The 57,108-nt window shown below is 69.4% G+C and carries 52 protein-coding genes and 3 pseudogenes (1 of these 55 cut by a window edge); 24 read left to right on the forward strand and 31 right to left on the reverse strand.

Annotation, left to right across the window (positions count from 1 at the left end; translation table 11 throughout):
• The first annotated feature begins 80 nt into the window (after positions 1-80).
• The 5 genes from K1T35_RS34995 (at position 81) to K1T35_RS35015 (ending at position 5,293) form a co-directional block, all read left to right on the forward strand.
• Positions 81-1,577, forward strand: a complete 1,497-nt coding sequence (locus K1T35_RS34995) for an aldehyde dehydrogenase family protein (RefSeq protein ID WP_220256020.1) — start codon at positions 81-83, stop codon at positions 1,575-1,577.
• A gap of 22 nt (positions 1,578-1,599) precedes the next feature.
• Positions 1,600-2,022, forward strand: a complete 423-nt coding sequence (locus K1T35_RS35000; RefSeq protein ID WP_220256021.1) for a RidA family protein — start codon at positions 1,600-1,602, stop codon at positions 2,020-2,022.
• Positions 2,019-2,690, forward strand: a complete 672-nt coding sequence (locus tag K1T35_RS35005; protein ID WP_220256022.1) for a DUF1028 domain-containing protein — start codon at positions 2,019-2,021, stop codon at positions 2,688-2,690. The genes K1T35_RS35000 and K1T35_RS35005 overlap by 4 nt, the downstream gene beginning before the upstream one ends.
• A gap of 1 nt (position 2,691) precedes the next feature.
• On the forward strand, positions 2,692-3,831 hold the full coding sequence (locus tag K1T35_RS35010; RefSeq protein WP_220256023.1) for a M20 family metallopeptidase: 1,140 nt from the start codon (positions 2,692-2,694) through the stop codon (positions 3,829-3,831).
• A gap of 82 nt (positions 3,832-3,913) precedes the next feature.
• Positions 3,914-5,293, forward strand: a complete 1,380-nt coding sequence (locus K1T35_RS35015) for an MFS transporter (protein WP_220256024.1) — start codon at positions 3,914-3,916, stop codon at positions 5,291-5,293.
• Between the two features lie 18 nt (positions 5,294-5,311).
• Here K1T35_RS35015 and K1T35_RS35020 read toward each other — a convergent pair whose 3' ends face one another.
• Complete coding sequence (locus K1T35_RS35020) at positions 5,312-6,715, reverse strand: aspartate ammonia-lyase (RefSeq protein ID WP_220256025.1); 1,404 nt, start codon at positions 6,713-6,715, stop codon at positions 5,312-5,314.
• A gap of 438 nt (positions 6,716-7,153) precedes the next feature.
• On the opposite strand from K1T35_RS35020, the gene K1T35_RS35025 reads away from it, so the two are divergent.
• Both K1T35_RS35025 and K1T35_RS35030 read left to right on the forward strand, forming a co-directional pair.
• Positions 7,154-8,536, forward strand: coding sequence for an NAD(P)/FAD-dependent oxidoreductase (locus tag K1T35_RS35025; protein WP_220256026.1), 1,383 nt, complete (start codon positions 7,154-7,156; stop codon positions 8,534-8,536).
• Between the two features lie 457 nt (positions 8,537-8,993).
• On the forward strand, positions 8,994-9,323 hold the full coding sequence (locus K1T35_RS35030) for an AbrB/MazE/SpoVT family DNA-binding domain-containing protein (RefSeq protein WP_220256027.1): 330 nt from the start codon (positions 8,994-8,996) through the stop codon (positions 9,321-9,323).
• A 355-nt stretch (positions 9,324-9,678) separates the two neighbouring features.
• Here the strand turns inward: K1T35_RS35030 and K1T35_RS35035 are convergent, their stop codons facing one another.
• The 3 genes from K1T35_RS35035 to K1T35_RS35045 all read right to left on the reverse strand — a co-directional run bounded on the left by K1T35_RS35035 (position 9,679) and on the right by K1T35_RS35045 (position 16,912).
• Positions 9,679-12,447 carry a family 16 glycoside hydrolase gene (locus tag K1T35_RS35035; RefSeq protein WP_220256028.1) on the reverse strand — a complete coding sequence of 923 codons (2,769 nt, stop codon included), beginning with the start codon at positions 12,445-12,447 and terminating at the stop codon, positions 9,679-9,681.
• A gap of 920 nt (positions 12,448-13,367) precedes the next feature.
• A complete protein-coding gene (locus K1T35_RS35040) occupies positions 13,368-14,111 on the reverse strand; it encodes a hypothetical protein (protein WP_220256029.1) in 744 nt (247 codons plus the stop codon).
• 215 nt (positions 14,112-14,326) lie between these two features.
• Positions 14,327-16,912 (reverse strand): hypothetical protein, encoded by a 2,586-nt coding sequence (locus K1T35_RS35045; protein ID WP_220256030.1) that lies wholly within the window; start codon positions 16,910-16,912, stop codon positions 14,327-14,329.
• Between the two features lie 770 nt (positions 16,913-17,682).
• Here K1T35_RS35045 and K1T35_RS49645 point away from each other — a divergent pair.
• The 3 genes and pseudogenes from K1T35_RS49645 to K1T35_RS35060 all read left to right on the forward strand — a co-directional run bounded on the left by K1T35_RS49645 (position 17,683) and on the right by K1T35_RS35060 (position 20,178).
• On the forward strand, positions 17,683-18,981 hold the full coding sequence (locus K1T35_RS49645) for a peptidoglycan-binding protein (RefSeq protein ID WP_220256031.1): 1,299 nt from the start codon (positions 17,683-17,685) through the stop codon (positions 18,979-18,981).
• Between the two features lie 599 nt (positions 18,982-19,580).
• Positions 19,581-19,705: pseudogene (locus K1T35_RS35055) on the forward strand (helix-turn-helix domain-containing protein); the annotation flags it as partial.
• Positions 19,706-19,722: 17 nt separating this feature from the next.
• A complete protein-coding gene (locus K1T35_RS35060) occupies positions 19,723-20,178 on the forward strand; it encodes a right-handed parallel beta-helix repeat-containing protein (protein ID WP_220256032.1) in 456 nt (151 codons plus the stop codon).
• Here the strand turns inward: K1T35_RS35060 and K1T35_RS35065 are convergent.
• Entirely contained in the window at positions 20,168-20,779 is a 612-nt protein-coding gene (locus K1T35_RS35065; protein ID WP_220256033.1) for an isoprenylcysteine carboxylmethyltransferase family protein, read from the reverse strand. The genes K1T35_RS35060 and K1T35_RS35065 overlap by 11 nt on opposite strands.
• 220 nt (positions 20,780-20,999) lie before the next feature.
• Between K1T35_RS35065 and K1T35_RS35070 the strand changes: the two genes are divergently transcribed.
• The 3 genes from K1T35_RS35070 to K1T35_RS35080 are packed head-to-tail and all read left to right on the forward strand — an operon-like array spanning position 21,000 to position 22,629.
• Positions 21,000-21,869, forward strand: coding sequence for an alpha/beta fold hydrolase (locus tag K1T35_RS35070; protein ID WP_220256034.1), 870 nt, complete (start codon positions 21,000-21,002; stop codon positions 21,867-21,869).
• Positions 21,862-22,341 carry a hypothetical protein gene (locus K1T35_RS35075; RefSeq protein ID WP_220256035.1) on the forward strand — a complete coding sequence of 160 codons (480 nt, stop codon included), beginning with the start codon at positions 21,862-21,864 and terminating at the stop codon, positions 22,339-22,341. Before K1T35_RS35070 ends, K1T35_RS35075 begins: the two co-directional genes overlap by 8 nt.
• A gap of 27 nt (positions 22,342-22,368) precedes the next feature.
• Complete coding sequence (locus K1T35_RS35080; RefSeq protein ID WP_220256036.1) at positions 22,369-22,629, forward strand: hypothetical protein; 261 nt, start codon at positions 22,369-22,371, stop codon at positions 22,627-22,629.
• On the opposite strand, the gene K1T35_RS35085 is transcribed toward K1T35_RS35080, so the two are convergent.
• The 3 genes from K1T35_RS35085 to K1T35_RS35095 all read right to left on the reverse strand — a co-directional run bounded on the left by K1T35_RS35085 (position 22,598) and on the right by K1T35_RS35095 (position 26,432).
• Positions 22,598-23,788 carry an MFS transporter gene (locus K1T35_RS35085; RefSeq protein WP_370645529.1) on the reverse strand — a complete coding sequence of 397 codons (1,191 nt, stop codon included), beginning with the start codon at positions 23,786-23,788 and terminating at the stop codon, positions 22,598-22,600. The genes K1T35_RS35080 and K1T35_RS35085 overlap by 32 nt on opposite strands.
• Before the next feature lie 299 nt (positions 23,789-24,087).
• On the reverse strand, positions 24,088-25,485 hold the full coding sequence (locus tag K1T35_RS35090; protein ID WP_255621067.1) for an FAD-binding oxidoreductase: 1,398 nt from the start codon (positions 25,483-25,485) through the stop codon (positions 24,088-24,090).
• A gap of 593 nt (positions 25,486-26,078) precedes the next feature.
• Positions 26,079-26,432, reverse strand: a complete 354-nt coding sequence (locus K1T35_RS35095; protein WP_220256038.1) for a VOC family protein — start codon at positions 26,430-26,432, stop codon at positions 26,079-26,081.
• Here K1T35_RS35095 and K1T35_RS35100 point away from each other — a divergent pair.
• Positions 26,431-26,913 carry a hypothetical protein gene (locus K1T35_RS35100; RefSeq protein WP_220256039.1) on the forward strand — a complete coding sequence of 161 codons (483 nt, stop codon included), beginning with the start codon at positions 26,431-26,433 and terminating at the stop codon, positions 26,911-26,913. The two genes, K1T35_RS35095 and K1T35_RS35100, sit on opposite strands and share 2 nt — an antisense overlap.
• Here K1T35_RS35100 and K1T35_RS35105 read toward each other — a convergent pair whose 3' ends face one another.
• Positions 26,914-27,243: a site-specific integrase gene (locus K1T35_RS35105; RefSeq protein ID WP_370645530.1), complete on the reverse strand. Its 330-nt coding sequence runs from the start codon at positions 27,241-27,243 to the stop codon at positions 26,914-26,916.
• Positions 27,244-27,676: 433 nt separating this feature from the next.
• Positions 27,677-28,948: an alcohol dehydrogenase catalytic domain-containing protein gene (locus K1T35_RS35110; protein WP_220256041.1), complete on the reverse strand. Its 1,272-nt coding sequence runs from the start codon at positions 28,946-28,948 to the stop codon at positions 27,677-27,679.
• Between the two features lie 57 nt (positions 28,949-29,005).
• On the opposite strand from K1T35_RS35110, the gene K1T35_RS49895 reads away from it, so the two are divergent.
• Positions 29,006-29,395 carry a hypothetical protein gene (locus K1T35_RS49895; protein WP_370645195.1) on the forward strand — a complete coding sequence of 130 codons (390 nt, stop codon included), beginning with the start codon at positions 29,006-29,008 and terminating at the stop codon, positions 29,393-29,395.
• A gap of 276 nt (positions 29,396-29,671) precedes the next feature.
• Here K1T35_RS49895 and K1T35_RS35120 read toward each other — a convergent pair whose 3' ends face one another.
• Genes K1T35_RS35120 through K1T35_RS35150 form a run of 7 tightly spaced genes read right to left on the reverse strand, consistent with a single transcriptional unit; the run spans position 29,672 to position 36,209 of the window.
• Positions 29,672-30,346, reverse strand: coding sequence for a 4-carboxy-4-hydroxy-2-oxoadipate aldolase/oxaloacetate decarboxylase (locus K1T35_RS35120; protein WP_220256043.1), 675 nt, complete (start codon positions 30,344-30,346; stop codon positions 29,672-29,674).
• A 28-nt stretch (positions 30,347-30,374) separates the two neighbouring features.
• Positions 30,375-31,583 carry an aspartate transaminase gene (locus K1T35_RS35125; RefSeq protein ID WP_220256044.1) on the reverse strand — a complete coding sequence of 403 codons (1,209 nt, stop codon included), beginning with the start codon at positions 31,581-31,583 and terminating at the stop codon, positions 30,375-30,377.
• Positions 31,584-31,586: 3 nt separating this feature from the next.
• Positions 31,587-32,330, reverse strand: a complete 744-nt coding sequence (locus K1T35_RS35130; protein ID WP_220256045.1) for an SDR family oxidoreductase — start codon at positions 32,328-32,330, stop codon at positions 31,587-31,589.
• A 26-nt stretch (positions 32,331-32,356) separates the two neighbouring features.
• The gene (locus K1T35_RS35135) at positions 32,357-33,664 is read right to left on the reverse strand and encodes an MFS transporter (protein ID WP_220256046.1); all 1,308 of its coding nucleotides are present in this window, start codon (positions 33,662-33,664) and stop codon (positions 32,357-32,359) included.
• 49 nt (positions 33,665-33,713) lie between these two features.
• Entirely contained in the window at positions 33,714-34,733 is a 1,020-nt protein-coding gene (locus tag K1T35_RS35140; protein WP_220256047.1) for a biotin-dependent carboxyltransferase family protein, read from the reverse strand.
• Positions 34,726-35,436 (reverse strand): allophanate hydrolase subunit 1, encoded by a 711-nt coding sequence (locus K1T35_RS35145; RefSeq protein ID WP_220256048.1) that lies wholly within the window; start codon positions 35,434-35,436, stop codon positions 34,726-34,728. Before K1T35_RS35145 ends, K1T35_RS35140 begins: the two co-directional genes overlap by 8 nt.
• The gene (locus K1T35_RS35150; RefSeq protein WP_220256049.1) at positions 35,433-36,209 is read right to left on the reverse strand and encodes a LamB/YcsF family protein; all 777 of its coding nucleotides are present in this window, start codon (positions 36,207-36,209) and stop codon (positions 35,433-35,435) included. The genes K1T35_RS35145 and K1T35_RS35150 overlap by 4 nt, the downstream gene beginning before the upstream one ends.
• A 266-nt stretch (positions 36,210-36,475) precedes the next feature.
• Here K1T35_RS35150 and nac point away from each other — a divergent pair, with 266 nt between their 5' ends.
• Positions 36,476-37,408: a nitrogen assimilation transcriptional regulator NAC gene (nac, locus tag K1T35_RS35155; protein ID WP_220256050.1), complete on the forward strand. Its 933-nt coding sequence runs from the start codon at positions 36,476-36,478 to the stop codon at positions 37,406-37,408.
• Between the two features lie 53 nt (positions 37,409-37,461).
• Here the strand turns inward: nac and K1T35_RS49335 are convergent, their stop codons facing one another.
• The 4 genes from K1T35_RS49335 to K1T35_RS49345 form a co-directional block, all read right to left on the reverse strand.
• Positions 37,462-37,617: an ATP-binding protein gene (locus K1T35_RS49335; protein ID WP_255621068.1), complete on the reverse strand. Its 156-nt coding sequence runs from the start codon at positions 37,615-37,617 to the stop codon at positions 37,462-37,464.
• Positions 37,618-37,755: a hypothetical protein gene (locus tag K1T35_RS49340; protein WP_255621069.1), complete on the reverse strand. Its 138-nt coding sequence runs from the start codon at positions 37,753-37,755 to the stop codon at positions 37,618-37,620.
• Positions 37,756-37,823: 68 nt separating this feature from the next.
• Positions 37,824-38,042 carry a hypothetical protein gene (locus K1T35_RS35165; protein WP_220256051.1) on the reverse strand — a complete coding sequence of 73 codons (219 nt, stop codon included), beginning with the start codon at positions 38,040-38,042 and terminating at the stop codon, positions 37,824-37,826.
• A gap of 21 nt (positions 38,043-38,063) precedes the next feature.
• Positions 38,064-38,633 carry an ABATE domain-containing protein gene (locus tag K1T35_RS49345; RefSeq protein WP_255621070.1) on the reverse strand — a complete coding sequence of 190 codons (570 nt, stop codon included), beginning with the start codon at positions 38,631-38,633 and terminating at the stop codon, positions 38,064-38,066.
• 89 nt (positions 38,634-38,722) lie between these two features.
• Between K1T35_RS49345 and K1T35_RS35175 the strand changes: the two genes are divergently transcribed.
• The 7 genes and pseudogenes from K1T35_RS35175 to K1T35_RS35200 all read left to right on the forward strand — a co-directional run bounded on the left by K1T35_RS35175 (position 38,723) and on the right by K1T35_RS35200 (position 45,270).
• Entirely contained in the window at positions 38,723-40,228 is a 1,506-nt protein-coding gene (locus K1T35_RS35175) for an MFS transporter (RefSeq protein ID WP_220256052.1), read from the forward strand.
• A gap of 194 nt (positions 40,229-40,422) precedes the next feature.
• Positions 40,423-40,512 (forward strand): annotated as a pseudogene (locus tag K1T35_RS49900) (alpha-hydroxy-acid oxidizing protein); the annotation flags it as partial.
• A gap of 115 nt (positions 40,513-40,627) precedes the next feature.
• Positions 40,628-40,777, forward strand: a pseudogene (locus K1T35_RS49355) (transposase); the annotation flags it as partial.
• A gap of 92 nt (positions 40,778-40,869) precedes the next feature.
• Positions 40,870-41,679: an IS630 family transposase gene (locus K1T35_RS35185; protein WP_255622710.1), complete on the forward strand. Its 810-nt coding sequence runs from the start codon at positions 40,870-40,872 to the stop codon at positions 41,677-41,679.
• Between the two features lie 560 nt (positions 41,680-42,239).
• Complete coding sequence (locus K1T35_RS35190; RefSeq protein ID WP_220256053.1) at positions 42,240-42,659, forward strand: SRPBCC family protein; 420 nt, start codon at positions 42,240-42,242, stop codon at positions 42,657-42,659.
• Entirely contained in the window at positions 42,641-43,483 is an 843-nt protein-coding gene (locus K1T35_RS35195; RefSeq protein WP_220256054.1) for an RNA polymerase sigma factor, read from the forward strand. Before K1T35_RS35190 ends, K1T35_RS35195 begins: the two co-directional genes overlap by 19 nt.
• Before the next feature lie 1,010 nt (positions 43,484-44,493).
• Positions 44,494-45,270 carry a hypothetical protein gene (locus K1T35_RS35200; RefSeq protein ID WP_220256055.1) on the forward strand — a complete coding sequence of 259 codons (777 nt, stop codon included), beginning with the start codon at positions 44,494-44,496 and terminating at the stop codon, positions 45,268-45,270.
• A 533-nt stretch (positions 45,271-45,803) separates the two neighbouring features.
• Here the strand turns inward: K1T35_RS35200 and K1T35_RS35205 are convergent.
• From K1T35_RS35205 to K1T35_RS35250, 10 genes are all read right to left on the reverse strand, one after another.
• On the reverse strand, positions 45,804-46,388 hold the full coding sequence (locus K1T35_RS35205) for a hypothetical protein (RefSeq protein ID WP_220256056.1): 585 nt from the start codon (positions 46,386-46,388) through the stop codon (positions 45,804-45,806).
• The gene (locus K1T35_RS35210) at positions 46,385-47,422 is read right to left on the reverse strand and encodes a LacI family DNA-binding transcriptional regulator (protein WP_220256057.1); all 1,038 of its coding nucleotides are present in this window, start codon (positions 47,420-47,422) and stop codon (positions 46,385-46,387) included. Before K1T35_RS35210 ends, K1T35_RS35205 begins: the two co-directional genes overlap by 4 nt.
• Entirely contained in the window at positions 47,419-48,321 is a 903-nt protein-coding gene (locus K1T35_RS35215) for an SMP-30/gluconolactonase/LRE family protein (RefSeq protein WP_220256058.1), read from the reverse strand. The genes K1T35_RS35210 and K1T35_RS35215 overlap by 4 nt, the downstream gene beginning before the upstream one ends.
• Before the next feature lies 1 nt (position 48,322).
• Complete coding sequence (locus K1T35_RS35220; protein ID WP_220256059.1) at positions 48,323-48,646, reverse strand: hypothetical protein; 324 nt, start codon at positions 48,644-48,646, stop codon at positions 48,323-48,325.
• Entirely contained in the window at positions 48,639-49,715 is a 1,077-nt protein-coding gene (locus tag K1T35_RS35225) for an aldose epimerase family protein (RefSeq protein ID WP_220256060.1), read from the reverse strand. Before K1T35_RS35225 ends, K1T35_RS35220 begins: the two co-directional genes overlap by 8 nt.
• A complete protein-coding gene (locus tag K1T35_RS35230) occupies positions 49,712-50,800 on the reverse strand; it encodes a zinc-binding dehydrogenase (RefSeq protein ID WP_220256061.1) in 1,089 nt (362 codons plus the stop codon). The genes K1T35_RS35225 and K1T35_RS35230 overlap by 4 nt, the downstream gene beginning before the upstream one ends.
• Positions 50,800-51,714 (reverse strand): dihydrodipicolinate synthase family protein, encoded by a 915-nt coding sequence (locus K1T35_RS35235; protein WP_220256062.1) that lies wholly within the window; start codon positions 51,712-51,714, stop codon positions 50,800-50,802. Before K1T35_RS35235 ends, K1T35_RS35230 begins: the two co-directional genes overlap by 1 nt.
• Positions 51,715-51,791: 77 nt before the next feature.
• A complete protein-coding gene (locus tag K1T35_RS35240) occupies positions 51,792-53,222 on the reverse strand; it encodes an APC family permease (RefSeq protein WP_220256063.1) in 1,431 nt (476 codons plus the stop codon).
• Positions 53,223-53,404: 182 nt separating this feature from the next.
• Positions 53,405-55,099, reverse strand: coding sequence for an NAD(P)/FAD-dependent oxidoreductase (locus K1T35_RS35245; RefSeq protein ID WP_220256064.1), 1,695 nt, complete (start codon positions 55,097-55,099; stop codon positions 53,405-53,407).
• Between the two features lie 837 nt (positions 55,100-55,936).
• The gene (locus tag K1T35_RS35250; protein WP_220256065.1) at positions 55,937-56,308 is read right to left on the reverse strand and encodes a MerR family transcriptional regulator; all 372 of its coding nucleotides are present in this window, start codon (positions 56,306-56,308) and stop codon (positions 55,937-55,939) included.
• Positions 56,309-56,427: 119 nt separating this feature from the next.
• Between K1T35_RS35250 and K1T35_RS35255 the strand changes: the two genes are divergently transcribed.
• On the forward strand, positions 56,428-57,108 hold the 5' portion of the coding sequence (locus K1T35_RS35255; RefSeq protein WP_220256066.1) for an alkene reductase. It continues 396 nt past the right edge of the window; only the first 681 of its 1,077 coding nucleotides appear in the window; its start codon is at positions 56,428-56,430; its stop codon lies beyond the right edge, outside the window.

The following is a 57,108-nucleotide window of genomic DNA, read 5'->3' on the forward strand; positions in this document are numbered from 1 at the left end:
CCTGCGCTGTCGGAACGGGCGGTCACGTCGTCGCTCGCATCCCCGGTGGCGCCGCCCGTTCCGTCTCCGCTGGAGCTGCCATGCCGCCGACACGATCCGGACAGGACTGGTCGGCACTCGCCGACGGGTTGTCGCCGCGCACGCACGCCTTCATCGGCGGACGATCGGTCGTGGCCGGCGACGGCCGAACACGTCCGACGGTGTCGCCCGCCTCCGGGAAGACCCTGGCCGACGTGGCCGACTGCGGCCCACGGGAGGTCGATGCGGCCGTGGCCGCTGCCCGGCGCGCGTTCGATGATGGCCGGTGGTCCCGGCAGGCGCCCGCCGTTCGCCGGCGCGTGCTGCTCGCCCTTGCGGACCTGGTCGAGCGCGATCGCGACGAGCTCGCCCTCCTCGACAGTCTCGACGCGGGCAAGCTGATCGCCGACACCACCGCCGTCGACGTCCCGGGAAGCGTCGCGGTCCTGCGCTGGTACGCCGAGGCCGTCGACAAGACGTACGGGGAGATCGCCCCGACCGGCCCCGGCGATCTGGCCCTCGTCCGGCGCGAGGCGCTGGGTGTGGTCGGCGCCGTCGTGCCGTGGAACTTCCCCCTCGAGATCGCGGTGTGGAAGATCGCGCCTGCGCTCGCCGCGGGCAACAGCGTCGTTCTCAAGCCCTCGGAGGAGAGCCCGCTCTCGGCGTTGCTGCTCGCCGAGCTCGGCGCCGAGGCGGGCCTGCCCGACGGCGTCCTCAACGTCGTCCCGGGCGACGGCCCGGTCACGGGACGGGCGCTGGGCGAGCACCCGGACGTCGACGTGCTCGCCTTCACCGGCTCGACCGCAGTCGGCAAGCTCTTCCTCGAATACGCGGGCCGCTCGAACATGAAGCAGGTCTGGCTCGAGTGCGGCGGCAAGAGCGCGAACATCGTCCTCGACGACGTCGGCGACCTCGACGCCGTCGCGGACGGGGTGTGCGCGGGGATCTTCACGAACGCCGGGCAGGTCTGTTCGGCGAACTCCCGGCTGGTGGTGCACCGCGCGGTCAAGGACGACCTACTCGCCCGCGTCGTCGAACGGGCGCGTGAGTGGGCACCGGGCGACCCGCTCGACCCCGGCACGCGGATGGGGCCGCTGGTGAGCGCCGCACACGCCGACCGCGTGCGTGAACACGTCGCCCGGGCCCGTCGGGAGGCGACGCCGTTGCTCGACCTCGCCGACGTCCCGGACCGCGTCACCGACGCATTCGTCGGCCCGTCGATCTTCGACTGCCCGGACCCGTCCGCGGCGATCGCCACCGAGGAGGTCTTCGGCCCTGCGCTGGCCGTCCTGACCGCCGACGACGAGGACGACGCGGTGCGCATCGCCAACGCCACCGCCTACGGGCTGGCCGCGTCGCTCTGGACCGACGGCCTCGCCCGTGCGCACCGGCTGGCCCCGAGGCTCCGCGCGGGAACCGTGTCGGTGAACACCGTCGACGCGCTCAATCTGACGACGCCCTTCGGCGGGTTCGGCCGGTCGGGCTTCGGCAGGGACCTCTCCCTGCACGCCCTCGACAAGTTCACCGGCCTGAAGACCACCTGGATCCGTCACAGCTGACCCGCCCGAGAGGAGTCGAACCATGACCGTCCACACCCGGATCCGGCCGTTCAACACGCGCGACACCTACCCGGAGCAGAACCTCGACAACGACCTGTGCCAGGCGGTCGTCGCGGGCAACACCGTCTACGTCCGGGGCCAGATCGGCCAGGACCTCGACACCAGCGAGTCCGTGGGCATCGGCGACGCCGGTGCGCAGGCCGAGCAGGCGATGGCGAACATCGACCTGCTGCTGCGGGAGGCGGGCAGCCGCATGGAGCACCTCGTCAAGCTGACCGTCTACCTGGTGGACCCGCGCTACCGCGAGGTCGTGTACCGGACGATCGGCCGCTGGACGAAGGGCGTGCACCCGATCTCCACGGGCCTGGTCGTGAGCGCGCTCGCCCGCCCGGAGTGGCTGGTGGAGGTCGACGCCATCGCCGTGATCCCGGAGGACGAACGGTGACCTTCTCCCTTCTCGGAACCGACGGGCGCGGCCGGTTCGGGATGGCCGTCTGCTCCTCCAGCCCCGCCGTCGCCGCGCGGTGCGTCCACCTGCGCCCCGGTGTGGGCGGCACCGCATCGCAGAACGTGACCGACCCACGGCTCGGACCGGCCCTGCTCGACGCGCTGAGCGACCTCGGCGACGCGACGGCCGCGCTCGACCGCGTCCTCGCCGCCGGAGGCGGCGACCTGGAGTACCGGCAGCTGATGGTGCTCGATGCGAAGGGCCGCAGCCGCTCCTACAGCGGCGGCCACACACTCGGTACCCACGCGACCGCGAGCGCCGACGGAGCGGTCGCCGCCGGCAACATGCTGGCCACCGACGCCGTTCCCGCGGCGATGCTGTCGACCTTCACGACGTCCGACGGCGAGCTCGAGGAACGGCTGCTCGCGGCGCTGCGCGCCGGGCTGGACGCGGGCGGCGAGGCGGGGCCCGTGCACTCCGCCGGGCTCGCGGTGGTCGCCGACGTCGACTGGCGCGTCACGGACCTGCGCGTCGACTGGCACGACGAGCCCGTCACCGAGCTGGCGAGGCTGCTCGACGTCTGGCTCCCCCAGCGCGACGACTACGTCCAACGCGGCCTCGATCCCGCGGCTTCCCCGTCCTACGGCGTCCCCGGAGATCGCTGACATGGCACCGTCGACCACCACCCGAGCGGCCGCCCGCAGGCGGATCGACCGCAGCGGCGACGCCCTCGTCCGGATGAGCGAACGCCTGCACGCCGACCCCGAGCTCGCCTGGGAGGAGCACCGCGCCGCCGCGCTCGTCCCCGAGCTGCTCGACGAGGCCGGGTTCGAGGTGACCGCCGGCTACCTCGGTCTCGACACGGCGTTCCTCGCCCGCTTCGGGTCCGGGCCGACCCGGATCGCGTTCTGCGCGGAGTACGACGGCCTGCCGGGCCTCGGGCACGCGTGCGGGCACAACCTGATCGCGGCGATGTCCGTCGGCGCGGCTCTCGGCCTCGCGGAGGTCGCGGACGATGCCGGGATCACCGTCGAGGTCTACGGCACGCCCGCAGAGGAAGGCGGCGGAGGCAAGATCGAACTACTCGACCGCGGAGCGTTCGCGGGCGTCGACCTCGCCATGATGGCCCACCCCGCCCCGGTCGACGTGGCCGAGGCCCGGCCGTTCGCGGTGTCCCACTCCCGGATCTCCTACCGGGGACGTTCCGCCCACGCCGCCGCCTACCCGGAGAGCGGCGTCAACGCGGCGGACGCTTTCACCGTCGCGCAGGTCGCCATCGGCCTCCTGCGCCAGCAGCTTCCCCCGAGCACCCGCGTGCACGGCGTCGTCACCCACGGCGGGGACGCCCCGAACGCCATCCCCGCAGCCACCTCCGGCCGGTGGTACGTGCGGGCCGAGACGTTGGCAGAACTCGCCGAGGTGGAGCCGCGCGTCCGGCGGTGCTTCGAGGCCGGGGCGCTCGCCACCGGCTGCGAGCTGACGATCGAGCCCGAGAGCAAGCCCTACGCCGAGTTCCGCGCCGACGACCGCGCACTCGCCGACTACACGGCCAATGCCGGCGAGCTCGGCCGCGAGTTCGTCACCGGGTCGTTCGCGGCCAGGATGAACCGGGCCTCGACGGACATGGGAAACGTGTCGCAGCACGTACCTGCCATCCACCCGTACATCGGCATCGGCTCGCTACCCGCCACGAACCATCAGCCCGAGTTCGCCGCGTTCTGCGTGGGCGACCGAGCGAACAGAGCGCTGGTCGACGGGGCCGTCGCCCTCGCGTGGACGGGACTGGACCGCGCGTCCCGGACCTGACGTCACAACTCCCGACAGCGCGGTCGGGGCGCCTCCCGGCCATTCGCGCACCGAGACCCGCCACGGCTCGTAGGAGGTATCCGTGTCCACCCAGAATCCACCGATCGACACGCCCGAGGTGCGGGAGAACGCCGTATCGCTTCGTCGGAGCGTCGCCGCAGGCGCGGTCGGCGTCTTCGTCCACTGGTTCGACTGGGCGGTCTACGCCTATCTGGCGTCCACGATCGCGGCGGTCTTCTTCCCGCAGCAGGACTCGACCGCCGGACTGTTGTCGGTCTTCGCGGTGTTCGCGGTGTCGTTCGGCATCCGGCCCATCGGGGCGCTGGTGCTCGGCCCGCTGGGCGACCGGATCGGGCGACGCCGCACGCTGTCCGTCGTCATCTTCGTGATGTCCGGCGCGACGCTCGCGATCGGCCTCCTGCCCGGCTACGCCACCCTGGGGATCGCCGCCCCGATCCTCCTGGTCGTCGCGCGGATGGTGCAGGGCTTCGCCGCCGGTGGGGAGTTCGGCAGCGCGGCGAGCTTCCTCGCCGAGTACTCGCCCCGGCACCGCCGCGGCTTCGGGGTGAGCTGGCTCGAGGTCGGGAGCCTGCTCGGCTTCCTCTGCGCCTCGTTCGTCTTCTTCCTGCTCAGCACGGCCCTCACGGCGGATCAGCTCGAATCCTGGGGGTGGCGCATCCCGTTCCTGATCGCCGCTCCCCTGGGGATCATCGGGTTCGTCATCCGCAACAGGATCGAGGACACCCCGGACTACCGGGCACTGGCGAGCACCGACAACATCGCCCGGCACCCGATGCGCGAGCTGCTGCGCAACCACCCCCGTCAGCTGCTCCAGGCGGCCGCGGTCATGACGATGATGCACGTGCCGTTCTACGCGGTCCTGACGTACATGGTCACCTACCAGACCGACCACCTCGGGCACTCCGCCGACACCGCCGCCCTGATCTCCACCGCGGTCTCCCTGCTGGCCCTGATCCTGGTTCCCGTGTTCGGCCGGATCTCCGACCGGACGGGACGCAAGCCGGTTCTGATCGGCGCCGGCATCGCGCTGCTCGTGCTGGCTCTCCCGGCCTTCCTGCTGATGTCCGGCGGCTCGACGGTCGCCGCGGTCCTGGTCCCCCTGGGCCTCGGGGTGATCCTGTCGGCGATCCTCGGCACGTACGCGGTCTGGTCGGCCGAGATCTTCCCGACCCGCGTCCGCCAGGGCGGGCTCTCGATCGCCTACAGCATCACCGCCGCGCTGTTCGCCGGCACCGTTCCCTACGTCATGACCGTGCTGATCAGCGCGACCGGCAGCATCCTCGTCCCGGCGCCCTACCTGATGATCGCCGCGGCGGTCGGCCTGCTCGCCGCCGTCACGATGGGCGAGACCGCGGGCAACGCTCTCCTGCGCGAGGACGACCTCGGCGTCGGGGCCGATGCGCCGGAGCCGGTGGGCGGCCGCGACACGAGCGCGACCTGATCGGCCACGCTCCTCGGCTCAGCCCGGCGTGCCACGCAGCCCGGTCAAGGCATGCGGTGTGAGCAGGGCGTCGACCTGGACCGGGGTCAGCAGCCCCTTCTCGAGGACCAGCTCAACCGCACCGCGGCCGCTCTCGTCGGCCTCCCTGGCGATCTGAGTGGACCGCTCGTACCCCAGGAGCGGGCTCAGCGCCGTGACCACTCCGATCGAGTCGGCGACGACACGGGCCAGCCGCTCGGTGTTGGCGGTGATGCCGGCGACGCAGCGGTCTGCGAGCACGGTCGCACCCGCGGTCAGGTGTTCGAGGCTCGCAAACAGGGCCCGGGCGATGATCGGCTCGAAGGCGTTGAGCTGCAGCTGACCACCTTCGGCGGCGAGGGTGACGGTGACGTCGTTGCCGATGACCTCGAAGGCGATCTGGTTGACCACCTCCGGGATGACCGGGTTGACCTTGCCGGGCATGATCGACGACCCGGCCTGGCGCGGCGGCAGCCCGATCTCGTCGAAGCCCGCCCGCGGCCCCGAGGACAGCAGGCGCAGATCGTTGCAGGTCTTCGACAGCTTCACCGCGACTCGTTTGAGCACCCCGGAGAGCTGGACGAACACGCCGACGTCCGCGGTCGCCTCGACCAGGTCGCGGGCGGACGTCAACGTGGCGACACCGGTGAGGCCGCGCAGCTCGGCGACGGCTCGATCCCGGTACGCGGGGTGCGCGTTCAGGGCGGTGCCGATCGCGGTCCCGCCCAGGTTCAGCTCGTGCAGCAGGAGGCGCGCCTCGGCGAGGCGCTGTTCGTCCTCACCCAAGGTGATCGCGAAGGCGCCGAACTCCTGCCCCAAGGTCATCGGCACCGCATCCTGCAACTGGGTACGGCCGATCTTGAGAATTCCGGCGAACTCCGCCGCCTTGTCCGCGAAGGCGGCGCGTAGTACGGCGAGGCTCGCGAGGAGCGCCCGGATCCGCCCGTCCAGGGCCAGCTTGACCGCGGTGGGATAGACGTCGTTCGTGCTCTGCCCGAGGTTGACGTGCTCGAGCGGATGTAGGACGGCGTAGTTCCCACGCTCTTCGCCGAGGAGTTCGAGTGCGCGGTTCGCGATGACCTCGTTGGCATTCATGTTGGACGAGGTGCCTGCCCCGCCCTGGATGAGGTCCACCACGAACTGGTCGTGCAACCGGCCACCGCGGATCTCGATGCACGCAGCGACGATCGCATCGGCGAGATGACCGGGCAACGCAGCGACCGAGCGGTTCGCCTCGGCGGCAGCCTGCTTCACCGTCGCCAGGGCCTCGACGAAGTACGGCTTCGCCCCGAGCGTCTCACCGCTGATCGGGAAGTTCTCGACCGCGCGCGCGGTGTGCGCGCCCCAGTACGCGTCGGAAGGGACGTCGACGTCTCCGATGAGGTCGTGCTCGCGCCTCGCCACCGTCACCACCGGGCCCCGAATTCGGCAGCGCAGCGTTCGCGGGGTGATCCGATGCCGGTTGCAGCCTTTGCGGCGAGATGGCGCACACCACCAGATTGCGAGGCGCCCACGGAAAAGACAAAGCCATCTTTCCGGACCGCTGCATCAGCGATTCCGATGCAGCCCGGACCAGGCGGGCCGGTGTCACGTTCCACCGGCCGAGCGGCCCCCGGGGGCGCCGACGCGGTTCAGGCGGCCAGCGGGTTCGCGCCTCGTCAACAGGCCGGCCCGCAGGAGCTTGCATCTCATCCTTAGATGCAAGCGTTCGAAAACATATTCTGGCCTGCTGCAGCGGTGTCACCCAGACTCGGATCCATCGACGTCACCACCGTGGAATCGGGGAATCGCGTGAGGACCTCCCGAAGCGAGAACGTCGTGACCATTGGAACGGAGGTTGACATGGCGCAGGACGAGGTCGAGGTTCTCGTCGTCGGCGCGGGGCAGGCCGGCTTGGCCATGAGCGAACACCTCGGGGCACGGGGAGTCCCGCATCTCGTGCTGGAGCGCGATCGGATCGCCGAGCGCTGGCGCACCGGGCGCTGGGACTCCCTCGTGACGAACGGTCCGGCGTGGCACGACCGCTTCCCGGGACTCGAGTTCGCCGACGTCGATCCCGACGGGTTCGCATCCAGGGAGCAGGTCGCGGACTACTTCGCCGCTTACGCCGAGAAGATCGATGCGCCGATCCGGTGCGGCGTGGACGTGCAGCGCGTGCAGAAGAACGTCGGACGCCCCGGCTTCCGCGTGGAGACGTCGGACGGAACCATCGACGCACGCTACGTCGTGGCGGCGACCGGGCCGTTCCAGAAACCGGCCATTCCCCCGGTCGTCCCCGGGAACGCGAAGGTGGTCCAGCTCCACTCCAGCTCCTACGGCAACCCGGAGCAGCTGCCCGAGGGCGCCGTCCTCGTGGTCGGGGCGGGGTCGTCGGGCGTCCAGATCGCCGACGAGCTGCAGCGGTCCGGCAGGCAGGTCTACCTGTCGGTCGGCCCGCACGACCGGCCTCCGCGGCGGTACCGAGGGCGCGACTTCTGCTGGTGGCTTGGAGTGCTCAACAAGTGGGACGAGGCGGCACCTCCCCGCGGGGCCGAGCACGTCACGATCGCGGTCACCGGAGCGCGTGGCGGTCACACCGTCGACTTCCGGGCCCTCGCGGCCGACGGCATCACCCTCGTCGGCATGACCAGCTGGTTCGAGGACGGCCGGCTGCACTTCGCCTCCGACCTGCCGGTCAACATCGCCAACGGTGACGCGACGTATCTGAGGATGCTCGACGAAGCCGACGACTACGTCGCACGCAACGGCCTCGACCTGCCCGAGGAGCCGGAGGCGCGCGTCTTCGGGCCGGACCCGGAATGCGTGGTCGACCCGCTCCGCGAGCTCGACCTCGCCACTGCCGGAGTCACTTCGATCGTCTGGGCGACGGGTTTCGTCTCCGACTACGGCTGGTTGCAGGTCGATGCCTTCGACGCCGACGGAAAGCCCCGGCACACCCGCGGCGTGTCCTCCGAGCCCGGGATCTACTTCCTCGGGCTGCCCTGGCAGTCGCGACGCGGATCGAGCTTCATCTGGGGGGTCTGGCATGACGCCGCATACGTGGCCGAGCACATCGCGATCCAGCGCAGCTACCTCGCCTACGACAGAGCCATCCGCTCGTCGGGCCCGCACCTGACAGCCGATACCTCCCGTCACAACCAGGACGACGAGCCCACCGTCACCACGACCGGAGGCAGCGCGGTCCAGGTCGAGCGGGCCGCTGGCGCGCAACTCGGCGAGCGGTAGCTGTTGTTGATCGCGTCGACCAGCGCTGCCGGGTATGCATCTGCGCTTCGCCGGGCAGCTGCTCAACGCCGCGTACCCAGGGCCTGGTTGCTCGGCACGCGACGCTTCTTGATGAGATCGCTGCCGTCGGAGAGCAGTTGGCCGAACCCGAACCCCCGCTGGTCAGAGCAACGCGATGCGTGTGGTTAGTGCGCAACTCCCCCCTCGGACACCCAGACGTTGCACACCTGCGACGAACCACGTACCAGTGTCAGAACCCGCTTGAACACGCGTACGTAGCAGCGACGCGCCCGTGGCGGTGGTCGTCGTGACCAACGTCGGCATCGCGCCCCTCCTGCTCCCGGCACGGACGCCCAGCGCTGGAGCAGCACATCCAGCCCGGGCAGCCGCTGTACCTCGCCGCGGATTGGCGCTACCGGAGCGCCCGATCACCCGCACCGCGGACACCGTCTACGGGATGTCCGTCCTCGATCGAGGCGGGCGGATCGCCGATCGCGCGACGGTCGCCGCGCTGGGCTGGACGCCCGGCACCAGGCTGCGCGTCCACATCGCCCACACCCACCTCACGCTGCACGCGGCGATCGACGGCCCATTGGCCGTCAAGGACCACCGGTTCCTCTGGCTGCCCGCCGCGACCCGGCATCGGGTCGATCTGCGGCCCGGCGATCGAGTATTGCTGGCCGCTGAACCCAGGCGGCAGACGCTGGCCATCTACCCACCCGCCGCGCTTGACGAGCTTCTGACTCACGAGCGGTCGGCCTCGAAGGGCGGTGACCGCGATGAGTGACTACGCGCCCGACCATTCGAACCCGAGCATCGCGGAGCTGGATGCTGCCCGGATCCTGCTGACGCGACTCGGACTCACCGCCGAAGACCTCCTCGACGCACCGGTTCCCCGACCTGAAGCGCCGACCTTCCGCGACTACATCGCCATCGTGTCCGCCGGCGCACGTCCCGGCACCCGCCGTGTCCACAGCAGCTACTGGAACCGGATCGACAAGCACTGGGGCGAACGCCGGATCGACGAACCCAGCCCGTCGCAGATCCGCCAACTCCTGGTCGACCTACGACATGCCGTTGGCTCCGTCTGCGCACGGCGTCGCAGCTCCATGGTGGGCCTGCTGGACCGCGCACCTCGCCGGCTACGGCTGAATTTGGATGCGCCGGAACGCGACTGGCGCGCTATTATAGGATTGAAGACCGATGTAGCCAGCCGGATCTCCGCTATCAGTCAACCGGACTCCACGAGTCACATCTTGGTTGGCGAAGTTGGCAGTTTGCTTAACCACTTTCGTCTCAAGATCAGTTAGTTCAACCGAATAGCCGTTTCCTCGGACGTCAATCTCATACTGATACCACCGCCCGGGGATCAAGTTCGGGCCCGGGTCGTAGTTTTGCAGGTCTGGCTCAACGCCGTCGCCAGCTGGGATGTTATAGATCGAGCCTGTTCGGTGCTTTCGCAGGTCAGCTCGGTCGTCGATCTGCACCTCAAAGCCTGAGTGAACGGCACTCCACGCTCGATTGACGTTGAAGCGTCCGGCGTCCCCGGCAGCCTGCATGCGCTGGAGGGTTGCTTGGGTTGGGTCAAGCGCGGGGTCACGAAAGCGTACCAACACTCCTGAGTTGTGGCTCATCAGATCGAAGATTCGGAACTCCAGGCGTAGCGTGAAGTCCGAGAACGCTTGTCGCCTGTAGTAGAGAAGCCCAAAGTCCCCGCTGCCAAACGTCACGATGTCCCCATCGATCAGCCCAAAGGAGTTGCTGTCGTTCGGACTTGTCCGAGCCCAGTCCGTGTTAAAAGTTCGCGCTGTTCCATCGAAGAGAGCAGTCCACGGTGCAACGGGCGCGAAAACTGGCGGCCGTGGCAACACCTGATCTGCAAGGAGCGTTACCGTCCTGCGGCCGAGGGCAACGCCGGTGAGCATTGGATTTGGCGAGCCCGAGGTTGGATTGACGGCTGGCCCGGCGACGTAGCAGTTTGTCGTGTCATGGATCCGGCCGAACTCGTTGGTGACACCCACGGCTGGATTGTCGCTCATCCACAGCGTGCCAGCTTCATGATGCGTCGTGCCAAGCCTGTCTCGCCGATCTTGGTGCGGGTGCAGCGCTGCGAGGTCTGCAGGGGCGGCGCCCGCCGGCACGGGGATCGTGCGCCCTGACTGGAGCAGTATCTCGAATGGCTCTCCATTTGTGAAGATCACGGCGACCTCATCAGTGAAGCGATCCATCGCCCCCCAGAGCAGACGGTCAGCTCCGGTTTGCGCGCTACCGCCGGCTGGCTGCCGCGCATCACCAATGTCGACAAAGGCTCGAGGCCGCCCGTTCTCCCAGTCGCTGGGTGTCTTCGCAAGATCGACAAAGCTGTCAGGGTTCATCGGCGCCATCTCACCAATGCCGCGCAGTGTGATGACGACGTGCGTGTCATCCGCCTGGAGTAAATCGTTCATGTGCTCGATGCTCGGGATCTTCTTGAATAGCTCAGCTTCTGAGTCGTTTCCGAACTTGCTCAGGCCGGACGCGGTGATTTGCAAATGGAAGTAGCGGTCGACACCGTTAATCTGAGCCTTTCCCTTGAGGAAGAGAGCTGATACCTGCAGTGCGCGCGCCGCCGGTAGGTTTGCGAGCTGGGCGGCAATCGAGTCACGTGGAATCCGAATGGTGAGGTTGGAGCGCAGATGTGCCATCAGGTTTTTGCCGATACGAGCTGCTGCCCGAGGAGCTGCGAGCGACGCCTGGAATGTAGTCAGAGCAAGACGCGCGCTCTCGATCGTGCCGAGCGCTATCACCGCAACACTTTGCCGGCCCCCGGGCGTTGGCGGAGCAAGCGGCACGACCCGCTCGTTGCCCGCACTGTCCCGCACACGAACGCCAGTCACCCGAACCCAGTTATCAGCCTGTGCCTCAGTGATGAGCTCCAGTACCTGGCACTTGGGAACAATCATCAAGCGCTTCCGGGCGTCAGCCTCGGCGCCGACACCGGCTGCTTCAGACGCCGCCAACCGGGCCACCCGCACCAAGAGAGGTATAGCGCTGAACTTGTTTACCGGGAAGAGGCCTGGCTCCGCTACTGATTGAACGGCCAGCGGTGCTTCGAGCTTCAGTATGTTCAGGAGGTCAGCCCTAGCAGGTACGGCAGCACCAGCCGGGAGTTGGAGTTTCAGCATCTCGAGCAGGTCAGCATCCGTGGGCGCATTTCCAGTTCGCCGACGAAAGACTCGGACGGCCGAATGGTTCCGCAGCGCTTGGAGTGACAATGTGGCAAAAGTGCCAGTACCGCCCGCGCCTCCGATGCCGTCGTACAGCAGCTGTCGAAGCGCCTGATGGAGTGGGCCGTAAATGAAGTCGTTGCTCGCGGTGACGCCGATCTGTTCACCCGCATCGTAGAAGTACTGGTTCTGAAGATCTGCGACGACGCCTGGCGGCCAGCCGTTCATCTCGTCGTTCGCCCCCGGCACGACTCCCTCGTCAGCGCCGGGTGGCTCGTCGTGAAGCAGCTCCGGGGACCAGCCGCCCCACGTGAGGGACCGGCCACCAATGGCGTACAGCAATCCGGCGCCAGACTGCGGGCCCTGCTGATAGCCGAGGTCTGAACCTGGACGAACCACCCACGGCGCGCGCATGCCTGGTTCCCCACCCATAAAGGGTGTGTTTTGCACGTGCTCGGGCAAGATGAAGGGTCCTTGCTCAAGCACAAGGATGCGCCTGCTGCGTGTCGGATCACGCAGGAACAGGCCAGCTGCTACAACTGAACCGAAGGACCCACCGCCGACGACTACAGCATCGAACGGCCTCTGCTTGCCGCCCACAAGTAGGGCCGTGCTGGCGATCGCTTCATCAAGGGTGTTGCAGACGTAGCGACCCATATTGTCGAGCGTGAAGGTCGTGTCTACATCAATGAGTGGCTGAGTCATGAATTATGCCTCTCGGGTGCAGCCGAGCCATCAGGCTGGAGATGAACCGCTGTGACCCACGTAGGAGGAGGCGGTGCGGGCCCTTGATACCCCGGTCAGAGACGGCGACCACGGCGTCGCCCACAATGAGCCGGTGACCGCGTCAGGCGTGAACGGAGCGGGGGAGCGCGCCGGCACACAGGGCGTCGGCCAGCCGATCGGCCATCGATGACCCAGACTCGGTCACATCAGGTTCTCGCAGTGACCACGGAAGGTGGTTCAACCGCGTCTCGCCGATGCGGCGACACCCCGTCTTCCCGCCTCGGGGCAGCTCGGCGACGATGTCGCGCCGTCACTGGCCAACTCGCATCCCTCGAATAGGCAGCAGCACCGGTTGCTCCCGGCCGGGTGCGCCGTCGCGCGGTCGTCTACCACCACAACTACCGGGCGCCGGGACACGAGCCCGGCTGGGAGCGGGTGGCGACCGCGGGTGCCGTCGCAGTGGACGCCGCGACGGTTGGTCGTGTGGGTCCGCCGGGGCAAGCACATCGAGATGCCCATGAGGCAGCCTTGGCTCGCCGGGATCACGTGGCGGCGTGCTCGGTGCAACCGCGTGGTGTCGCCTACGACGCCGGTGCGTTCAGCCAGGAGCGATCCGGCGACGTCGAGGTGCGGGCTCAAGACACGGCGGGCGGCGGAGCTCGCCGGGTTGATTGGCCGCACGCGCCCCGTCGAGCCGGTGTGGAGCGAGCTGGTCGCGGACGACCACGTGCACCTTGAGCGCGGCCGCGCCGCGACGGTCACCCGCGACGACGACGCCCCACCGGTCACGGTGTCGGGCACCCGCGGTCGGCCCCAGCGAGTCATCGCGATCGTCGCTGTCAGCAGCCATCGCTACGTCGTCTGCGTGGGGGCGGTCCTGGCAATCAAATCTTTGATATCTAGGCGGCCCACAGCTCGGGGTGCTCTAGGTCATGGTTCGCCACAGCCACAGTCTGCTGCAGATGAACCGAACCCGCCGCCAGCCCAAGCGTTCCGCTCGCGTCTGATTCGTACTGTGCTGCGGGCGGACCAGCCCGATCCAAGAGCTTCTGAGCGTTGTCCACTATCGCAGAAACGTCATAGTTCCCGGTTGCGACAGCTGAAGCGATCTGTGCGACGAGAGCAGCAGCCGGAAGCACCACCCGTGCGTGACGGAGCATTCGCCTGAGGAACCGGTCCTCCGCTTGCGGGATATGCTGTGCGAGTTGGTATACGAAGTGCTGCAGGCCAGCCCGAGCGACTTCGATCTGCCTAGTTCGATCGTTCGGATTCCTAGGAGCATATTGGACGGCCGCACGCGTCATCTTCAATAGCTCAGATATCGGCGGCGGAGGAGGCGCCACGTATCCCATCCTGAACAGCACGATGGCATAGTTCTCAGAGAGCAAATCTGATACCGACTCTTTCAGTTGCTCATAGGATCGCTCGCCAGGAACAGCGATGTCAATGCCGGACGGCATGTTAGCTCGGTAGAGGATATCACCCCAGAGGTCGCCATCTTCATTCATTTGGCGCAATACCCGATGCACGTCTCGCGCCGCCGCCAGCTTTACGTAATACTCAGCATCCGGCTCATAGGCAGCGTGCACGACTAGGCTGACCATCTGAAGCTCGTCGAGCCGCATACCTAAGCGATCGATCATCGGACACTCCACGTGTATCGGACAATTGTAAATTGTCCTGCGTTGTCAATGCTCTAGTTGGAAATAGTGCGCCGATGCGGCCGCGGGAAGCACTCGATCGCGCGATCGGCGCTCGAGGTCGAGGCCACCAGCAACGTTCTCATCCCTGTCTCGGTCAGCCGACGCAGTGGACGTCGGGGTCTTTGGTCGGCAGTCCAGGTGGAGAACGCGCCGATTCATGGCGATCCCGCCATGGCGGTTGTCGCTGTGTCGGGCAGCTTGTCAAGGACGTCGACGAGCTCATCTGCCAGGGCGCCGACCTGGGGATCGGGCCACCAGCCCGAGTGACGGTGGATCGGGAGTGGTAGCGAGAAGGTGTCGGGGACGAGTGCGACCGGGTCGCGGCACCACACATCGATCCGGCCGAGGTGGTCGCGCGGCCCGCACGGCTGTGTCGTGTCGGGAGGGCGTCCCACCCACGACCCGATGTAGTCGCTGCGCCGGACCGCGTTCGTCCACCTAGGTTTCGGCGCGGCCGCTATCAGTTCCGCCAGCGCCCGCAGGTGCTCACCACCGAAGAACGCGGGAAACGCGCGCCCGTAGAGCCGCCGAAGGGGGCAGGCGAGGGTGAGGAGCGCGACTCGCTCGCGCACGTCGGCCGGGAGCTGGGCGACGACAGCCGGGGCGATCACCGAGCCTTGGCTGTAGCCGGTGAGCAGCACCGGGCCGGTCGGCGATATGAGCTGGGGCGGGGTGAACCCGGTGGCGGGCTGCATACCGTCACGTACGGCGGGACTGCAGCCGGTCAGCACGGCGATCCGGTCGACAACCTCGGGCACCGCGCGCTCGGCGTAGCAGGGCGGCGCGAGCGGGTGTGCGGCGCGCGGCCAGAAGGTGCCGACATCCCATACCGCGCCGATCGTGCGTCGCCGGTCGCTATCGGCGTAGTCGCTGCGCAGCAGCGCGACGAGCACGGCGCCCATCAGCAACGCCGCGCCGGCACCGGCGGACGCGATCCACTCCACCAGGACCTGCGTGCCGCCGGCCTGTTCCGTGGCGGGTACGCCCACCTCGGATCGGCCGAGCCGGAACCCCAGGAGGGACGCGGCAACACCGACGGCAAGCACACCGCCGACGGTGATGATCGCGAGCGCACGCCCCAGTCCGTCCGCGAGGTCACCGACGGCCCACGCGCGGGCGATCCGTAGCCGGTCCCGGCAATGCGGATCGCCCGTCGATGGGTGATAGGTCGTCTGCACCCGGGCTTCGTGCTGACGGCGGTCACTGCGGAACCTCACACCGAGCACCAGCCCTGCAACGACCGCACCGACGAGGCAGCTCAGCGGGGCCGCGGCGAAGGCGTAGAGCGGCCAGGGAACCGCCACCTTCGTCGGGTCGGCGAGGCTGCTGGGCGCCGCCCCGCCGAACAGTCCGGCCGTCGACAGGGCGACCACCGCGCTGAGCAGCCCCCCGAGCACGACGGCGAGCATGACAACGACGGTGCAGAGATGCCCGCGCAGGTAAGGGCCGGGCCCCGGGTCGAGACTGTTGGTCATCCGACCTGGCCGGAGCGCCGTGACCGCGACACCGAGCACGACGAGCATTAGGGCCTGCGCCGCGGTAAGGACTACCCAGACCGTCTCCAGCACCACGGTAACGGAGTGTGCACTGTCCCAAGTCCCGGTGATCCCGTCGACCACCACGGTGAGCAACACGGACGCCGCCGCGACGGCGAGGACGGCGATTCGCCTCGGCTTCGTGGCGACGGGAGCGCCGAGCCGGAACTCCGGTCGCAGCTTGGCCGAAGGGAGCCGCGCCTCGAACTGCCTGTGCGCGACGTAGTACCGGTTGACCGCGCGGGACATCGTCACCAACACCGATCCCAGCACGACACCCCCGCCCACCACCACGCACAGCAGACGCCCCGGACCCGGCGGCCCCGGCAGCGCGCCGACGACCGCCACGCTCCCGAGCGCCGCCGCCACGTGCAGGGTGCGCTGCCGGTCGACCAGCTCCTTGCCCTGCCAGAACGCCGGCTCGGCCATCGGCCAGCTCCGCGGAACCGCCGTGGACGCGGCCGGGTCGACCGCCGGGTCACGCGCCTCATATCGGTTCGCGGTGCGCACGCTGACCACCCAGAGCAACCCAACCACCAGCGCGACCGCGACCAGCGCGGCCGACCCCCGTGCCCACCCTGCCCACGCACCGAGCCACGTGAGCACCACGGGCAGCCGAGCGGGATCCTCCGCGCCCTGAAGCGCAACGGTGTCTAGCAGCGCGCCCAATGTGGCGACGACCATCTGCAGCGTGGCGGCCAGGGCGAGCAGCCGAAGCGCCCCGTCCGCGACGTCGTGCACGCGGTTGCGCCAGGCCGCAGGCGACGTCCGGTCGCGCGGCGGCAGCATGAAGTGCGCGACGTTGTAGAGCATGAACGGGGCGAGCAGGATCCACGACGCCGATGCGAGCGGGACCTGGGTGAGCCCTCCCCACGAGTACGCCTCGGCCCGCCACGGCACGCTCACACGGCCCTGGCCGGCCGGGGTCCAGCGCCGGTGGAACCCGGCAAGGCGGTCGCCCGCGACCTGCATGGTCGCCGGATGCTCCAGCACCGTCGACCCGTTCGACCCGGACACGCCATGAATGCGCAGCTCGGTCACCCTGCTGGCGAGGTCGACATCGACCAGTGCACCCGCCCGCAGCGCCCGCGCGGGGCTGGTCAGATCCCCCGGCGCGAATCCTTCGAGCGCCGTCACCCCTGGCCCCGCGGTATGTCCGACGCTCGTGCCGACGTCCGGAACGAGGTAGTTCTCCTGCGCGCACATCGCCCCTCCCTCGCCCTGACGACGCCGCGGACAGACTGACCATCACCAGGAAGGACTTCGGTTGCACCAGCCCGACGATGTGGACGTGCAAGGCCTCGCATCTGATACACCGACTCAAGGATCCATCCCGCGAGGAGCGGCGCGCCGGTGTGGAACGCGACCTCTGTTTCGGCCCGGATTTATACCCAGAGGCCGGTGTGCTCGCCGCCCCCGGCGAGGACGACGCGCGTCCAGCGGTTGCGGCCGCCGCGGAGGGAGGACGACGCTGGCGGGGTACCAGCGGCCGCGCACGGTCGTTGTCTGCGGTTGATCGGGCACCTGGGTCTCCTCCAGAGCCTGTCTCATGAGCAGTGGGAAGAAGCCACACTGACTCACTAGCAATACGAAGAACTGCGTATAGGCACCCGTCACACTCGGCGCATACCGTTGCCGGATCGGCGTCCACTGGGCGCACGCCAGGCAGCCGAGTGCAGCTTCAATGGAGCGGGGCAGCGCCGAGCCCGGCTAACCAGAGCCCCCGCACGGTCCGGAGACCAGCATGACACTTGGCAGATTGTCGATGCCGACGTCAACAAACCGACTTGGTCTCGGCGGGTGCCTCGCGCGATGCTCTAGACCCGGGCGGCACCTTGAAGATCACGGTTCTCAATGGGACTCAGTAACCCACAGCCTCCACGTACACGGCTTGGAGTACGGGATCGACTAGGACAGGTCATGGGCCAACCAGACCTGTCTCTGATCGACCGCTCGCGCCTACTCGAGGAGGACCGATGGAGAAGAACTGGCCGATCCAGAAGATCGGCTCACAGGGGGAGAATGTTCGAACAGTCCAATACCTGCTGCGACACCACGGCTTCCATCTGGGGGTCGACCGCAAGTTCGGCCGGCAAACGCAGGATACGGTCCGTGATTTTCAGCGCGACCAAGGTTTGCAGGTCGACGGAATCGTCGGCAACGAGACCTGGCCGGCCCTCATCGTCCTGGTCAGTTCGGGTGGCCGGGGCGACGTGGTTCGAGCGGTCCAGCGACAACTCAACGCCCGATCCTCGTCTTTGGCCATCGACGGCGTGTTCGGCCCTCAGACCGCGTTGGCGATTCGCCGGTTCCAGCAGGCGAACGGCCTGCTGGTCGACGGGATCGTCGGGCCTGACACCTGGTATGCCCTCGTCACCGCCCCGGCAGCGGGCCCGACGCTCCGAAGGAACATCGCAAAGGTGTCCGAGGCCGAGCGGAACAAGCTCCGCGACGCCATCCTCCAGCTCGACATCAGGACATATCCCGACGGGGTGTCGTTCTGGGACAAACAGGACCAGATACATCAGGCGACCCACGTGCACGGCGGCCCGTCGTTCATCCCCTGGCACCGGGAGCTGATCAACCGCTTCGAAGCTCTCCTCAGGCAGATCGACCCGACAGTAGCGCTCCACTATTGGGACTGGCAGACCGACCCGCGCAGCAGCCCCGGCGGCGCCGGCGGCACGGTCAACCTCTTCAGCACTGGCCCAGGCGGATTCATGGGAAGCGCCAGCGGCCGTGCAGGGCCGCCGCTGGACGGGTTCGACAACGGTGGCAGCTTCCCAGGCAGCCGGGATGCCACCGGGAACCCGGCCGACCCGCCCCGGGAGATCCGTCGCAACCTAGGCCCGGGAGCGCCAGCGCTGGACGCCGACGCCACGTTGCTGGCGGCAGGGGACGGCCTCCCCGGAGCCGAGCAGTGGCAGCGGGTCCGAGAGGCGATCGAAGACGCTCACAACACCGCCCACGGATACTTCGGGCCCGGCAGCAGCATCCTGAACGCACACAGATCATTCGAGGATCCGTTCGTCTTCCTCCTGCACTCCAACGTCGACCGCCTGTGGGCCAAATGGCAGCGGGAACCAGGGCAGGAATGGCGGCTGGACCCTGCTCGCGTCTACGGCGACGAGGGCACCGACCCCAGAATCCTCGAGAACCTGGAGCCATGGGCGGGCGGGACCGGAACCAGACCCTGGGCACCACCCGACAACCAGCAGCAGGTCAAGAACTGTAAGCACCCCTCCGTCGTCGAACCGCCACGCTACGAGGACTAATCCCGGCTCATCACGATCTCGAGGTCGTGTCCGGCGCGTGCGCACAAGGTGCTCGAGGCGGACTCGGCGCAGGGGGCACATCTGCTACCGACAGGTGGTCGACACCTACACCGAGGCCGCCGTTGCGGCCGGCGAACAGAAGAAGGCGACCACCGCGCAGCGGGAGATGCTCGGGCTGTTCGAGGGCCGAAAGGCCCTCCCATCGGGCCGTGGACACGGTCCGGGCCCGGCTCCGCGAGCTGAGCTGACGCGATCGGGAGAAACCTGCGGGATCGCGACGACCGATGGCCTGCTTGGAGGGGACCGCGGCGCCGTTCACTCGGAGGCCGGAGGCCAGCGAGTCATGACGCCGCGTGTCCCTTCTGGTGGTTCCACCCGAACGATGCCGATACCGCAGTAAGGCCCGGCCCAGCTCGCGTTCACTCGCCGCCTCGGCTCGGCCACCGATACGGGACTCCAGCGGGACCGCGACCTCGCCAAGTGCCGCACGACCGAGTTCGGCTCGCGCTGGTCCGCCAGTGTCGGCGGCGCCTGAAAACTGACCCCTTTACGGCGCCTGGGTGAAAGTTGACCGCAAGATCGTTCTCAGGATGGGGAGGGTGCTGAGCGTGGAGGACTGGGCGGAAATCCGCCGGTTGCACCGGTCGGAGGGCATGCCGATCAAGGCGATCGCCCGGGGGTGATGGGGCGTTCGCGCAACACGGTCGTCCGAGCTGTATCCAGCCGAGCTCGGTAACTCTCTTGGCTACGCGCACAGGCCTCGGCGTTGGCGCCGTTGTCACGGACCGGAACCTGATCGAGAACAACGACTCGTTCAGCAATGCCGCACAGGGCATCAACATCAACGAGTCCTCCGACAACACCGTCCGCGGCAACCGCGTCTACGACAACGCCGAGTCCGGGATCGGGATCAGCCAGACAGCGCAGGGCAACGTCGTCGAACGCAACCAGATCCGGGGCAACCAGCAGGACGGCGTCCGCGTGGTCAGCGAATCCGTGCAGACGGCCGTGCGCGACAACGTGATCGGCGAGAACGAAAGATACGGCTTCTATGTCGACGTGGACGGCGAAGTCGACCTCGCCGGCAACACGATCTTCGGCAGCCGCGCGGGCATCATGCTGAAGGGCTCGCCGCTCGACCCCTCCGGCGACAACCAGGTCTTCGACAACCGCGAAGGCGACATCGTCAATGACTGAGGTGCGGACGGCGGGTCTGCTTGCGCCGAGCCTTGGATCGTGATCCGATCCAACGGCGAACCTCGGTTGTATAGTCCAGGTATTCCTCTCCGAAGACCCGAGTCAGGTGTCGCTCCTCGCTCGGAATCCAGCGGCGGTAGGATGCCCACACACCTGCAGCGATCATTCCCGCAAACGCAGACCGGCCCGAGGCAGCCAGGCCGGTGGCAACCAATCCGAGGCCGAGGTACTGCGGGTTGCGACTGTAGCGATAGATGCCTGACGAATGCAGCGATCCTGGCTCGATGCCGGAGAGCTGCTTTCCGGCTCCGAACGGTCGAGCACCCGCCAGGGCAACCCCGGCACCGAGCAGAGCAGCGGCGGTTCCGGCAAGTCGTGCCGGACCTGACGGCAGGGAGATCGGCCAGGTGCGGCGACGGCATCCCCAGGCGAGTGCCGCAGCGTACGCGCCGTAAGTCGCATACATCGCGGCGGCAGTTCCGCGAGAGAGCGTGTCCCTCTGGGCGTACTCGTTCTCCATCTGCCGCAGCAACGCTGCCGTACTTGCGCCGACCACTCCCGTCAGCAGGGCCGGTCCGACGACCGCGGTCTTCATCGGCATGGCCGCGGCACCGATCTCAGGTCGCGACGAGCACGTCGTGTGCCGCGCGGGCATCGAGCCCGCCGGTGGAGGTCATCGTGCCGCGGGGCGGGATGGCTCATCGCCGGTCTCCTCGAGATAACTCGTACAGTGCTGTACGGTTTAGATGATGCGCCGGGTGGCCGAGGTTGGCAAACCCCGCTGCGGAGCAGGTCCGCGATGGACGCCGGAGGTGGTGCAGGTGGTCGAGCAGCGCACGCTGGACACACCCGCGGTGCGGTTCCAGTACGCGGTCGCAGGCGACGGACCACCTGTCGTTCTGGTGCCGGGCGCTGGAGGGTGGAAGCTGAGCCTCGAGCGCATGATCACCGAGCTCTCCGACGGTCACCGGGTGTTCGCCGTGGATCCGCCAGGGCAGGGCGGCACGCGAGTCGTCGACCCGGTGTTCGGTTACGACGCAGACGCGATCGCGCGTTCGCTCGGCGATTTCCTCGACGCCGCCGGGATATCGGCGACCGCCGTCGTCGGGCACTCGTGGGGCGGCGGCTTCGCGCTGCGACTCGCCCAGCTGCGTCCCGACCGGGTCAGCAGGCTCGCCCTGCTCGCACCGGGCGGCCTCGACGTGACAGACGGGTGGGAGTTCCGGCTACTGAGGAAACCGCTGATCGGTGAGCTCGCGACCCGGTTCACCTCGATGGCATCGGCGCGACACATCCTGCGCAAGTCCTTCGCCCACCCGGATCGGATGCCAGGCGACGAGTTGCTCCGCGCGGCAATAGGGCAGATGCGATCGGCCCCGGATGCGGAAGGGCTCCGACGGGATCTGCTCCGGGTCGAACGTGGCGTCCGGTGGTCCGACACGGAGCGGGATCTCGACCGGGTGAGGTGCCCGACTTTGATCCTCTGGGGAAACCGCGACCGATACTTCCCCGTCCAGCTGTTGGCCCGGTTCACCAGCCGCCTGCCCGACCTCGAGGCACACACGCTTGCCGGCTGCGGGCACTCGCTCCATGACGACTGCCCCGATCGCGTCTACCCGCTGCTGACCCGGTTCCTGACCGCGAACGTCGACACGTCAGCCCTCCACCGCGAGGAGGCACACGATGGATAGGACGCCGGTGAACGGTTTGGTGGTGTCCGGACTCGCCCAGATCGCCCTCGGGGCGCTCGCCGGATTCCCCTACGCCATCGCCACCTATCAGCCACAGCTGCTCGCCGTGCTGGGCGTGCGCGCACCCCACCGGATCCGGCAGCTGCACCTCGACCTCATCATGATGGGCGCGCTGGTCACGGCCACCGGAGCCGCCTTGCCGCGGCTCCCCCGCGTCGTCGCGGTCCCGCTCGCGGTCGGCTGCTGGACCAACGCGCTGGCCTTCGCGCCGCCGGCCGTAAGACCGTCCATCGAGGGCACCCCGCTCTTCCGAGCAGTGGTCGCCGCCTCGTTCGTGACCACCTCCGCCGGCTGGGTCGCCGCCGCCACGATCGCGGCGAGCCGGTGGCGGGCCGGCGACCGTGCAGCGGCGCGTGCCTTCTCGCCTACGGCGTACTCATCGCGACGATGGGGATGGCGCCGGGGCTGCTGATCAGCGTGGTGGTGCTCATGCTGATCGGTGCTGCCACCGCCGGCCGACAGGATCGAAAGCCTGCTGATCTCCGAACGAACCCCGACCCGATCCCAGACCCACGCCGTCTCGGTGCTCGTGACGGCCAACTGGCTCGGCTTCGCGGTTGGAAGCGCGATGGCCGGAGCGCTCACTCAGCACCTGTCGGTTGGTCACGGCTACCTCGCAGGAGAAGCGGCCGCACTCGTCGCCGGCGCGTACATGTTCGCCGAGCGCTTCACGTGTTCTTCACCGGCAGATGGCGGGTGAGGACCAGCAGCGCCAGCAATGCGGCCGGGATGAGCGAGAGGTAGGCGACGGTGAGCGCCCCGATGATGCCGATCAGGTCCTGCAACCTGCCGATCGGGATGTAGAGGACGCCGGCGACGCCGGTGGCAAACCCCATGAGCATGCCGGACGCGGCGGCGACCGAGTGCGGCGCAAGTGCCTGCGCCGAGACGATCATCAGGGGGAAGTTCGCGTAGACCAGCGCGCCGGCCAGCGTCGCAGCCCCCAGCCCGAGCACCCCGCCCGGAGGCAGGTGGAGCACAGCGATCAGGGGCGCGATCGCCGCAACCATCGTTGCCGGGACCAGGATCCGGCGGTCGACGCGCCGGTCCAGCCAGCCTGCCGCGACTGCTCCCAGGCCTGCGCCCAGCACGAACGCGCCGAGCGTCGTGGCGATCGTCGGGTCGTCGCGTGGAACGCCACGCTCGTGGACCAGCCACAACGGGATGGCGCTGGTGAAACTGACGAACGCGAGATCGGCGAACATGCCGGCGGTCGCGAGCAGGGCTACCGGGCCGTGTGCCAGGCAGCGCAAGCCGGTGCGCGGCCCGGCCAACTCGCCGCGCGGCTCCTCCTTCGGCAGCAGCCGCCACACCGCGATGCCCAGGAGGACGCCCGGCACCATCAGCCAGAGAGTTCCTTGCGGGCCGAGCGTGGCGACGACAGCGAGGACGACGCCCGGGCCGACCGCGGCGCCGATCTGACCGCCCGCGCTGAACAGCCCAACGCCGAGGCCGGCGCTCTTGCTGCCGTGACTGTGCGCGATGGCAGTAGCGACCGGATGCAGGGCAGCGGAACCGAGCCCGCCCACGACGATGACCGCGAACAGCACTGGCACCGTCGGTACGACGCCGACCATGCTCAGCAGGGCGGCGTTGAGCACGATGCCACCGGCGGCCAGCGCGCGGCGGCTGACCTGGTCAGCAAGGGCGCCGAGGAACGGTTGGGTGATCGAACTGGTGGCCCACTGGCCGGCGACGAGCACGGCGAGCGTGGTCGCGGACAGGTCGAATTTCGCCTGCAGGGTGGGGAGCAGCACGGCGACGATCGCGGTGGCGGCGTCGTTGACGGCGATCTGATTCCGGCAACTGTGGAATTTGAGGGACGTCAGATAACCTGTTGACGTCCAGGAGTCGTCAATTCAGCAACCCTCGCAAGTAACGCAGCGATTCAGGCCACTCAGGGGCGGCGCTAGCAACTCGATCTCGGCGAGCAAAGCCGCGTGATGCGGGCCCGGCAATAGCACCCATGGGCCGCACTCCTGTGACCCGACACCAGCCGCATCGGGGGCGTGGCCTCGTGTCCACGCCCAACGACGCCAACTGACCGGCCGAGGCTGCCACCGAGACCCACCCACCCGCAGAGCCCACCTGACGCTCGATCAATGTCGCGCTTGGGCACGCCGCGGGAGAATGCCGCGCGGCGCCCGTGGAATTCCTGTCAGGCGGGTTTGATGTTCGCGTTCGCGCGCAGGACGTTGCGTGGGTCGTGCACGGTCTTGATGAGCGCCAGCCGCTCGTACTTCGCGCCGTACGACGCGCGGACCCTGTCCTCATCGAACTCGCTCATCATGTTCACGTAGCTCCCGACGCCGGCGGCGAACGGGAGCAACGCGTCCCACGTGGACCGCGCCCATTGCCGCTCGGCGTCGAACATCCGCGGGTCGGGCACGTTGGCGTCGATCACCAGGGCGTACGTCGCCGAGCGGCGCCCGCCGAAGGCCGTGGCCTCGTCGGGCACGTCGGCGAACGCGCCGCCGAACGGGAACAGCAGCACCTGCGACATCGGCGACGGCTTCGCCCGGAGGGCCGCCGCCACTACGTCGATCGCCCGATCGGGAAGCTCGTCCAGGTAGAAGCCCTTGGTATAGGAGTGCACGCCCCACGGCGCGCCCTCGTCGAGCATCTGCTGCAATGCGACGTAGGGCATGGGCGTGACGAACTCGAACAGCGGCCCCGCCTCCCTCAGCGATGCGATCAGGGCGGCGTGCTCGTCCGCTGTGCCGAACCCGGCCACCACGAGCGCGACGCCGGGCGCGAAATGCGCCGTCTCCGGGACGAACGGCGCCGGCGGCGCGTTCATGCCCACCATGGCCCCGCCTGCGTTGCGCGGGCCGTCGGCGAAGAACTTCCGGCCGAGCCGGATCGCCTCCTCGGCCCGGTCCAGCTCGAAGAAGAACATCCCGAGGTGAACCATCGGTCCCACCGCGTGCAGCTGGAACTCGAACTCGGTGACCACGCCGAAGTTGCCGCCGCCCCCGCGGAGCGCCCAGAACAGGTCGGGGCACTCGTGCGCACTGGCCCGCACGATCCGCCCGTCGACGAGGACGACCTCGGCCGAGATCAGGTTGTCGATGGTCAGCCCGGCCATCGGGGTCAGCCAGCCGAAGCCGCCGCCGAGCGTCAGGCCGGCCACGCCGGTGTGGCTGACCGTGCCGGCCGGGACGGCGAGCCCGTGCTCCTGGCACGCCGCGTCCAGCTTCGCGAGGGTCGCGCCACCACCGCAGCGCGCCCGCCGCGCGACCGGATCGACGACGACCTCGGTCAGCCGGCTGAGGTCGATCGTCATACCGCCGTCGATCACCGCGGCGCCCGCGACGCTGTGACCGCCTCCCCGCACGGCGATGTCGAGGCCGTTCTCCTGGCCCCACCGCAGTGCCGCGGCCACGTCCGCCGCCGAGGCGCAGCGGGCGACGACCGCGGGCGATCGATCGATGGCGCCGTTCCAGATCAGCGCGCCCCGGTCGTAGTCCGGGTCGTCCGGGAGCAACACCTGTCCATCCATCGCCGCACGCAGTGCATCGATCCAACTGCTCATCGCGTTCGTCGTGGTGCTCATCTACTTGCTCCCCTCGCGGATGTGGCTGATTTCCCCACCGACGCTGCCGCCCGTTCCTGAAGCCGACCTGAAGCCGGCCCACACACCCTCAGCCGATCTTCAGGCTGGGTGGTGCGGCGCACCGGGAGCATGGCCGACGTGACTGCGCGTGCTAGTCGTGGAGGACGCCGAGGCGATCCGCACGGCCGTGGTCGCCGGTCTCGGCGAGGCCCGGTTTCGGCGCCACGACCACCCGTTCCCCCGGGGCTGCGCATCGATCAGTACAGCGACCGCGATCTCGACCGAATCGCGCGCTGGGTGCTCTCCCACGACCTACCCCTCGACCGAGATCACCGACCGAGGGGATATGGCACAGCTTCTGAGCGACTTCAAATCTCATCGACATTCACGGGCCCTCAAGCCGCCAACCGCCATCCGAAGTCAGCAACAAACGCCTCCCACTGACACCTACACAGCCAGCTGCGCCCGCGAGGCGTGAGGTCGGGGTCGTCAGGTCCCTCTGCCTTCTCGCCGTGTTGCACGAGGTGAACGAGCGCCATCTCGTCAGCGTGTCATGTTCAATTGCGTGGGCCCGACGGGGTTGGCGGAGCGGGTCACCCACGGGGCTCAAGCACGCAGAATTCGTTACCCTCCGGATCGCATAGGACAACCCAGGGAACCGGGCCCTGCCCGATGTCTGCGCGCTGAGCACCCAGAGCGAGTAGGCGGTCGACCTCGGCCTGCTGGTCCGAGGCCTGGAAGTCGAGATGGAGCCTGTTCTTGCCCACCTTGGCAGGGCCGGGCACGAAGACGAGTGCTGGCCCGGCGTTGCCTTCGCGCCGAGGCCTGATCTCGATCCCGAAAGTGTCGTCGGCGTCGATCTCCCAGCCAAGGGCATCGGCCCACCAACGGCCGAGCGCACTCGGGTCTTCTGCGTCGACGACGACCGCCTCCCACCTCAGAGTCATGTCGCGGACCCTAGAACCCAGACCTGGCCCCGGTGGGGCTGGCGCCGAGCCCCGCGGGCATACCGATTTCCACTGGGCCTGCCCGGACCAGGCGCCGTCCGTCGTCTCGCTTCTGCCGAACGTAGCTGAGGGTGAGATCGAGGCCGTCGATCTCACCGAGCCAGCCCTCTTGCTGGGCGCGTTCGCGGCGGGCGCGCAAGTCGGCTTCGAGCTCATCGAGTCGGGGCAGCATCTTCGGGTTGACCTGCAGCATGGGGCAGCGGATGCAGGCGTGCTCATGAGAACACGAGGTGCCGTGGGGGCGGGCGCAGCCACCGAGCTCGACCTTGCGCTTGTCGAAGTGCTCCTCGAACTCGGCCCACTCCTGGTCGGTCGTCGGGCGGTACTCCTCGGTCGGCCGGAGCTGGCGGCGGTGGTCGAGGAACTGCTGGTAGTGACGTACGACGTCGTCGTCGAAGACCGCGACGTAGCCGCGAGTTGATTACAGGCTGGTGTGTCCGAGCAGCGCCGCGCCGATGTGGATCGGTAGACCGTTGTTGACCAGATCGGTGGCAAAGATCCGACGGAAGTCGTGTGCGGTGAACCGGGCGCCGGAGAACTCGGGGTGGGTCTGCGCGAGCTCGTCGCAGACTCGGCGCAGCTCCTTCGGCGCCCAGTTGCCGGAGAAGCCCTGGCGAAGCACGGTGACCTGGTGCTGAAACAGAAACGGCAGGGGCGGGCTGTGCTCGCGCTGGTGGTGGTCCCAGCGACGGGCCAGCGAGATCGATCCGCCGTTGCGGGTGTGGTAGTGGATCGCGTTCGAGGCGGGCAGCCATCACGCGCTCCTGCGCACGGTTGAGCGGATCGACCAGCGCCACCGGATCCGCGCCAGCCTCGATGGCGGCCTGCAGCCGTCGCAAGGTGGTCTCAGCTTCCGCCAACGCCCGCCGGGCGGCCGCAGCCGCTCCCTGTGGGTGGGCTGTAGGTGCGCACCAAGCTCGGCTCGTCGACCCAGGTCGTGGCCTACGTGCGCATGGTGCGGACCGGGTCGGGGGCGACCGGCGGTGCAGATCGCGCACGGGCCCCGGCGTGGATCACGCGATATCGAGTACCAGCGCCGTATCGAACCAGACGGCATCGCTCAGACACAGCTGCAGAATTTGACCCGCGAGTGAGCTGCGAGGGCGCTAGTGGCCGCGTACGTGCGTACGGTGCGGGACCGCGATGAACCAGCAGATCTGAGTTTGATCAGCGCCCGTATGTGGTCAAGCTCGGCCGCCGGTGACCCGAGGCCTTGTCACGACGACCTTGGCGACTGGTGTCAAGAGTGCTGACGGTGCGTCTTCCCAGTCGGCCAGCAGGCCGGTGACTAGCTCGGGTCGGAGCCGGCCCTCGGCGACAGCGCGCAGCACCGCCGGCAACTCGGCCCGGGCATTGGCCAGGCCTGTGACGAAGCTGCTCTGCTGGACGTACATCGTCCACAGCGGCAGGCGGGTCCCGGCGGTGAAGTACGGCGTCACCGAGGTGCATACACCGCCGGCGGTCAGTGACCGCACGGCGTGCTCCAGCGCGCCCCGCTCACCGCTGGCGTCCACCACGATCGGGTAGCGGGTGCTCGGCCTGTCGCGACCGGGCGATTGGTATCGGCCGGTCCGGCGATGCAGCGGACGGGCACCGAGCTTGGCGGCGATGTCCAAGCGCTCGAGGCTGGTGTCCAGGTAGTCGACTTGGGTGGCGCCGAGTGCCACCGCGCTCGCGGCGGCGTAGAGCCCAACGCTTTTGGCTCGGCCACCGAGAACGAGCACCGGTGCTCCCGGGTTCCGGGCGAGCGGGCCGGCGACCGCGCGCCAGCCGTCCGGGAAGTTGTCGCTCGCGCTGGCCAGCGCGACGGGGTCAACGCCGGCCGGCACTCTGAGCAGCATGTGCTCGGCGTGCGGCACCCGCAGCAGATCGCTCATCACCCCGCCCCACCCACCGCCCGCCTCGCCGAGGCCGTACATCGAGATCGCGGTACGGCGGTCGGTGGTGCAGGCCGCGGTCAGACCTCGACCGCAGGACGCGCACCGACCGCAGGAGATCTGAAAGGGCACGACCACCACATCTCCCGGCGCGACCGACGCGACAGCCGCGCCGGTCCGGACCACCTCGGCGACGCACTCGTGCCCGAACGGGAATGGACCGGTGAACGGACGGCGCCCGAGGTCGTCGAGCAACCGGCGATCCAGCAGCCCGACACCGTGGCCGATCCGAATCGGAACACCGAGATCGTGGCGCAGGAAGGCGTTGTCCAGATCGCACCGAGCTACCGCAAACGGCCGGACGAGCGCGTCGGTGTCCACCTCGAGCACCGGATCGGGCGCCTCGCGCCACTCCAGGATCCGCTTACGGACATACATCAGGGTTCGCACCACTGGAGCCAACCATCGGGGCTGGCCAGCGATCGAACCCTGGCCCGACCACCGGTCTGACTCACGCTCAGCCAGGCGCCGCACCCCAATGCCCCTGGGCGAGTCACCGCTCGTATCGCACTCGTCCACGGCCCCACAGGTGCGCACTAATTTGAGCCAAGTCAGGTCGTATCGCTTCTGCCGAAGGTGGTTGAGGGTGAGGTCGAGGCCTTCGATCTCACCGAGCCAGCCCGGCGCTCACGCGATCGCCGGAGACCGCGAACGAGCCGCCCGGTTGCTGGCCGATTTGCTGCCCGCGTCGTCGTGGCAGGCAGCGTCCTACGAGCCGAGCACCGCGGCAGTCGCTATGAGGCCACGGTCGACCCCGATGGCGCGGTGCGACTGGCGAGCGGGGACCGGTATGGCCGGGCTGACGATGCCGGAGCGACCGTGTGCAACACAAAGCGCTGCCAGGGCATGGCGTTATGGCACGTTCAGCTGCCGAACGGCTTGTGGATCTCGCTACGCGATCTTCGCGATCGGGCTCGAGCGGACGGACGCCTCGGACGCGCTGCGCGGTGGCCGGCTACGAGGTAGGCGGCGGCGGGCACGAACCTCGATAAGTGTCCCGGGCGCTCCAGCAAGAGCGCTGCCTCACCGCACCGGGTTCCGGCCGCTCACCGCGCACCTATTCGTCGACGACAGCCCTTACCTGGACTCCGACGCCCTCTTCGGGGTCAGGGAGAGTCTGGGGTGGCGGTTCCGGTCGTCGACGACCCGGCGCCGGCGGCCAGGGCTGGCTCCCCCGACCCGTTCCGGACGGTCCATTTCGACGTCGCATTGTTGCGTGCCGATCAGCGAGGCCACGATCGCTTACGGGCCAATGACCAACCCCTTGGCGGCGAGGACCTCACGGAGACGGGAGACCTCGAGGACAGTGCGCCCGGCGTGATACTCGGCGATGTAGCGCGCCTCCGCGTCTTCGCGTTCCTTCGCGGCCTGGACGACGTCGGCGAGGCTCTCCCGCCGGACGACGACGACACCGTCGGCGTCTCCGCGTACGACGTCACCGGGCCGGATCTCGGCCCCACCGACGATCACGGGGACGTTCATCGGCCCGACGGTCTCCTTGACGGTGCCCTTGATGCAGATCGAGCGGGAGAAGACGGGGAAGCCGAGTGCCTTCAGCTCGCGGGTGTCGCGGACGCCGCTGTCGGTGAGCAGGCCGCCGAGCCCCTTGGCCAGACAGGCGTTGGCAAGCACATCTCCGAAACTGCCGGCCTCGGTGTACTCGCCTGCCGAGGCCACGACGACGTCACCGGCCGCGGCGTAGGCGATGGCGACCTGCAGCATGATGTTGTCGCGTGGCGCGCAGACGACCGTGTAGGCCGGCCCGCAGAACTCCATGTCCGGGTCGACCGGTTTGAGTCGCGAGTCGAGGGCGCCGATGCGCCCCTGGGCTTCGTGGATGGTCGCTGCGGAGAAGCGCCCGAGCTCCTTGACCAGGACGGGATCGGGTCGGTCGACGGACGTGCGGACATGAATCATCGAGAGCTCCAGCGCGGTGGGACGAGGTTCAGGTGAGGGCGGAGACGACCTGGGCGATGCGCGCGAAGCTGCGTTCGAGGACCTCCTCGGAGGTCGCGAACGACAGCCGGAAATGGGGCGAGAGGCCGTAGGCCCCGCCGTGGACGGTGGCGACGCCGGCGCTGTCGAGAAGGTGGAGCACCACGTCCTCGTCGGTTCGGAGCACCTCCCCGCCGGGGGTCGTACGGCCCAGCAGCCCGGCGCAGCTCGGGAAGAGGTAGAACGCGCCGGACGGGGGGTCGACGGCCAGCCCGGGAATCGCGTTGAGGAGCTCGACGGCCAGGTCGCGGCGCCGTCGGTAGATCGCGACCATGTCCCGGACGGGTCCGGAGTCGCCCTCGAGCGCCGCGACGGCCGCGGCCTGGCTGATCGATGACGGGCACGAGGAGGTCTGCCCCTGCAGCTTGTTGATGGCTGCCACCAGCGGTTCGGGGCCGGCGGCGTAGCCGAGCCGCCACCCGGTCATGGCGTAGGTCTTGGAGACTCCGTTGACGACGAGGGTGCGGTCGGCGAGGCGGGGTTCGACGCCGACGATGCTGGTGATCTCGTGGTCGGCGAACCAGATCTCGTCGTAGATCTCGTCGGTCAGTATTCCGACGTGCGGGTGGCGCAGGAGCACGTCGGCGAGCACGCTGAGCTGGGCTCTCGAGTAGGCCGCGCCGGTGGGGTTGCTGGGTGTGTTGAGCACGAGCCATCGCGTCCGGGGGCTGATGGCGGCCTCGAGCTTCTCGGGGGTGAGCAGGAACCCGTCGGCGGCCGGGCACTCGACGAGGACCGGGGTGCCGTCGTTGGCCAGGACCATGTCCGGGTAGGACACCCAGTAGGGGGCCGGCACGATGACGTCGTCGCCCTGGTCGAGGGTGGCGGAGAAGGCGAGGTAGAGGATCTGCTTGGCCCCGCCACCGACCGTGATCTCCGCATCGGTGTAGCCGATCCCGGTGCGCTGCTTCAGCTTCGCGATGATCGCCGAGCGGAGCGCGGGGGTTCCGTTCACCGAGGTGTAGCGGGTCTCGCCGCGGTCGATGGCGGCGACGGCGGCGTCGCGGATGTGCCGCGGGGTGTCGAAGTCGGGCTCGCCGACGGTGAGGTCGAGGATGTCGTGCCCCTCCGCCACCAGCGTGCGCGCCCGGGCGGCGGCGGCGAGGCTGGGCGAGACGCGGATGCGCTCGACTCGGGCGGACGTGCGGATCGGTGTCATGCCTCAGTCCGCCCGGCGCTCGAACTCCAGGCCGCCGGGGACCTGGAAGGTCGGCAGGATCTCGATGTGCCCGACGTTGACGTGCCGCGGCGTGCCGACGGCGTACTCGATGGCGTCGGCGATGTCGCTCGGGGTGAGCGACTCGTAGCCGTCGTAGAACCTGCGCTGGGCCTCCTCCATGTCGCCGAGCAGCCGGCCGAAGATCTCGGTCTCGACCCGCCCGGGGCAGATCTCGGTGACCCGGACTCGCCGGCCGAACGAGTCGACGCGCAACTGCCGCGACAGGGTGTGCACGGCGGCCTTGGTGGCGTGGTAGATCGTGTTGCCGCCGAAGTTGTAGACCCCGGCGATCGAGCTGATGTTGACCACATGACCGAGATCCCGCTCGACCATGCCGGGCAGCAGCAGCCGGACGAGGTGCAGCACGGCCTGGATGTTCACCGCGATCTGCTCGTCCACTGCGAAAGCGTCGGCGTCGAGGATCGTGCCCTGGCGGGATACGCCGGCGTTGTTGACCAGGACGTCGATCTGCAGGCCGTCGGTGAGCTGCTCGAGCGCGGCCGTGTCGGTGATGTCGACCGCGTGCGGGACGCACCCGGTGCGTTCGGCGAGCTCGGCGAGCCGTTCGACGTTGCGGGCGACGGCGTGCACCGTCAGCCCCTGCTTGACCAGGCGCTCGACGACGCAGGCGCCGATCCCGGTGGACGCCCCGGTGACGAGGGCCGTGCGGTAGTCGGAGAAGGACATGGAAGGACCACGCTCTCTTTCTGGGGTCAGGCGTCGCGCAGCGGCAGGTGCGCGCGGTCGGTGACGGTGTGCAGGGCGGCGAGGGTGCCGAGTGCGGTGACGACGGCGTAGATCGCCGGGATGTAGACGCTGCCGGTCTCGGCGATGAGCCAGGTCATGAGCAGCGGGGCCGCGCCGCCGAAGAGAGCGGAGGAGATGTTGTAGCCAAGGCCGTACGCGGAGTAGCGGATCCGGGTCGGGAACAACTCGACGATCATGATGTGGATGACACCCGTGTGCCCTGCGAAGATCACGGCCATGACGACGGCGCCGATGCAGGCCAGGGCCAGGTTGCCCGAGGCGATCAGCGCGTAACAGGGGATGCCGGCGACCGCCATGGCGATCGCGGCACCCTGCATGACCTTCTTGCGGCCGATGCGATCCGACAGCGACCCCATGTACGGAATGGCGATCGAGATCGCGACGAGGCTGACCGCGGTGACGAGCAGGCCCTGCACGATGGTGAAGCCCAGCGAGGACTTCATGAAGGTCGGCATGTAGGCGAACAGGACGTAGTAGCCCGATCCGTTCATCAGCGGCAGGAAGAGGGCGAGGAGCATGGCCTTGCGGTGCTCGCGGGAGGCGAAGGCCTCGCGGAGCGGGTTCTTCGCCAGCCCGCCCTCGGCCTTCAGGCGCGAGAAGTTCGGGGTGTCGGAGATGCGGCTGCGGATGTACCAGCCGATGAACCCCATCGGAGCGGCGAGCAGGAACGGGATCCGCCAGCCCCACTCCTCCATCCCGGCCTGTCCCAGCCCGGCGGTGAGGCCGGCGGCCACCAGCGTGCCGGTGAGAAGGGCGAGGAACGAGGCGATCTGCGCGTAGCTGGTGGTCCGCCCGCGCCTGCCCTCGAGGGCGTGCTCGGCGAGGAAGGTCATCGCACCTGCCGCCTCGCCACCGACCGAGAAGCCCTGGGCGAATCGCAGCAGGATGAGCAGCGCAGGTGCCGCGAACCCGATGGCGGCGTAGGTCGGCAGCATGCCGATCAACGCCGTCGCGACGCTGATGAGCATGATGACGAAGACGAGCATGCGCTGGCGACCGAACCGGTCGCCGAGGACACCGCAGACGACGGCACCCAACGGGCGGACGACGAACGACACGGCGTAGCCGGCGAACACGAGGATCAGGCCGTTGGTGTTGTCCGGGAAGAAGACGACGGCCAGGACCCCGGCCATGAAGCCGAAGATCCCGTTGTCGTAGAGCTCCACGAAGATTCCGACGCAGCCGGCGAGCGTGACTCGCCGGACCTCCGCTTCGGGCGCTTTCGTGATGGTCACGTCCTGCGTCGAACTCATGATCGTCTCCGGGTGGGTCGTGGGGATCGCCTCGTGCGGTGGGGACTGGTCAGGCCGCCGGACGGCGGACAGCGGCGGGTGGCTCGGGGAGGGGACGCCCGATGGCGGCGAACGCGGCGCGGACGCGGGTGGCGAGCGCGTCGATCCCGGCTTGCCGTCGCCGGCGCTCGGCAAGGGCGGAGGTGACCGTGGTGCGGCGGAAGCGGACGGCGTCCCCGGGCCGGACCTGTCCCAGGAGATCGAGGCCGGTCGCGGTGACGACGGCGAGCACCGGGTAGCCGGCGGTGACCCCCCTCCCCCGGTGCAGGACGACGAGCTCGTCCCCGGCGGGGGCCTCGACCGCACCGATCGGCATACCGCGCGACAGCAGCTCGCCACGGGCGACGCGCCGGGGCAGGTTCCCGGTCATCCGCAGCCCGATGGCGTCACTCTGCGGACCGACGACGAAGGTGCCTTCGAACAGCCGCTCCGCGGTGTCGCCGAACTCGGCGATGTCGGGTCCGTCGGTGGCCTCCACGACCGCCGGGCCGCGCCGCGGTCCGTGGGTGCTGCCGGCGCCGACCCGGAAGGCGGGATGGCGCAGGTGCGGATGATCGACGGCGGGGAACTCGCGGAGCAGACCCAGTGCAGCGCCGTCGGTCAGCCGCGGCCCGAAGCCCAGGACGGGGTCCGGCGCCACGCTCCCGAGCAGGGTCGGAGCGACCACGCCACCGTGCACCGCGAGGTAGCTGCGCAGGCCCGCCCGCGGCTCGGCGACGACGATCCGCGATCCGGCCCGGACCGACACCGGCTCGCGGACCGGGCACGGCAGACCGTCGACGGTCAGCAGGTCGGCGGCTCCGGCGACGGCCACGATCGTGTCGACCGACGGTGTGCACGTCAGGCCCGTGGCAGTGCTTTCCAGCAAAGGGGCGCCCTGGGTGTTGCCGGCCAGCACGTTCGCCGTACGGGCAGCGCACTGGTCGAGTGCTCCTCCGACGGGGAAGCCGTGCCGGGCACCCGCGGCACGGCCCAGGTCCTGCACGGTGGTCAGGCCCGCACGGAGCAGCGTCAGCCGTGGCTCACCCATCGCAGGCCTCCAGGAGGGTGCCGGCGAAGCGGTCCCATTCCGCGACGTCGATCGGCCGGAATCGCAGGAGGTCACCGGGCCGGTAGGCAGCGGGCGGGACGGCTCCGACGTCGAGCAACCGCAGGGGGGTCCGACCCAGGACGGCCCAGCCACCCGGCGCCGGCATCGCCGACACCACGGCCTGCCGTCCGGCGACGGCCACCGCGCCGGCCGGCACGCGCGGCCGCGGCGAACCGCGGCGCGGCACCGGCAGCCGGAACGGCGGCCCGTCCATCATGGGCGCCCCGGCCGGGGCCCCCAGGCAGCGCACGACGTACTCCGCACCCGAGTGCACGGCCACGATCTCCTCGGGCGTACAACCCTGCTGCTCGGCCACGAGGTCGAGGTCGGGTCCGTGCTCGCCGTCGTAGACCACCGGCACGACGAACCGGCGTGGACGCCCGGCTCCGCTGCCGCCCGGCGCGAGCGCGGCGAGGCCGCGGCCCACCGCGGCCCGGACCTGCTGGTGGTCGGTGGTCAGGCCGTCGAACTCGACGAGCAGCCGATCGTAGGTCGGGACCAACCCGAACCCGTCGCCGCGAAGCCGGCCGGCGAGGCCGTGGACCAGCCCCCAGCGCCCAGCGGCCGTACCTCCGACGGCGATGACCTGGACGGCCGAGTCGCCGCAGTCGGCGACGGAGGCGTGCGGTGCATCGGGGCTCATCGGGCAGCCTCGCACACACCCAGGGGCTCGATGAGCACGCCCGCCGCTTCGAGCTCCGCGCGGATCCGCCCGGCCAGCCGAACCGCTCCCGCGGTGTCCCCGTGCAGGAGCACCGTGTCGCAGGAGATCTCCAGGTCCCGTCCGGTCACCGACGCAATGCGTCCCTCCGTCACCATCCGGACCGTCCGGGCCGCGATCGCATCCTCGTCGTGGATCACGGCACCGGGCTCGGAGCGCGGGACCAGGGTGCCGTCGTCGCGGTAGGCCCGGTCGGCGATGCCGACTGTCCCGACGGCGAGCCCCGCGGACCGTGCCCCGTCGGCGAGCTCCCCGTCCTGGGCCAGCACGGTCATCGCGGCGTCGACGGCGCGCACGGCGGCCACGACCGCCTCGGCGTAGTCGCGGCGGACGGCCACCAGGTTGCCGAGTTTCCCGTGCGGGGCGACGTGGCTGACCCGGGTGCCGTGGGCGGCGGCGAACCCGGCCAGGGCGCCCACCTGGTAGATGACGTCGGTGCGCACCTCGTCGGCCGTCAGGTCCATCACGCGGCGGCCGAAGCCGGCCAGGTCGGGGAAGCTCGGATGCGCGCCAACCGCGACGCCGCGTGCCACGCAGGCCGCCACGGTCGCATCCATGATGCGCGGATCGCCCGCGTGGAAGCCGCACGCGACGTTCGCCGAGGTCACGATCTCCAGGAGCGCGTCGTCGTCGCCCATCCGATACGCACCGAAACCCTCACCGAGGTCGGCGACGAGATCGATCCGACGGGGCATGGTCGGGCTCCTGTTCCTGTGACGTCCGATACGACTGGTGCGCGAATGAGTTTCGGTGCGGTTAACTCCCCGAGGGATCGGCGCAGAATTCGATTCATCGGCCGTGTTCCGCGTTGTCGAAGGACGCTAAGGGCCGATTCGGATCAGCACAAATAGGCGTTCGCTCTGACGACCTGCGACTGGCGTTATGGATGGGCCCGGTCACCTATACTCGCCGTTCGCGGCCCCGGCGGGGCCTGCGCCGCGGCGAGCGAGGTGGGAACCCGGTGGACACCCGGAGACTGCAGGCCTTCATGAAGATCGTCGACGCCGGTTCGATCACCCGGGCGGCGGACATCCTGCACATCGCCCAGCCCGCGCTGAGCCAGCAGGTCTCCGGACTGGAAACGCAGTTCGGCCAGCAGCTGCTCATCCGGAGCAAACGCGGGGTCGTGCCCACCGAAGCGGGCAAGGCCCTCTACCGGCACGCCCAGCGGATCCTTCGCCAGCTCGAGCTCGCCGAGGCCGACGTCGCGGTCTCCGCACGATTCCCCGCAGGGCACGTCTCCGTCGGGCTGGCGCCGCTCAGCGCGGGCCCACGCCTCGGCTTCCCGCTGCTCGTCGCGACGCGCACCCGCTACCCCGATGTCCTGCTCCACCTCAACGAGAACTTCGGTGGGGTACTCAGCGAGGCGATCATGACGGGGCGGATGGACCTCGCGCTGCTGTACGGCACCGGTCCGATCCGCGGCGTGAGCTTCGACCCGGTACTCGAGGAACCGCTCGTCCTCGTCGAGCAGGCCAATGCGATGTCCGATCCCGCTGAAACTGTCACTGAAACTGTCACCGTGTCGGACCTCGACGGCCTCGCGCTCCTACTCCCGAGCACGGTCCACACGCTGCGGCGGGTCGTCGACGCCGCCCTGCTCACCGCGGACTGCTCGCCGGTCGTGGTGGGTGAGGTCGAGTCGACCCTCACCCTCGGCCGCGCAGTCCGTGGCGGGCTCGGCGCGACGATCCTCCCCGCATCGGTGGCCGCGAGCCTGCCCGACGCCGCAGAGCTGCACACGCGGACGATCATCGACCCGGAGCTCCGCCTGACGCTGTCGCTGTGCAGCTCGGATCAGCAACCGCTGTCCGAGCCGGCAACCGTCGTGCGGGACCTCCTCGTGGGTGTCCTCGGCCATTTCGCGGACACGCACGGCCTCCTCCGCCTCTGATCCATCTGGCCGGTTCGCGTGACACCATTCCGGTCATGGTCGAAGACCTGCGGCTAGGTGTCGACGTGGGGGTTGGCCTCGAACTCGAAGGTGCGTAGCGACTTCTCCCGCGGGACCGCCGCGGTCTTGATCCGCCGCTCCGAGCGGCGCCTGGCCCGGTCGTCGCACTCGGCCATCAGCAACTCGGCGAGGAACCCGCGGTAGGACATCTACTCGCGGGCGGCGGCCTCGGCCACATCGGGGAAATCGGCGCGGATGGTGGGCAGCCGCAGCATCCGGCAGGCCTGGTCGACGGCGGCGTCGGCGGCCTGTTCGGTCAAACCGCGCCGCCGTGGTGTGGTGGTCATGACGAACTCGTGCCTCCTCCGCGGACCGCAAGGTAGGACAACTGTCGCCTTCCGTCGAGCGGCGTCGCCTACGCGTGCGGCGGTCGGTCGATCGCCAGGAATTCGTATTTCTGGTGCTCGCGCCGCGGCCCCGGTGAAGTAGCGCGGCTGCATGCGTTGTCGACGACGCGCTGCGCGCCACGCGCGACGGCCTCGACGTCTCGCCGATCATCACGCACCGGTTCGCGCTGAACCGGGCGGCCGAGGCGCTGGCGGTGGCCGCCGACAGGAGCAGCGGCAAACAGCAAGGTGCTCCTGCGCCTCGCCGCCTAGCGCCGGTTCGCTCGCTCGCCGCCCCGCCGCCTGCGAGTGGCGTAGGCGCGCCGCATCTTGACCTGGTTGCCGCAGCCTGCCATCGAGCACCACCGCCCGGACCGGTTGCGGGAGGTGTCGTAGTAGGCCCACCGGCAGGACTCCCTGGCACACACCTTCAGCCGTTCCCACCCCTCGGTCCCCGCGGCCCGGTCGAGCAGCGCGACGAGGCCACCCACCGGGTCGTCGCCGGGGGGCGCGAGCCGGCGCACCCCGGCGGTGTCGATCCGGAGCCGCATCGGCGTGTCCCCCAGCGCCGCGTTGATCGGCCCCAGCGTGTCCTCCGCGAGCGGATGGCCGGCGTGGGCCTGGAGGACGACGCGCAGGCCCTCGCGGATCGCGAGGGCGCGGTGCAGGTCGGCGTGCGTGAGCGTCACACCCGGCCCGAGGAGATCGCGGGCGCGCAGCCAGTCCCGCAGCCGCTCGGGATCGGTCAGCTGCTCCTCACCCGTCTGCGGCTCGGCGGTGTTGACGAAGTCGCGCACCGCACGGACCGCGTCGGGTACGCGCTCGTCACCGTCCGTCATCACACCAGCATAGCCCGATAGCCGGTGTTGCGACATCGCCCAGATGTGACACCATCGAAATCTAATTGGTGGTGTGAGAGGGAGGCGCGATGACGACCACCGTGGAACGAGCGGGACCCCGGGAGTGGACCGGGCTCGCCGTGCTGGCGCTGCCCTGCCTGCTGGTGTCCATGGACACCCACGTGCTCAACCTGGCAGTCCCGCAGCTCACGGCCGACCTGCGGCCCACCGGCGTGCAACTGCTGTGGGTGGTCGACGCCTACGGGTTCCTCGTCGCAGGCTCGCTGATCGCGGCGGGAGCGCTCGGTGACCGCGTCGGCCGCCGACGGATGATGCTCTGCGGTGGCGCCGGGTTCGGCGTGGCCTCCGTGCTCGCGGCATGGGCCACGACTCCGGGCCAGCTCATCGCCGCCCGGGCGCTGCAGGGCCTGTGCGGTGCAGCCATCCTGCCATCCACGCTCTCGCTGATCCGAACGCTCTTCCTCGACCGGCGCCAGCGCACAGTTGCCATCGGGATCTGGACGGCGAGCTTCTCCCTGGGCGGCGTGGCCGGACCGCTGCTTGCCGGGCTGCTCCTCGACCGATTCTGGTGGGGATCGGTGTTCCTGGTGGCCGTGCCGGTGATGGCGCTGCTCCTCGTCGTAGGCCCAGTCCTGATCCCCGAATCGGGCGACACCGGGACGTCCGGCCTCGACGTGCCCGCCGCGCTCCTCTCGCTCGCGGCCGTGCTGGCCGTCGTGCACGGGATCAAGGGACTCGCCCAGGACGGGCCCCAGACCGGGCCGGCGCTGTCGATCCTCGCCGGCTGCGGGCTCGCGGTGGCGTTCGTGCACCACGAGCGAGGCCGGCGGCATCCCGCGCTCGCCCCCGCGGTCTTCCGGAACGTCGCCTTCACCGCGCCGCTGCTGACGAACGCGTGTGCGTTCTTCGTGCTGTTCGGCACCACGTTCCTGGTCGCCCAGCACCTGCAGCTGGTGCTCGGCCTGTCGGCGCTCGAGGCGGGGGCGTGGACGATCCCGTCCTCCCTCGGCTACCTCACGGGCTCGGTGCTCGGCCTCACCGCGGCGCGCCGCGTGCGGCCGGCGTTCGTGGTCGGGGCCGGGCTCGTGCTGGCCGCGGCCGGGTTCGGGATGCTCAGCCAGGTCGACGACGGGCTCGGGCTGCTCGTCGCCGGCACCGTGGTGTTCTCCGTCGGGCTGGCGCCCGTGTACCTGGTGACGACGGAGATGATCGTCTCTGCCGCCCCGTCGCACCAGGCTGGGAGCGCGTCGGCGGTCTCCGAGACCGGCGCCGAGCTCGGCGGTGCGCTGGGCGTCGCAGTCCTGGGCAGCATCGGCGCGGCCACCTACCGGCAGGCGATGGACGCGGCCGCGTCCCACTCCCTACCGCCGAACGTCCAGGAGGGCGCGCGTGGCACCCTCGGCGGAGCGCTCGCGGCAGCCGAACGCCTGCCGGACGGGCCGGGGGCCGAGCTGGTGCGCGATGCCCGCGAGGCGTTCGAGGCGGCGTTCCGCACGGTCGAGGCCGTCGGGGCCGGGCTCCTCGCGGTGGTCGCCGTCGGCGCGGTGCTCGTCCTGCGCCGCGTCAGCTCCTGATCAAGCCTAGATACCTGGAAGTTCGGCCAGCACCCGGCAGTGCCGACGCGTCGACGCCGGTCGGCACCACGGTGAGCTGCCAGTCGGCGGCGCCTGGGCGGCCCGCCGTAGCCGTACCCGGGTACTTCGCCGTCCTCGTGATCGCGGTCGGCGTCCTGCCCGCGGTCGTCGACGCCGTCGGCGAGCGCGCCGCCGTGCTGTTCGACAGCGGGGTGCGCTCCGGGCTCGACGTCGCCCGGGTGCTCGCGCTCGGCGCGCAGGCCGCGTTCTGCGGGCGCGCGTTCCTCACCGGGCTGGCCGGGGCGGGCGACCAGGGCGCGCACCTCGTCGCGGAGCTGTTCGGCGATCACCCGGACCGCGACCAACCCGGTCCGGATGCGGCGCGCGATCGTGGTCCTGATGTCCGCCCAAGGCCAGACCGTCCGCGACATCACCTCGTTGCTGCAGGTCAGCGACGACTACGTCCGCGATGTGATCCACGCATTCAACGAGCGGGGGTTCGACGCGCTGGACCCAAAACCGAGCGGGGGACGCCCGAAGAAGATCGGTGAACAGGTCCGCGCCCGGATCTGCCGCATCGCTCGGACGTCCCCCACCGACTGGGGCATCACCGCGTTCCCCCCGCCTGGTCACTGGCCAAACTGCGCGAGCACCTGCTCGCCGAGGGCACCGTCGCCGAGCTCAGCCGCGAGACGCTGCGCCGCATCCTGCACACCGGCGGCGTCTCATGGCAGACCACAACCACCTGGAAGGCCTCCACCGACCCGGACTTCATCCCCAAGATGCGCCGCGTCCTGGACCTCTACGACCACCCACCCGACGACGGCCGCGTGGTCTGCGTGGTGTGCGTGGACGAGTTCGGGCCGCTGAACCTGCAACCGCGCAAGGGCAAGGCCTGGCGGCCCCAGCGCCGGCCGAGCCGACAACGGGCCACCTACACCCGCACATCCGGGGTGATGCACATGCTCGCCGCTCTGGACCTGACCACCGGCAAGCTGTTCTACCGGATCAAAGACCGCAAACGCTGGATCGAGTTCCTCGACCTGCTCAAAGCGCTACGGGCCCGCTGGCCCGGAGAGAAGCTCTACCTGGTCTGCGACAACTTCTCCCCACACCGCCTCGCCCGTGTCCGTGAGTGGTGCGCCGCCAACCAGGTCGAACTGGTCTTCCTGCCCACCTACGGGTCGTGGTTGAACTGGATCGAGAGCGAGTTCGCCGCGCTGCGCTACTTCGCCCTCAACAGCACCGACCACCGCAGCCACACGACGAGCAGAACGCCGCCATCGCCGCCTACGTCCGCTGGCGCAACGCCCGCGCCCAACCCAAGACCAACTTCGCGGTCAACTCACCGATCCGAACCTGGACCAGTTACCCGGTCAAAGCTGCGTGACAAGCCACTAGGTCGCCGGACCGGCAGCTGGCCCTGGCCGCCGTACGTAGGTCGGCCATAACCTGACAGGCTGGCACTCCTGCGCCGCGGGGCGAGTGGATGGCACGCCGCCGATCCCGGGCCGCCGAAGTCGTCGTCGAATACCTCGACCGCGGCCGTACCGAACCTTGCGAGATCCTCACCGAGCCGGCGGCGGCCAGCACCGTATGTTCGGCTAAACGAGCGCCACTACGGCTCCCTGCCGGAGACGTACAACTTCGGACCATGGCGCACCGCGAACCAACGGCTCGACACATCAGTTCTCGAGACCAAGACAACTAAGTGGTCCGAGTACTGGCCTGGCCGAAAAGGGGTCAGTCGGCCTGTCCGCTTGGAGTGGCGGGGCGTAGCTCCCCCGAGGGTCGGGCTTACGGGCAAGAAACCTGCACTTTCCGGGCAGGATCCAGGGTTGCCGTGCAGCGCATGTCGCCGGCTCGGGCGTCGCAGTCAGGGTTCGGGTTGCTGTTGCCCGGACACGTCCGCCCGAGCGGAATCGTGGCGTGGGTCACACAGTTTGGGCGGTTCGAGCGGTCACAACCCCGGCCCGGCGGAGTCCAAAGACACGTCCCGAACCGATCTGACATGGAGAACCCGATGCGACACGACGCGCAGAGCATCACCATCGACACCGAACCCAAGGCCGTCCACGAGTTCGTGGCCGACCCGGCGAACCTGCCCCGCTGGGCGATCGGCTTCGCCCAAGGGGTGCGACAGGAGGACGGGCGGTGGATCGTGCAGACGGCCGGCGGTGACGTGCCCGTCGACATCAAGGCCGACGCCGGTACTGGAGTGGTCGACTTCCACCTGCAACCCGCCCAGGACGTGCGCGTGACCGCGTACTCTCGGGTGATGCCGGCCGGGACCGGTACGCTGTACACCTTTACCCAGGTTCAACCCGCCGGCATGCCTGACGAGGTATTCGACGGACTGGTCGGCGCGGTCCGCCACGAACTGGTCGCGCTCAAGGCGATCCTGGAGGTGGCATGCCCGATCGGTCGCTAGAAGCACTCGCGACCGCCGCGGCGGCCGGCGACGCATCCGCCCTGGAAGCGGTGCTCGCCGGCGTCCGCGACGACGTGTACGGGCTGGCCCTGCGGATGCTGTGGCACCCCGAGGACGCCGCCGACGCCACCCAGGACATCCTGATCAAGGTGATGACCCGGCTCGGCACCTACCGGGGCGAAGCCGCGCTACGCACCTGGGTGTTCCGCATCGCCGCGAACCACATGTCCACCGTGCCCCGCAGCCGGGTCGAACGACGGGCGCTGTCGTTCGACGCGTTCGCCGCTGACCTCCTTGACGGGCTGGCCGACCCTCCCGAACGTGGCGACGTGGACCTCGACCTCCTCGAAGCCGAGGTCAAGCTCGGGTGTACCAAGGCGATGCTGCTGTGCCTGGACCGCGACCACCGACTGGCCTTCGTACTCGGGACAGTGTTCGACCTGCCCGGCGTCGACGCCGCCGCCATCTGCGATGTGGACCCTCCGACTTACCGCAAACGCCTGTCCCGCGCCCGAGCCCGCATCCGGCGATTCATGGACGGCAACTGCGGCCTGGTCAACCCCACTGCCGCCTGCACCTGCGCCCGACGCATCCGCCCGGCCATCAACACCGGGCGCGTGGACCCGCAACAGCTACTGTTCGCGTCGCCGACCAACCTCGCCATGACGCAGATGGAACACTTACACGCCACCGCGGCGGTCTTCCGCGCCCATCCCCGCTACGCCACACCAGCCCGGGTCGTCCACGCTGTCCGAGCCGCACTCACCTCCGGCCGATACCCGCTCGTCACCGCTCAGGGCGCCGACGAGACAGTCGAGATGTAGCCGCCACCACCTCGATCACAGCGAACAGATCGAAGTGCAGTTCACCGCCGAAAGACCTGAACGGATCATCGTCAAGGTTTGGACGCACTCGATCAGCAAGAGGGTCCACCTCACGCCCCCTACCGACCAAATTGAGCCCATACGACTTCCCTGGCTCAGAATGATCGATCGCGGTTCCCGCGTTCCCGATCCATTGGCGGCATATGGCGTGGAACGTTACGGCTGGCTATCTCAGCGCGATGACCCACCGAGCCTTGGTCAGGCCACGGTCGCTCCTTCCTTTGCGGTCCAGATCGCAAGACTCTGCGGGTCAAACTGGATATGAGATAGCCGCGAAGGGGGAGGCGGCTGCACGGTCGAGCCATCGGCACCCGCGGCGGGCATTGCCACGGAGCCTGCACGAAAGGCCTCAGGGGAGGATGATGCGTGCGGTTAGTGCGCAACTCTCGGACACAGGATTACCCCACGACGAACCGGACCGGTCCGCCGTCGGAACTCCGCGCGGTCGCCGCCTCTGCTGCGGACGCTGCCAAGCGGCGACGCTGGTCGGGTCCAGGCCGCATTGTTCCGGGCCGGTGGCGTCGGACTCCACCTGCTGGAGGTTGCTCGACCAGCTCGACGACATCCACCTGGCCGCGGTGGCGGCTACTGCCCGATCACCCTTGCCGTCCAAGTACTCGGCGAAGAGCGGCAGGTGTTGCATTGCCACCCGGACCTCCCCGGTGTGGCCGCGCAGCCCGTCCATGGCCTCGCCGCAGCGCGGGGACGCGCCAGGTAGGGGATATGGAGCCTCCCATTCCGGCGCGTGACGGGCTCTGGGATAGTTCGTGACTTCGCGGAACCGGAGGTTGTCCGCAGTGGCAGCCACGAACGAAGGAGCATGACGTGGTCGCAGCGGGGGGCAACGTTTTCGGTCATGTTGGAGAGGCAGTCAAGAGCCTCGCCAACATGCTCCGCACGCAGGCCGAGTCGGTCCGCGCCATCCAGGACAGCGTCGATCTGGTGCACCGATGAGCGGCGGGCAGGGTTCCTCGAGGGACGAGCGGATCGCGGTGATCAGCCGTCGCGTCGTCTTCGTCGGGGGAAGCGCCCTGTTCGTCGGCGGCGTTCTCGCGTTACTCAACGGCCAAACGGGGCTTGGCATCGCACTCGTTGTCGTGACTTTCCTCGCGGTGGTGGGGCGTGGTCTCATGACGGTGATGCGCGGCCGGCGCGCGCTCACCAGCCGGGACCGCGCGCAGGTGCCCGACGGTCTGGTCCGCGGCCCCGACGCGCCGGCGCCGGTGGAGGATGTGGTCGCGGCGCTGGTGGGTATGAACAGCGACGGGCTGCCCTACCAGATCGACGCCTCGCGGAGCCCTGACGGCGTGCGCGTCGACGTGAAGTGGAAGAACGAGGAGATGCGCTGGCAGACCCTCTTCGTGCGTGGGTCGCAGGCCTATGCGTGGCGCATGGAGGTAGACCTCGCCCCATCCACGGGGCGGTACAAGTTCGTCGAGCACTCCGGGAAGGCGTCCGTACGTGCCGCGGCCGGACCGCTGGGGGCAGTGGCCTACGGCAAGTGGACGTGGCAGAAGGGCAAGACGACTGGTGGCACGTCGGCAACCTTCGTCGAGGGCGCCGACGGGCAGGTCAGCGTGACCGGCCCGGCCGGACGCCGTACCTCGTGGGAGGGGGCCGTCATGATCAAGCCGCCCGACGCGAAGGTGCCGGTGTTCACGGTCCTGCGGAACAACGGTTGGCGCCCGCGTTTCGACTGGTTCGGAGCACGACTGTTCGAGAAGTAAGCCCGGCTCGTGAGGCCGGTGTCACGTCGTCACGGAGCCAGGGCTTCGGCAAAGCCGTCATATGATCTTGAAAGTGGTCAACGGGCGAAGAGCGTCGCGGGCGTGATGGCGTAGGCCGGCGGCGATGTTGGTTATGAAGGTCCTTTCCAGCTACCCCGGAGCACGCATATGAGCACATAGGCAGCTCGCCATTCCATAATGCTGGCCGTCCAACAGAGTCGGGACTTCCCGAGCCTTCCGCTAGCACTACATCGCCGACTCTCAGGCTATATACGTCTCGCTCATCGAGAGATACGTTCATTTCTTGAACGTCCGTGAGATCCAGCCCGTCTTCGACTAGCTACGGACACATCGCCCCCTCTCGCTGGGCAGGCAGTACCTTAGCTGGCGGCACCGACGAGACAGATGATCGCGTGGCCCTCCCCGGCGGTGACTCGGCGCCATCCGCTGTCATGCTCCGCTGCCTTCTTGGCCGGAGGCCCGCGCTCCGCGTGTCAGGGTCCGAGGACGCAGGCAGGTTCTCGGCACGCAGCTCAGCCACCTCCCCGCTTGCGGAGCCCCCTGCCGCGGGCGCAGCGCGACGTGGCGGGGCGTGTGGCCGCCTTGCACTGCCATCGGCATCGCTGGTAGAAGCCGCCACGGGAGATCCAGACGTCACCGGAGAAACCGCCGTTCTCGATGACCAGGTTGGTCAGCTCGACGGACTCGAACCCGACATACGCGATCCGCCGAGGGACCTCGCCGGGGCTGCTCAGGGTAAACGCCCGCCCGCGGAAGCCGAGCATGGTCGAGTACTCCGCCACGTTCGGCGCCGGCGGCGACGGAGCGAGGCCCTGGTTGCCCATGTTGCAGTCGATCCGCAGGCCGTCGATCGTGATCCGGCCGCGGATGATCACGTCGAACTCGATCTGCCCCTCGGCGTCGGAGCCGGGCCGCCAGGTGAGCTGGGCCTCCTCGTCCGGCGTAGGCCGTTCCGGGACGGAGAATAGGCCGTAGTTCTCGTCGGGCTTCGCAAGGTCGATCGAGCCGTCCGCTTCGGCCCGCATGGAGGCCCGGTGGATGAACCCGCCGACCCCGTCTTGGTCGAACCACTTGCTGCTACGCGGGTTGTTCGTCATGCCGATCCTCGGATGATCAGTTCGACCGGCAGCCGCTCCGTCACCGGGGCGGTCTCGCGGCCCTCGATGCCCTCGATCAGCAGCGACGCGGCACGGCGCCCGATGTCGAACCCCGGGACGCGCAACGTGGTCAGGGGCGGGTCGGTGAGCTCGGCGAAGTCGAAGTCGTTGAACCCGGCGACAGCGACGTCGTCGGGTACCCGCAGGCCGCGGCTCCTGAGGGCCTGGATCGCCCCGACCGCCAGCAGGTCGTTGCCGGCGATGATCGCGGTCGGCGGGTTTGGGACGTCGCTCAGCCTGGTGGCCATTCTGCCGCCGCTGCTGGCGTGCCACTCCCCCTCGAACATGGCCAGCGCCGGGTCGTAGGGCACGCCGGCATCGGCGAGGGCGTCCTGGTACCCGGCGAAGCGCTCCTCGACCATCGGCCATGACACGGCGGAGCCGAGGAACGCGATCCGCCGGTGCCCTGCGGCCAGCAGATGCGTGGTCAGCCGGGCGGCACCCGCCCGGTTGTCGGCGGTCACCGTCGACACCGTCGATCGCTGGGTGTCCTCGAGCACGACGAGGTTCGACGTCAGCTTCTCCGCCTCGCCGATGTAGGAGTCGCGCATCGACGGCTCCCCGGAGAGCAACAGCACGGCACCGTCGGCACGGTTCTGCAGGATCGGGAGGAAGAGGCCCCGGTCGAGCTGGTCGGGGTGCGAGGCGTGGACCAGCACCATGTAGCCGTTCTGCCGCGCGACGGTGCCGACCCCCGAGACGATCAGTGCCGTCATGGGGTCGGCCAGGTAGAGCGGATCGGGGTCGAGCAGTAGCAGAGCCAGGGTGTTGGTCCGCTGCACGCGCAAGCCGCGCGCCTGTGAGTTCGGGATGTAGTTGAGCTCGCGCATCGCCTCCTCGACGCGCAGCTTCGTCTCCGCGCTCATCTGGTGGACCTTCTGGTTCACCACGTTGGACACGGTCTGCACCGACACCCCGGCGAGCTCGGCGACCGCCTTCAGTCCGGGCCGACGCGCACGCGGCTGAGCAGTCATGCCAGGGCTCCTCCTGGTCCAGGACTGCGGAACCGGTGGCCGAGGGTGCCCCGCGCGGGCACGTCGGCCACGAACAGCGCGCCGTGTCGATCATCGGCGGCGCGCTGCTCAGGTGACACGTCCTCCAAGGCGGTCGTGATCGCCAGTCTCCACCGTCCCTCGCCGCCGAAGAACGCGATGTTGCTGCAGGACGTCGCCGGAACGCGCACCTCGCACAGCGTGGTGCCGTCGGGCCGGACCTGGCGCACCCTCCCGGAACCCCACAGCGCGACCCACAGGTTGCCGTCGGCGTCGACCGCCAGCCCGTCCGAGGCGCCCTCGTCCTCGTCGAAGGTGATCACGGGCTCACGGGAGGCGACCGTTCCGGTCGCGGTCACGCTCAAGCGATCGATGCGCTGCTGGGCGGTGTCGACGTAGTACGGCGCGTCCGCGTCCGCGGTCGGCCACGCCAACCCGTTGGACTCGGTGACCCCGTCGAGGATTCGCCGGATGCGGCCCTCCGCGTCGATGCGCCACAACGACGCCGTCCCGGCACCTCCGGTGGCGTTCATGCTCCCCGCCCAGTAGCGGCCGGCAGGGTCGCATCCCCCGTCGTTCATCCGGTCCCCCGCGGGGAGGCCGAGTCCGTCGCCCAGCCGGGTCACGGTGCCGCCGATGTCGATCATCGCGAATCCGTCCGCGCTGGTGCCGACGAGTGGGCCCTGCGTGCTCAGGCCGATCGAGGTGACCGTTTGCGACAGCGTGACGCTCCGGACGGTCCCTGCCGCGTCGAGACTGTGCAGGCGCCGACCCTCGATGTCGATCCACTGCAGCAGGCCGGTCCGATCGTCCCACACCGGGCTCTCGCCGAGCCCGCAGCGCGGCGAGCCGGCGACGACCTCGGCGTCGATGATCTCCACGTCACCCCACCCCCCGGACGGGCACGGCGTCGACCGCCTCCCAGAGCCGGGCGGCACGATCGGCGAGCTGCTCCAGGGACAGGTCCACGCTCCGCGCCGGTACCAGCCAGCTGCCGGCGGCGACCGCGACAGCGCCGAGGCGGAGGTAGGCGGCCGCGTTGGTGTCGTCGACGCCCCCGGTCGGTACGACCGCGATCTGCGGGAACGGCCCGCGGACGGCCGACAGGTGCTCCGGACCGACGCCGCGCAGGATCGCCAGGATCCGTCCGCTCGCCAGTTCGTGCGGCACGGCCGGTCGGGCCGTGGGGAGCGCTGTCTCAGGCATCGGCGAGCACGTCCGGGGAGCGGTCGGTCGAGAACGACAGGCGCATCGCGTTGTGGTAGGTCTCGCCAGGCCGGAGGATCGGCTGCGGGAAGTGCGACTGGTTCACCGCGTCCGGGAACGTCTGCGTCTCGAGGGTGAATCCGGCGAAGGCGTCGTACTGGTCCAGCGGGGCCTTCGCGGACACTCCGGCCAGGTAGCCACCGACGTAGATCTGCACGCCCGGCTGGTTGGTGGTGAGCGTGAGGCGGCGGCCGCTGCTCGGGTCCTCGATCGTGGCCACGTCCCGCATCCCCGTGCCGGTGAGCACCCAATTGTGGTCGTAACCGGCGCCGCGGTCGTCCGTGAGCCGCCCTGCCCCGGAATGGGAGACCTCGCTCAGGCGCTTGCCGATGGGGGTCGGCGAGCGGAAGTCGAACGGGGTGCCCTCGACGGCCAGCACCTCACCGGTCGGCAGCAGTTCGTCGTCGACGGGTGTGTAGAAGGAGCTGTTCACCTGGAGCAGGTGCTCCAGCACCGAGCCCGCGGCGGCACCGGCCAGGTTGAAGTAGCTGTGGTGCACGATGTTGACCACCGTGCTCCGGTCGGTCGTCGCCTCGATCTCGATGTCGAGCACCGATCCGGTGAGCCGGTAGACCACCTGCGTGGAGAGCTCGCCGGGGTAACCCTCGTCCCCGTCCGGGGAGACCAGGGTGAACCGGACCTCGTCCTTCGTCGGGTCGACGTGGGTGTCCCACTGACGGCGGTCGAACCCGATCCGGCCGCCGTGCAGGTGGTTGCCCCCTTCGTTGAGAGTGACCTGGTGCACCTCGCCGTCCACGACGAACCGTCCGCCGCGGATGCGGTTGGCGTACCTGCCGGCCGTCGAGCCCATGTAGTTCGGGTCGCTCGCGGCCTCGGCCAGGGTCGCGCGGCCCAGGACGACGTCGGTGAACACGCCGTCGCGGTCCGGGACGTGCAGTTCCCGCAGCCGCGCCCCCAGATCGGTCAGTACGGCGCGGCAGTGCTCGTTGCTGATCGTGACGACGGTCGCGGTACGGCCCTCGACGTCGACGGTGCGGCTCTCGATCATCGGTCACCCTTCATCAGGTCGGGCAGCGGGTGCCCGGGGTCGTCGTCGGCGGCGTCGGGGCGCAGGTCGAGCAGGATCTTTCCGCGCGGTTCGCCCGTCGCGGTGGAGAGGAGGTGCAGTGCGGCGGCGAACTGCTCGAGCCGGGCGCGGTGGGTCACCAGGGGAAGCGGGCGCAACGCCCCGCTGTTCAGCAACCCGACCGTGGTGGCCCACGCCTCGGCGGTGTAGCTGAAGCTGCCGCGGATCCGCAGGTCCTTGTTGACGACGTCGTCGACGAGGAGCCGAGCGGCGTTGCCGTGACCCGCGATCCCGAGCAGTACGACCTGCCCGCTGGGGCGGGCCGCCCGGATCGCGGACTCCACCGCGGCCGTGGCGCCTGCGGCTTCCACGACGACGTCGTAGGCGTTGTCGGGTGGTTGATCGACGGTGAACGCGTCGGCTCCCGCAGCGGCCGCCAGCACCTTCTGCTCGGGGCGCAGGCCGGCGAGGTCGACCGTGGCGGGCGACCACATCCGCACCAGTTGCGCGGCGAGCAGCGCCACCGTGCCGTCCCCGATCACGAGCACGCGCGATGCTGGCTCGATCTGCAGGACGCCGAGGGCGCGCAGCACGACCGCAGCGGGCTCGACGAGCGCGCCCGCGGCGAGGGGGACGCCGTCGGCGAGCCGGTGCACGAGGTGCGCGGGAACGGTGACGCTCGGCCCCGCCGCGCCGTCGAGGGTGAATCCGAGCTCGTCGTAGTTCTCGCACATGTTGGTGCGACCGCTGCGGCAGGCCGAGCACACCAGGCAGCCGACGACGCCCTCGACGACGACGGGATCCCCGATCGCGAACTCGGACACCGCAGTCCCGACCTGTGCCACGCGACCGGACCATTCGTGGCCGAGCACCAGTGGGTACCGGGTGTAGGCGGGGTCGAGGTCGCCGTTGACGATCTCCAGGTCGGTGCCGCACAGCCCCACGAAGTGGGGTTCGATCACGACCTCCCCCGCCGCGGCGGCAACACCGCTGTGCTGCTCGAGCACGACCTCGCCGGGGCCGCGGACCATCAGGGCCGGGCCGCTGGGAACCTCTTGCTGCGACATCACGCCGACACCCCCACGTTCACCGCATCGACCAGCAGGTCGAACCGGCGATCGACCTCGCGGCGGGTCTCGGGATCCAGGTCGAACCCGACCGGGCCGCGCGCGTACGTCTCCACCAGCACACGTTGGCGTTGCAGCAGGTGCTTGTGGACGGCGACGAAGGAGTCAAGGCTCCCCAACATCGACACGATCGCCGAGAGCGGGCCGTTGATCACGTCAGCGGCAGCGTCATCGCCGGACTCCAGCGCGCCCCACAGCGCGACCAGCGCCCAGCAGATGTCCGGACCGGGCATCGTGCCGGCGATCCCCCGGCGGAAGCTGTCGACCAGGGCCAATCCACCCGTGCCTTCGTAGATGGCCGCCGCTCCGCCGGTGGCGTCCCGCAGCGCCGTCAGCCGCGGACCGATCGGGAGTGCCTCCGGCTTGAACAGCGCGCGGGCCCCGTACTCGTGCGACAGGTTCGCCTGCAGGTCGATCGAGAGGGGGCGTCCCAGGTAGCCGCTGGCGTCCTGGACGACTACCGGGATCGACACGGCGTCGAAGATCCCGTGGTAGTACCGCGAGAGCTCCGCGTCGTCACACGGGGTCGCGACGGGCGGGATCGCCATCACCGCGTCGGCGCCGCTGGACTCCGCGTGCTTGGCGTACCGGATCGCGGTGTGGACGCTCTCGGCGCCGACGCTGGCCGTCACCGTGCCCCGTCCATCGACCGCGCGACAGGTCTCCGCGGTGAGCCGGTCCCGCTCCTCGCTGGACAAGCGCAGCACCTCGGAGACCATGCCGAGGACGACGCCGTGCACGCCCTGCGACAGCACCCACTCGACTTCGCGAGCCAGTGCAGCGAGATCGATCTCGCCGTCCCGGGTGAACGGGGTGACCAGTACGGGCAGGACACCCCGGGGTGTCTCGGACATCGACTACTCCTGAGCGGATGGTGGTGGACAGACGGATGGTCTCCCCCGGATCGTGGCGTCGCGGCCACGCCGTCCGGCTAAGGCGTGTTGGACCGAGCGTCGGGCAGGGGGACTTCGACCTCGCCGGAGACGGACCCGATGCGGGCGTAGGCGTCCGGTGAGTGGCGGCGCAACCACAGTGCTCGACCGACCCCGGCGAGTGCGACGACGGGAAGGATCGCCGCCACCGCGGTCGCGACGCCGACCGATTCCGTCCCGATCAGCAGGCCGAAGTTGCTGATGGCCGTCACGGCCAGCACGAGCAGCCCGATCAGGCCGAGGGCAGGCGAGAGGATCGTGTGCCAGATCCGGTGATCGACGTCGTGGCGACGGAAGAAGGCGAACACGGCTATGGATGCGATCAGCTGCAGCACGATGACACCGATGGCGCCGACCCCCGTCGCCCAGACGTAGATGTTGGTGTACGGATCGGCACCCGCCACCGCGAACACGACGAGCACCACGACCGCGCTCGCGGCCTGCACGATGCACGCCGTCTGGGGCGACTGCCGCACATCGTGGCACCGGCCGAGCGGAGCCCACATCAGACCCTGGCGACCCAGCGTGAACATGTAGCGGGCCAGCGTGTTGTGGAAGGCCAGCACCGCGGCGAAGATGCTCGTGACGATCAGGACGCTCATCACGTCGGCGGTGACCGCACCGAGCTGCGCGGTCAATGCGGCGGCTGCGAAGCCCTCGGGGTTCGAACGGGCGATGTCGACGACCTGATCAGCGGGGAACGCGTTGACCAGCAGCCAGGCCGAGATGGCGTAGAACGCGCCCATCGTCACGAGCGCGATGTAGGTCGCCCGTGGCACCGTGCGGCGTGGGTTGCGCGCCTCCTCGCCGTAGATGGTCGTGGCTTCGAAGCCGATGAAGGACGTGTGTGCGAACACGAGGGCGATGCCCAGCGCGCCGGCGAACACCGCCGACGGCGCGAACGGCTCCCACGACAGAGAGACGGCCCCGCCGCCGCGCGCGCCGCCCGTCGCGGCGACCACGATGTCGAGCGCGAGAATCAGCACGCTTTCCAGCACGAGCATCACGCCGAGGACGCGCGCGCCGATGTCGACCTGGCGCACGCCCAACCACAAGCACAGCGCCACACCGGCCAGCGAGTAGACCCACCAGGGCGGCCCGTCGCCGACGTAGGAGCGCACCAGCCGGTCGACGAAGGCGCCGAGCGCACCGAACATGCCTGCTTGGATCGCGGTGTAGGCGAAGAGCGCCAATGTTGCCGCACCGAGTCCGGCCGGGCGGCCGAGCCCGCGGGTGACGAAGGTGTAGAAGCCACCGGGGTCCACGATGTGTCGGCTCATGGCGCTGTACCCGACGGCGAACAGCAGGAGCACGGCCGTGACCAGCAGGAAGGCTCCGGCGGCCCCGACCCCGTTGCCCAGGCCGATCATGACCGGAACGCCGAGGACGACCCCCGACAGCGGGGCGGCGGCGGACACGACGAAGAACACGATGTGGCTGGTGCCGATCGCGTTCCGCCGCAGTCTCGATGTGCCGCGGGTCGACTCGGTGCATGTCGGGTTGCTTGTTGCTGTGTCTTCCCCCGGGGGATCCTGGATTGTCGACATGGGTCTCACCTCGTTGTGGAGATGTCAGCGAATAGGACGGAACGAGCGCAGTGCGGAACCGTGCGTCAAAGCCGCTTGCCGAGCGAGATCACGCCGCGCAGCGCCCGCTGCCGCATCGCCCAGTTCCGCAGCCCCCGCAGCCGCGGGTGGGAAGCAACGCGATCGACGAGATCGAGACGGGCAGCACCGGTCCCCCGCGCCGGTGCGCGGACGGTCCCGCCGGCGGTGTCGAGGTCGGCCAGCACGGCCTGCGCCGCGTTGTGGCCGCACGCCCCCATCACCGCACCGCCGGGATGGGTCGCGGCCCCGCACAGGTAGAGCCCACCGATGGGGGTCCGGTAGCCGCCCATGCCGGCCGCGGGACGCGAGGCGAACAGCTGGTTCTGCGACATCGCGCCCTGGAAGATGTTCCCGCCGGTCAGGCCGTAGTCGCGCTCCAGGTCGAGCGGCGTGATCGTGTACGTGGCGACGACGGAGCCGGGGACGTTCGGTGCGAACCTGGCCAGCGACCGGATCACGGTCTGGGTGAACTCGTCCTTGCGCGAGTCCCAGTCGCCCTCGGCCAGGTCGAAGGGCAGCTGCTGGATCCCCGTCGAGATCGTGTGCAGCCCCGCCGGTGCCAGGGTCGGATCGGTGACCGACGGGATGATCAGCTCGATCGGGTAGCTGTCGGCCAGCTCGCCCCGCCGCTGGGCGTCCCAGGCCCGGTCGTAGGCCGCCGGGGTGCCCCCGAGCAGCGTGAATCCGCGGTGCTGGGGACCTTCGCCCGCGGGCAGGCCCGCATAGGCGGGCAGCTCGTTCACCAGGAGGTGAACCCGCGCCATGCTCCCCCGGAAGTCGAGCGCCTCGACGCGGCCCCGCGTCCCGGGATCGACCGCGCTCGGGGTGACGAGATGCAGGAACGTGTGCTTGGTGTCGGCGCTGGAGAGGACCACGTCAGCGGGGTGGATCGTCTCGCCCACCCGCACCCCGGCGACGCGGCCGCCGCGAACGACGATCTCGTCGACCTCCGCACCGGTGTGGATCGTGGCACCGGCTTTCCGCGCCGATGCGGCGATCGCGTCCGAGATGGCACCCATCCCGCCGCGGGGGAAGCCGAACCGCCCGAACTCGCCCTTGTACTCGCCCCACGAGTGGTGGCTGAACCCGTACGCCGTGCCCGGGTCTCCAGGAGCGGCGAACACCGACACCAGCGCGAAGAAGGTGAACAGCCCGCGGGTGAGATCGTGGGTGAAGTACTTCTGCAGCGTCGCGCTCACGCTGTCGGTGACGAACTCGTGCCACAGCTCGATCTCGCCGGCGTCCTCGAACTTCCTGATCAGGTCGCTGAGCGCCGGGGGCTCGGCGAGCAGGAAGGGCTGGACGAGCTTCGCGAACCGCCGGAAGCGTACGCCGAAGTCGATGAACCGATCGGTGTCCTTCTCGCCGATCCGTTCCAGCTCCTTGAGCGTGCGGTCGAGCTCGGGCCAGACGAAGAAGTGCTCACCGTCCTCGCCCATCACGAAGTTCATGACGTCGGTGGTGTACATGTCGAGCCCGTGCCGCTCGAGCTCGAGGTCGCGGATGATCTCCGGGCGCAGTGATGAGTTGACGTAGGCGCAGCTGGAGAACCGGGCACCTGGTAGGAGCTCCTCGGTCACGCAGGCTCCGCCTATCACCCCGCGCCGTTCCAGGACGGTGACGGCATGCCCTGCCCGGGCGAGGTAGGCGGCGGCCACCAGACCGTTGTGACCAGCACCGACAACAACGATGTCACCCACGTTGGCGCTCTCCCGTCTCGATTCTGCGCGGTGATCACGCCTCCCTGCCTGAGCCGGAATGCCCGGCTGCAGAGATCATGTTCAGCTCGTCGAGGATCATCTTTAACGTAAAACTATGACGTTAAAGTTGTACCGCGTGAGCGCTTGCACCGTCAACCCCCTCGCGGAGGGCGATCGTCGGCCCAGGTCAGAGCACCGTCCAGGCCCGAGTGCGGCAGGAACCGGGTCGTCGGCAGCGGAATCCGCATCCATCACGGCGACCCTTGCTTCGGCGACCACGACCTGGTCTTCACCTGCGGAAACGGTGAACCGCCCAATGAGGGCTCATCGGTGCCGCCGACTCCGCAAGAGCCGCCGCCTGACGAGGAAGCTACGAACGACCGTCAGGAAGCGCCATGAGTTGCCGCTGGCCCGCCGTCGACGTGCCAAGCCGCCGCACGGCACCCACGGCCACACACGGCATCCCGAACGCTGCGCCACCTGCTCAGGTCACTCCGCCGCCACCTGGGCAAGCCGTGGTCGCCTGTCGCTGCGGCGTCATGCTCGATCTCGACGATGTGCGCCGACCCGCCCGTCAGCGGGACCGCACTCGCAGCGGGGCCCCAATCGAGCCGATCCCCGTGGCCGACCCGGCCGACCGGGAGCTGCGCATCGGGTGCGGCGCGGCGTTGTTCAACCTCCTTCGCCGCGGTGTACGGGCCGTGGGTGACCGGGAAGTCACTGCCGGACCGGCGCACCACGGTCGCCGACTCCCCGTGTGCCCGACCGGGGATCGCCGATGCCGCCTACCCACTGGCTGCGCTCCTGTCCGCGACAGCAGCGCGCGTGTTGGCCACCCTAATGAACTGCCTGGACCTGATCGGCACCCGTCCTCACCGCAGACATCAGGGCGTCGAGCGCGTCGCGGGTGCGCAGCAGGTCCTCGATGTGGGTCGAGAGCCGGTCGCGTTCCATGGCCATGCGCTGCAGTGCGGCGTCGGAGTTCTCGTCGCTGGGCGAGTCGGCGCACGGCAACACTTCGAAGATGGCGCGGCTGGACAGCCCGGCCACGTACAGGCGCTGGATCAAGGTGACCCGCTCGACATCGTCCTTCATGTAGTGCCGCTGGCCGCCGGCGCTCCGGATGCTGGTGAGCAGTCCCTGCTCCTCGTAGTAGCGCAGCGAACGGACACTGACTCCGGCCCGCTCCGCGAGTTCGCCGATCCGCATATCACCCTCCCGAATGTGGCTCCGGCCACCACGACTTGTCTCTCACATTGATGTCAGGTTTTAGCCTACCTGTCGGGCCCCCGTTCCGGGGCCTTTGACCAGTACGAAGGAGTTCCGACGTGACTACGCTGTTCGACCGCTACCGCCTCGGCGGTCTGGAGCTGCCCAACCGTGTCGTGATGGCGCCGATGGGCCGGATCCGGGCCACGGCCGAAGGCCTCGCGACTCCGTCCATGGCGGTCTACTACGCCCAGCGGGCCACCGCCGGGCTGATCATCAGCGAAAGCCAGCAGCCCAGCCTGCTCGGGCAGTCCAACCCGGGCACTCCGGGGCTGTACACCGACGAGCAGGTGGCCGCCTGGAGGCCCGTCACCGACGCCGTGCACGCTAACGGCGGGCGCATCTTCGCCCAGATCATGCATGGCGGCCGGGTCTCGCACCCCGACACGACCGGTCTCCAGCCGGTCGGGCCGTCCGCCGTCCCCGCCGTGGGCGATGTATTCACCCCGACCGGGATGCAGCCCGCGCCGGTCCCCCGCGCCTTGGACACCTCCGAAGTGCCCGAGCAGGCCCGTTCGTACGCCGAGGCCGCCCGGCGCGCTGTCGACGCCGGGTTCGACGGCGTCGAACTGCACGGCGCGAACGGCTACCTGATCTCGCAGTTCCTGTCGTCCAACGCCAACCTGCGCACCGACGCCTACGGCGGCCCGATCGCCCACCGCATCCGCTTCGCCGTCGAGGCGGTCGCCGCCACGGTGGACGCCGTGGGCGCGGCCCGCACCGCGATCAGGCTCTCGCCC

Origin of the sequence: Pseudonocardia sp. DSM 110487 (assembly GCF_019468565.1) — a bacterium.
In the GTDB taxonomy this organism is placed as follows: Bacteria; Actinomycetota; Actinomycetes; order Mycobacteriales; family Pseudonocardiaceae; genus Pseudonocardia.

Bases quoted from the DNA above. Each gene is read 5' to 3' on its own strand.
- K1T35_RS34995 (WP_220256020.1), top strand. From the start codon at position 81: ATGCCGCCGACACGATCCGGACAGGACTGGTCGGCACTCGCCGACGGG.
- K1T35_RS35000 (WP_220256021.1), top strand. From the start codon at position 1,600: ATGACCGTCCACACCCGGATCCGGCCGTTCAACACGCGCGACACCTAC.
- K1T35_RS35010 (WP_220256023.1), top strand. From the start codon at position 2,692: ATGGCACCGTCGACCACCACCCGAGCGGCCGCCCGCAGGCGGATCGAC.
- K1T35_RS35025 (WP_220256026.1), top strand. From the start codon at position 7,154: ATGGCGCAGGACGAGGTCGAGGTTCTCGTCGTCGGCGCGGGGCAGGCC.
- K1T35_RS35030 (WP_220256027.1), top strand. From the start codon at position 8,994: ATGTCCGTCCTCGATCGAGGCGGGCGGATCGCCGATCGCGCGACGGTC.
- K1T35_RS35035 (WP_220256028.1), bottom strand. From the start codon at position 12,447: ATGACTCAGCCACTCATTGATGTAGACACGACCTTCACGCTCGACAAT.
- K1T35_RS35040 (WP_220256029.1), bottom strand. From the start codon at position 14,111: ATGATCGATCGCTTAGGTATGCGGCTCGACGAGCTTCAGATGGTCAGC.
- K1T35_RS35045 (WP_220256030.1), bottom strand. From the start codon at position 16,912: ATGTGCGCGCAGGAGAACTACCTCGTTCCGGACGTCGGCACGAGCGTC.
- K1T35_RS49645 (WP_220256031.1), top strand. From the start codon at position 17,683: ATGGAGAAGAACTGGCCGATCCAGAAGATCGGCTCACAGGGGGAGAAT.
- K1T35_RS35065 (WP_220256033.1), bottom strand. From the start codon at position 20,779: ATGCCGATGAAGACCGCGGTCGTCGGACCGGCCCTGCTGACGGGAGTG.
- K1T35_RS35075 (WP_220256035.1), top strand. From the start codon at position 21,862: ATGGATAGGACGCCGGTGAACGGTTTGGTGGTGTCCGGACTCGCCCAG.
- K1T35_RS35090 (WP_255621067.1), bottom strand. From the start codon at position 25,485: ATGAGCACCACGACGAACGCGATGAGCAGTTGGATCGATGCACTGCGT.
- K1T35_RS35100 (WP_220256039.1), top strand. From the start codon at position 26,431: ATGTCGCGGACCCTAGAACCCAGACCTGGCCCCGGTGGGGCTGGCGCC.
- K1T35_RS35095 (WP_220256038.1), bottom strand. From the start codon at position 26,432: ATGACTCTGAGGTGGGAGGCGGTCGTCGTCGACGCAGAAGACCCGAGT.
- K1T35_RS35120 (WP_220256043.1), bottom strand. From the start codon at position 30,346: ATGATTCATGTCCGCACGTCCGTCGACCGACCCGATCCCGTCCTGGTC.
- K1T35_RS35125 (WP_220256044.1), bottom strand. From the start codon at position 31,583: ATGACACCGATCCGCACGTCCGCCCGAGTCGAGCGCATCCGCGTCTCG.
- K1T35_RS35130 (WP_220256045.1), bottom strand. From the start codon at position 32,330: ATGTCCTTCTCCGACTACCGCACGGCCCTCGTCACCGGGGCGTCCACC.
- K1T35_RS35135 (WP_220256046.1), bottom strand. From the start codon at position 33,664: ATGAGTTCGACGCAGGACGTGACCATCACGAAAGCGCCCGAAGCGGAG.
- K1T35_RS35140 (WP_220256047.1), bottom strand. From the start codon at position 34,733: ATGGGTGAGCCACGGCTGACGCTGCTCCGTGCGGGCCTGACCACCGTG.
- K1T35_RS35145 (WP_220256048.1), bottom strand. From the start codon at position 35,436: ATGAGCCCCGATGCACCGCACGCCTCCGTCGCCGACTGCGGCGACTCG.
- K1T35_RS35150 (WP_220256049.1), bottom strand. From the start codon at position 36,209: ATGCCCCGTCGGATCGATCTCGTCGCCGACCTCGGTGAGGGTTTCGGT.
- K1T35_RS49335 (WP_255621068.1), bottom strand. From the start codon at position 37,617: ATGTCCTACCGCGGGTTCCTCGCCGAGTTGCTGATGGCCGAGTGCGAC.
- K1T35_RS49340 (WP_255621069.1), bottom strand. From the start codon at position 37,755: ATGACCACCACACCACGGCGGCGCGGTTTGACCGAACAGGCCGCCGAC.
- K1T35_RS49345 (WP_255621070.1), bottom strand. From the start codon at position 38,633: ATGACGGACGGTGACGAGCGCGTACCCGACGCGGTCCGTGCGGTGCGC.
- K1T35_RS35175 (WP_220256052.1), top strand. From the start codon at position 38,723: ATGACGACCACCGTGGAACGAGCGGGACCCCGGGAGTGGACCGGGCTC.
- K1T35_RS35190 (WP_220256053.1), top strand. From the start codon at position 42,240: ATGGAGAACCCGATGCGACACGACGCGCAGAGCATCACCATCGACACC.
- K1T35_RS35195 (WP_220256054.1), top strand. From the start codon at position 42,641: ATGCCCGATCGGTCGCTAGAAGCACTCGCGACCGCCGCGGCGGCCGGC.
- K1T35_RS35200 (WP_220256055.1), top strand. From the start codon at position 44,494: ATGAGCGGCGGGCAGGGTTCCTCGAGGGACGAGCGGATCGCGGTGATC.
- K1T35_RS35205 (WP_220256056.1), bottom strand. From the start codon at position 46,388: ATGACGAACAACCCGCGTAGCAGCAAGTGGTTCGACCAAGACGGGGTC.
- K1T35_RS35210 (WP_220256057.1), bottom strand. From the start codon at position 47,422: ATGACTGCTCAGCCGCGTGCGCGTCGGCCCGGACTGAAGGCGGTCGCC.
- K1T35_RS35220 (WP_220256059.1), bottom strand. From the start codon at position 48,646: ATGCCTGAGACAGCGCTCCCCACGGCCCGACCGGCCGTGCCGCACGAA.
- K1T35_RS35225 (WP_220256060.1), bottom strand. From the start codon at position 49,715: ATGATCGAGAGCCGCACCGTCGACGTCGAGGGCCGTACCGCGACCGTC.
- K1T35_RS35230 (WP_220256061.1), bottom strand. From the start codon at position 50,800: ATGTCGCAGCAAGAGGTTCCCAGCGGCCCGGCCCTGATGGTCCGCGGC.
- K1T35_RS35235 (WP_220256062.1), bottom strand. From the start codon at position 51,714: ATGTCCGAGACACCCCGGGGTGTCCTGCCCGTACTGGTCACCCCGTTC.
- K1T35_RS35250 (WP_220256065.1), bottom strand. From the start codon at position 56,308: ATGCGGATCGGCGAACTCGCGGAGCGGGCCGGAGTCAGTGTCCGTTCG.